This window comes from Bacillus sp. AK25 (genome assembly GCF_048270685.1).
GTDB lineage: Bacteria > Bacillota > Bacilli > Bacillales > Bacillaceae > Bacillus > Bacillus altitudinis.
On the sequence record NZ_JBLUWC010000001.1, the window covers coordinates 256,165 to 313,835 of the forward strand.

At 42.2% G+C, this 57,671-nt stretch carries 56 protein-coding genes and 1 pseudogene (2 of these 57 only partly in view); 42 read left to right on the forward strand and 15 right to left on the reverse strand.

Features of this window, described 5'->3' with window-relative positions:
- From ACNO7B_RS01440 to ACNO7B_RS01450, 3 genes and pseudogenes are all read left to right on the forward strand, one after another.
- A protein-coding gene (locus ACNO7B_RS01440) for an amino acid permease (RefSeq protein ID WP_017358611.1) crosses the window boundary here: on the forward strand, positions 1-1,076 show its 3' portion. 307 nt of this gene lie to the left of the window's left edge; 1,076 of the gene's 1,383 nt are visible here — the last part of the coding sequence; the start codon falls outside the window, past its left edge; it ends in the stop codon at positions 1,074-1,076.
- A gap of 100 nt (positions 1,077-1,176) precedes the next feature.
- A pseudogene (locus ACNO7B_RS01445) lies at positions 1,177-1,543 on the forward strand (VOC family protein).
- Between the two features lie 312 nt (positions 1,544-1,855).
- Positions 1,856-2,716: an alpha/beta fold hydrolase gene (locus ACNO7B_RS01450; RefSeq protein ID WP_065459765.1), complete on the forward strand. Its 861-nt coding sequence runs from the start codon at positions 1,856-1,858 to the stop codon at positions 2,714-2,716.
- Positions 2,717-2,755: 39 nt separating this feature from the next.
- On the opposite strand, the gene ACNO7B_RS01455 is transcribed toward ACNO7B_RS01450, so the two are convergent.
- Both ACNO7B_RS01455 and ACNO7B_RS01460 read right to left on the reverse strand, forming a co-directional pair.
- On the reverse strand, positions 2,756-4,171 hold the full coding sequence (locus tag ACNO7B_RS01455) for an alanine/glycine:cation symporter family protein (protein WP_113747528.1): 1,416 nt from the start codon (positions 4,169-4,171) through the stop codon (positions 2,756-2,758).
- A gap of 33 nt (positions 4,172-4,204) precedes the next feature.
- A complete protein-coding gene (locus tag ACNO7B_RS01460; protein ID WP_008342152.1) occupies positions 4,205-5,185 on the reverse strand; it encodes a glutaminase in 981 nt (326 codons plus the stop codon).
- Positions 5,186-5,702: 517 nt separating this feature from the next.
- Here ACNO7B_RS01460 and ACNO7B_RS01465 point away from each other — a divergent pair.
- From ACNO7B_RS01465 to ACNO7B_RS01475, 3 genes are all read left to right on the forward strand, one after another.
- A complete protein-coding gene (locus ACNO7B_RS01465; RefSeq protein ID WP_017358607.1) occupies positions 5,703-6,989 on the forward strand; it encodes a sensor histidine kinase in 1,287 nt (428 codons plus the stop codon).
- A gap of 4 nt (positions 6,990-6,993) precedes the next feature.
- Positions 6,994-7,932: a response regulator gene (locus ACNO7B_RS01470; protein ID WP_024719015.1), complete on the forward strand. Its 939-nt coding sequence runs from the start codon at positions 6,994-6,996 to the stop codon at positions 7,930-7,932.
- A gap of 193 nt (positions 7,933-8,125) precedes the next feature.
- Entirely contained in the window at positions 8,126-9,217 is a 1,092-nt protein-coding gene (locus ACNO7B_RS01475; RefSeq protein WP_024719014.1) for an SEC-C metal-binding domain-containing protein, read from the forward strand.
- 48 nt (positions 9,218-9,265) lie between these two features.
- Here the strand turns inward: ACNO7B_RS01475 and ACNO7B_RS01480 are convergent, their stop codons facing one another.
- The 4 genes from ACNO7B_RS01480 to ACNO7B_RS01495 all read right to left on the reverse strand — a co-directional run bounded on the left by ACNO7B_RS01480 (position 9,266) and on the right by ACNO7B_RS01495 (position 13,034).
- Positions 9,266-10,306, reverse strand: a complete 1,041-nt coding sequence (locus ACNO7B_RS01480; RefSeq protein ID WP_035703073.1) for a DUF4352 domain-containing protein — start codon at positions 10,304-10,306, stop codon at positions 9,266-9,268.
- 313 nt (positions 10,307-10,619) lie between these two features.
- A complete protein-coding gene (locus tag ACNO7B_RS01485; RefSeq protein WP_007498386.1) occupies positions 10,620-11,276 on the reverse strand; it encodes a response regulator transcription factor in 657 nt (218 codons plus the stop codon).
- A complete protein-coding gene (locus ACNO7B_RS01490; RefSeq protein ID WP_417901066.1) occupies positions 11,273-12,484 on the reverse strand; it encodes a sensor histidine kinase in 1,212 nt (403 codons plus the stop codon). The genes ACNO7B_RS01485 and ACNO7B_RS01490 overlap by 4 nt, the downstream gene beginning before the upstream one ends.
- Positions 12,485-12,506: 22 nt before the next feature.
- Entirely contained in the window at positions 12,507-13,034 is a 528-nt protein-coding gene (locus tag ACNO7B_RS01495) for a DUF1453 domain-containing protein (protein WP_417901067.1), read from the reverse strand.
- 93 nt (positions 13,035-13,127) lie between these two features.
- Here ACNO7B_RS01495 and ACNO7B_RS01500 point away from each other — a divergent pair, with 93 nt between their 5' ends.
- Positions 13,128-14,057 carry an aldo/keto reductase gene (locus tag ACNO7B_RS01500; RefSeq protein WP_008342143.1) on the forward strand — a complete coding sequence of 310 codons (930 nt, stop codon included), beginning with the start codon at positions 13,128-13,130 and terminating at the stop codon, positions 14,055-14,057.
- A 35-nt stretch (positions 14,058-14,092) separates the two neighbouring features.
- On the opposite strand, the gene ACNO7B_RS01505 is transcribed toward ACNO7B_RS01500, so the two are convergent.
- Both ACNO7B_RS01505 and ACNO7B_RS01510 read right to left on the reverse strand, forming a co-directional pair.
- On the reverse strand, positions 14,093-14,887 hold the full coding sequence (locus tag ACNO7B_RS01505) for a sensor histidine kinase (RefSeq protein ID WP_235701417.1): 795 nt from the start codon (positions 14,885-14,887) through the stop codon (positions 14,093-14,095).
- Positions 14,888-15,069: 182 nt separating this feature from the next.
- Entirely contained in the window at positions 15,070-15,771 is a 702-nt protein-coding gene (locus ACNO7B_RS01510) for a LytR/AlgR family response regulator transcription factor (RefSeq protein WP_007498366.1), read from the reverse strand.
- Positions 15,772-15,931: 160 nt separating this feature from the next.
- On the opposite strand from ACNO7B_RS01510, the gene ACNO7B_RS01515 reads away from it, so the two are divergent.
- From ACNO7B_RS01515 to ACNO7B_RS01530, 4 genes are all read left to right on the forward strand, one after another.
- Entirely contained in the window at positions 15,932-16,672 is a 741-nt protein-coding gene (locus ACNO7B_RS01515; RefSeq protein WP_007498365.1) for an ATP-binding cassette domain-containing protein, read from the forward strand.
- On the forward strand, positions 16,672-17,853 hold the full coding sequence (locus ACNO7B_RS01520) for an ABC transporter permease (RefSeq protein WP_050826896.1): 1,182 nt from the start codon (positions 16,672-16,674) through the stop codon (positions 17,851-17,853). The genes ACNO7B_RS01515 and ACNO7B_RS01520 overlap by 1 nt, the downstream gene beginning before the upstream one ends.
- Positions 17,854-18,025: 172 nt before the next feature.
- Positions 18,026-18,337 (forward strand): hypothetical protein, encoded by a 312-nt coding sequence (locus ACNO7B_RS01525; protein ID WP_017366552.1) that lies wholly within the window; start codon positions 18,026-18,028, stop codon positions 18,335-18,337.
- A 42-nt stretch (positions 18,338-18,379) separates the two neighbouring features.
- Positions 18,380-18,613 (forward strand): hypothetical protein, encoded by a 234-nt coding sequence (locus ACNO7B_RS01530; protein WP_227820658.1) that lies wholly within the window; start codon positions 18,380-18,382, stop codon positions 18,611-18,613.
- Positions 18,614-18,642: 29 nt separating this feature from the next.
- Here the strand turns inward: ACNO7B_RS01530 and ACNO7B_RS01535 are convergent, their stop codons facing one another.
- Positions 18,643-19,704 (reverse strand): DUF4352 domain-containing protein, encoded by a 1,062-nt coding sequence (locus ACNO7B_RS01535; RefSeq protein WP_007498351.1) that lies wholly within the window; start codon positions 19,702-19,704, stop codon positions 18,643-18,645.
- 539 nt (positions 19,705-20,243) lie between these two features.
- Between ACNO7B_RS01535 and ACNO7B_RS01540 the strand changes: the two genes are divergently transcribed.
- Positions 20,244-20,672: a cell wall hydrolase gene (locus tag ACNO7B_RS01540; protein ID WP_008342138.1), complete on the forward strand. Its 429-nt coding sequence runs from the start codon at positions 20,244-20,246 to the stop codon at positions 20,670-20,672.
- Between the two features lie 112 nt (positions 20,673-20,784).
- Positions 20,785-21,567: a glucose 1-dehydrogenase gene (locus ACNO7B_RS01545; RefSeq protein ID WP_417901068.1), complete on the forward strand. Its 783-nt coding sequence runs from the start codon at positions 20,785-20,787 to the stop codon at positions 21,565-21,567.
- 19 nt (positions 21,568-21,586) lie between these two features.
- On the opposite strand, the gene ACNO7B_RS01550 is transcribed toward ACNO7B_RS01545, so the two are convergent.
- Both ACNO7B_RS01550 and ACNO7B_RS01555 read right to left on the reverse strand, forming a co-directional pair.
- The gene (locus ACNO7B_RS01550) at positions 21,587-22,627 is read right to left on the reverse strand and encodes an acyltransferase family protein (protein ID WP_417901069.1); all 1,041 of its coding nucleotides are present in this window, start codon (positions 22,625-22,627) and stop codon (positions 21,587-21,589) included.
- A gap of 212 nt (positions 22,628-22,839) precedes the next feature.
- Positions 22,840-23,832 (reverse strand): LLM class flavin-dependent oxidoreductase, encoded by a 993-nt coding sequence (locus ACNO7B_RS01555; RefSeq protein WP_019743835.1) that lies wholly within the window; start codon positions 23,830-23,832, stop codon positions 22,840-22,842.
- A 416-nt stretch (positions 23,833-24,248) separates the two neighbouring features.
- Here ACNO7B_RS01555 and ACNO7B_RS01560 point away from each other — a divergent pair, with 416 nt between their 5' ends.
- The 15 genes from ACNO7B_RS01560 to ACNO7B_RS01630 all read left to right on the forward strand — a co-directional run bounded on the left by ACNO7B_RS01560 (position 24,249) and on the right by ACNO7B_RS01630 (position 39,420).
- Positions 24,249-24,851 (forward strand): TerD family protein, encoded by a 603-nt coding sequence (locus ACNO7B_RS01560; protein ID WP_008342134.1) that lies wholly within the window; start codon positions 24,249-24,251, stop codon positions 24,849-24,851.
- Between the two features lie 20 nt (positions 24,852-24,871).
- Entirely contained in the window at positions 24,872-25,453 is a 582-nt protein-coding gene (locus ACNO7B_RS01565; RefSeq protein ID WP_008342133.1) for a TerD family protein, read from the forward strand.
- 41 nt (positions 25,454-25,494) lie between these two features.
- Positions 25,495-26,073, forward strand: coding sequence for a TerD family protein (locus ACNO7B_RS01570; RefSeq protein ID WP_007498343.1), 579 nt, complete (start codon positions 25,495-25,497; stop codon positions 26,071-26,073).
- 140 nt (positions 26,074-26,213) lie between these two features.
- Positions 26,214-26,993 carry a TerC family protein gene (locus tag ACNO7B_RS01575; protein WP_008342130.1) on the forward strand — a complete coding sequence of 260 codons (780 nt, stop codon included), beginning with the start codon at positions 26,214-26,216 and terminating at the stop codon, positions 26,991-26,993.
- 82 nt (positions 26,994-27,075) lie between these two features.
- Positions 27,076-28,269, forward strand: coding sequence for an HpcH/HpaI aldolase/citrate lyase family protein (locus ACNO7B_RS01580; protein ID WP_417901070.1), 1,194 nt, complete (start codon positions 27,076-27,078; stop codon positions 28,267-28,269).
- On the forward strand, positions 28,253-29,584 hold the full coding sequence (locus ACNO7B_RS01585; RefSeq protein WP_417901843.1) for a phosphoribosyltransferase family protein: 1,332 nt from the start codon (positions 28,253-28,255) through the stop codon (positions 29,582-29,584). The genes ACNO7B_RS01580 and ACNO7B_RS01585 overlap by 17 nt, the downstream gene beginning before the upstream one ends.
- Positions 29,577-30,686, forward strand: coding sequence for a cysteine protease StiP family protein (locus ACNO7B_RS01590; RefSeq protein ID WP_017358589.1), 1,110 nt, complete (start codon positions 29,577-29,579; stop codon positions 30,684-30,686). Before ACNO7B_RS01585 ends, ACNO7B_RS01590 begins: the two co-directional genes overlap by 8 nt.
- Positions 30,683-31,498 (forward strand): HAD family hydrolase, encoded by an 816-nt coding sequence (locus tag ACNO7B_RS01595; protein WP_417901071.1) that lies wholly within the window; start codon positions 30,683-30,685, stop codon positions 31,496-31,498. The genes ACNO7B_RS01590 and ACNO7B_RS01595 overlap by 4 nt, the downstream gene beginning before the upstream one ends.
- Positions 31,499-31,568: 70 nt before the next feature.
- Positions 31,569-33,185: a YceG family protein gene (locus tag ACNO7B_RS01600; RefSeq protein WP_096880960.1), complete on the forward strand. Its 1,617-nt coding sequence runs from the start codon at positions 31,569-31,571 to the stop codon at positions 33,183-33,185.
- Between the two features lie 14 nt (positions 33,186-33,199).
- A complete protein-coding gene (locus ACNO7B_RS01605) occupies positions 33,200-34,294 on the forward strand; it encodes a toxic anion resistance protein (RefSeq protein ID WP_007498324.1) in 1,095 nt (364 codons plus the stop codon).
- Positions 34,295-34,694: 400 nt separating this feature from the next.
- The gene (gene opuAA / locus ACNO7B_RS01610) at positions 34,695-35,960 is read left to right on the forward strand and encodes a glycine/proline betaine ABC transporter ATP-binding protein OpuAA (protein WP_017358586.1); all 1,266 of its coding nucleotides are present in this window, start codon (positions 34,695-34,697) and stop codon (positions 35,958-35,960) included.
- A gap of 10 nt (positions 35,961-35,970) precedes the next feature.
- On the forward strand, positions 35,971-36,816 hold the full coding sequence (gene opuAB, locus ACNO7B_RS01615; RefSeq protein WP_024718999.1) for a glycine/proline betaine ABC transporter permease subunit OpuAB: 846 nt from the start codon (positions 35,971-35,973) through the stop codon (positions 36,814-36,816).
- The gene (locus ACNO7B_RS01620; RefSeq protein ID WP_008342122.1) at positions 36,816-37,697 is read left to right on the forward strand and encodes a glycine betaine ABC transporter substrate-binding protein; all 882 of its coding nucleotides are present in this window, start codon (positions 36,816-36,818) and stop codon (positions 37,695-37,697) included. The genes opuAB and ACNO7B_RS01620 overlap by 1 nt, the downstream gene beginning before the upstream one ends.
- A gap of 108 nt (positions 37,698-37,805) precedes the next feature.
- Positions 37,806-38,612 (forward strand): alpha/beta fold hydrolase, encoded by an 807-nt coding sequence (locus ACNO7B_RS01625; protein ID WP_417901844.1) that lies wholly within the window; start codon positions 37,806-37,808, stop codon positions 38,610-38,612.
- A gap of 85 nt (positions 38,613-38,697) precedes the next feature.
- Positions 38,698-39,420: an SDR family NAD(P)-dependent oxidoreductase gene (locus ACNO7B_RS01630; RefSeq protein WP_046526591.1), complete on the forward strand. Its 723-nt coding sequence runs from the start codon at positions 38,698-38,700 to the stop codon at positions 39,418-39,420.
- 48 nt (positions 39,421-39,468) lie between these two features.
- On the opposite strand, the gene ACNO7B_RS01635 is transcribed toward ACNO7B_RS01630, so the two are convergent.
- Positions 39,469-40,596 (reverse strand): M20 peptidase aminoacylase family protein, encoded by a 1,128-nt coding sequence (locus ACNO7B_RS01635; protein WP_060780733.1) that lies wholly within the window; start codon positions 40,594-40,596, stop codon positions 39,469-39,471.
- Positions 40,597-40,749: 153 nt separating this feature from the next.
- Here ACNO7B_RS01635 and ACNO7B_RS01640 point away from each other — a divergent pair, with 153 nt between their 5' ends.
- The 3 genes from ACNO7B_RS01640 to ACNO7B_RS01650 all read left to right on the forward strand — a co-directional run bounded on the left by ACNO7B_RS01640 (position 40,750) and on the right by ACNO7B_RS01650 (position 45,011).
- The gene (locus ACNO7B_RS01640; RefSeq protein ID WP_007498311.1) at positions 40,750-42,180 is read left to right on the forward strand and encodes a YfcC family protein; all 1,431 of its coding nucleotides are present in this window, start codon (positions 40,750-40,752) and stop codon (positions 42,178-42,180) included.
- Positions 42,181-42,397: 217 nt separating this feature from the next.
- A complete protein-coding gene (locus ACNO7B_RS01645; RefSeq protein ID WP_007498309.1) occupies positions 42,398-43,345 on the forward strand; it encodes an L-lactate dehydrogenase in 948 nt (315 codons plus the stop codon).
- 43 nt (positions 43,346-43,388) lie between these two features.
- Positions 43,389-45,011, forward strand: coding sequence for an L-lactate permease (locus ACNO7B_RS01650; protein WP_007498307.1), 1,623 nt, complete (start codon positions 43,389-43,391; stop codon positions 45,009-45,011).
- A 249-nt stretch (positions 45,012-45,260) separates the two neighbouring features.
- Here ACNO7B_RS01650 and ACNO7B_RS01655 read toward each other — a convergent pair whose 3' ends face one another.
- On the reverse strand, positions 45,261-46,250 hold the full coding sequence (locus ACNO7B_RS01655; RefSeq protein ID WP_017358581.1) for a LacI family DNA-binding transcriptional regulator: 990 nt from the start codon (positions 46,248-46,250) through the stop codon (positions 45,261-45,263).
- 109 nt (positions 46,251-46,359) lie between these two features.
- On the opposite strand from ACNO7B_RS01655, the gene ACNO7B_RS01660 reads away from it, so the two are divergent.
- The 6 genes from ACNO7B_RS01660 to ACNO7B_RS01685 all read left to right on the forward strand — a co-directional run bounded on the left by ACNO7B_RS01660 (position 46,360) and on the right by ACNO7B_RS01685 (position 52,071).
- On the forward strand, positions 46,360-47,685 hold the full coding sequence (locus tag ACNO7B_RS01660) for a DegT/DnrJ/EryC1/StrS family aminotransferase (RefSeq protein WP_017358580.1): 1,326 nt from the start codon (positions 46,360-46,362) through the stop codon (positions 47,683-47,685).
- The gene (locus ACNO7B_RS01665; protein WP_024718989.1) at positions 47,660-48,526 is read left to right on the forward strand and encodes an HAD-IIB family hydrolase; all 867 of its coding nucleotides are present in this window, start codon (positions 47,660-47,662) and stop codon (positions 48,524-48,526) included. Before ACNO7B_RS01660 ends, ACNO7B_RS01665 begins: the two co-directional genes overlap by 26 nt.
- Positions 48,523-49,569 (forward strand): Gfo/Idh/MocA family protein, encoded by a 1,047-nt coding sequence (locus ACNO7B_RS01670; protein WP_007498302.1) that lies wholly within the window; start codon positions 48,523-48,525, stop codon positions 49,567-49,569. The genes ACNO7B_RS01665 and ACNO7B_RS01670 overlap by 4 nt, the downstream gene beginning before the upstream one ends.
- 57 nt (positions 49,570-49,626) lie before the next feature.
- Positions 49,627-50,814 (forward strand): MFS transporter, encoded by a 1,188-nt coding sequence (locus ACNO7B_RS01675; RefSeq protein ID WP_255816843.1) that lies wholly within the window; start codon positions 49,627-49,629, stop codon positions 50,812-50,814.
- 125 nt (positions 50,815-50,939) lie between these two features.
- On the forward strand, positions 50,940-51,569 hold the full coding sequence (locus ACNO7B_RS01680; protein WP_081114636.1) for a LysE family translocator: 630 nt from the start codon (positions 50,940-50,942) through the stop codon (positions 51,567-51,569).
- A gap of 292 nt (positions 51,570-51,861) precedes the next feature.
- On the forward strand, positions 51,862-52,071 hold the full coding sequence (locus ACNO7B_RS01685) for a UPF0715 family protein (RefSeq protein ID WP_417901845.1): 210 nt from the start codon (positions 51,862-51,864) through the stop codon (positions 52,069-52,071).
- Here ACNO7B_RS01685 and ACNO7B_RS01690 read toward each other — a convergent pair.
- On the reverse strand, positions 52,066-52,347 hold the full coding sequence (locus ACNO7B_RS01690; protein WP_025206706.1) for a DUF2651 family protein: 282 nt from the start codon (positions 52,345-52,347) through the stop codon (positions 52,066-52,068). The two genes, ACNO7B_RS01685 and ACNO7B_RS01690, sit on opposite strands and share 6 nt — an antisense overlap.
- Positions 52,348-52,576: 229 nt before the next feature.
- Between ACNO7B_RS01690 and ACNO7B_RS01695 the strand changes: the two genes are divergently transcribed.
- Positions 52,577-53,335: a YqcI/YcgG family protein gene (locus ACNO7B_RS01695; RefSeq protein ID WP_268356535.1), complete on the forward strand. Its 759-nt coding sequence runs from the start codon at positions 52,577-52,579 to the stop codon at positions 53,333-53,335.
- Here ACNO7B_RS01695 and ACNO7B_RS01700 read toward each other — a convergent pair.
- Positions 53,330-54,679, reverse strand: coding sequence for an amino acid permease (locus ACNO7B_RS01700; protein ID WP_025206708.1), 1,350 nt, complete (start codon positions 54,677-54,679; stop codon positions 53,330-53,332). The genes ACNO7B_RS01695 and ACNO7B_RS01700 overlap by 6 nt on opposite strands.
- 82 nt (positions 54,680-54,761) lie before the next feature.
- Between ACNO7B_RS01700 and ACNO7B_RS01705 the strand changes: the two genes are divergently transcribed.
- The 4 genes from ACNO7B_RS01705 to ACNO7B_RS01720 all read left to right on the forward strand — a co-directional run.
- Entirely contained in the window at positions 54,762-55,358 is a 597-nt protein-coding gene (locus ACNO7B_RS01705) for a DUF1989 domain-containing protein (RefSeq protein ID WP_024718981.1), read from the forward strand.
- Between the two features lie 195 nt (positions 55,359-55,553).
- Complete coding sequence (nadE, locus tag ACNO7B_RS01710; protein ID WP_182489537.1) at positions 55,554-56,375, forward strand: ammonia-dependent NAD(+) synthetase; 822 nt, start codon at positions 55,554-55,556, stop codon at positions 56,373-56,375.
- Between the two features lie 323 nt (positions 56,376-56,698).
- On the forward strand, positions 56,699-57,556 hold the full coding sequence (locus ACNO7B_RS01715) for a citryl-CoA lyase (RefSeq protein WP_417901072.1): 858 nt from the start codon (positions 56,699-56,701) through the stop codon (positions 57,554-57,556).
- Positions 57,553-57,671, forward strand: partial view of an aldehyde dehydrogenase family protein gene (locus ACNO7B_RS01720; protein ID WP_138825026.1) — the 5' portion only. It continues 1,315 nt past the right edge of the window; only the first 119 of its 1,434 coding nucleotides appear in the window; its start codon is at positions 57,553-57,555; its stop codon lies beyond the right edge, outside the window. Before ACNO7B_RS01715 ends, ACNO7B_RS01720 begins: the two co-directional genes overlap by 4 nt.

Consider the following 57,671-nt stretch of genomic DNA (forward strand, 5'->3'; position numbering starts at 1 on the left):
TAGGTCATCTCATGGGATGGACGTTATTATCTGTTTATATGCTGACTGCTTCAGCTGTAGCGAGTGGCTGGTCGAGTTATTTTAACAGCCTGCTGGAGGGGTTTGGAATCTCAATTCCACATCAATTTTTAGCTGGTCCAGAACAAGGCGGATATATGAATTTGCCAGCAATTATCATTGCTTTACTCATTGCGTGGATCCTATCTAGAGGAACGAAAGAAAGTAAAAAATTCAATAATATCATGGTGTTTGTGAAACTTGGCATTATTGTTCTTTTCATTGTAGTAGGTGGTTTTTATGTAGAGCCAGCCAATTGGCAGCCGTTCATGCCGTTTGGTACGGAAGGGATTATTGCTGGAGCCGCTGCTGTGTTTTTTGCCTTTTTAGGATTCGATGCCATTTCGGCTTCTGCAGAAGAGGTGAAAAATCCACAGCGGAACCTGCCAATTGGCATTATTGGTTCATTGCTCATTTGTACGATCATTTATATTGTCGTTTGTTTGGTCATGACAGGCATGGTGCACTATACGAAGTTGAATGTGACAGAGGCAATGTCTTATGTATTGCAAAGTGTCCATCAACATAGCGTGGCTGGTATTATTTCTGTCGGTGCTGTAATTGGATTGATGGCTGTGATTTTCGCCAATAATTATGCGGCAACTCGAATTGCTTTTGCGATGGGGCGGGACGGGCTCTTGCCTAAAGTGTTTTCAAAAACAAACAAAAGTGATACACCTGTTGCAAGTATATGGGTGATTGGCGGAATGACAGCTGTTATTTCAGGGTTTATTGATTTGAAGGATCTGTCCAACCTAGCCAATATCGGTGCATTATTAACGTTTGCGATGGTGAGTTTATCCGTACTCATTTTGAGAAAGACACATAAACAGCTGGAAAGGGGATTCCGGGTTCCGTTTGTACCGGTTTTGCCAATTATCTCGATGGGCTGTTGTGTGTTCCTGATGCTCAATTTACCAGGCCGGACATGGCTGTACTTCGGGGTTTGGCTGATGATCGGTGTCGTCATGTACGCAGCATATTCTAACAAACACAGTGAATTAGCGAAATCTGCTTGAGAAAAAGGTGCAAATCCGTTGACGATTTGTGCCTTTTTTCATACGATTTGGGATAAGCTATATAAGAGATAATGAACGGAACAAGAGGAGGATGAGGGAAATGATCAGCGTTAGTCCTTATATTGTCGTAGAAGACGTCAAAGAATCTCTTCAATATTATCAAGGAATTTTTGGCGGAGATATTCGTATCTTAAATGAACATCAAGACCGTGTATTGCATGCTGAGCTACACCTTGGGAGAATCACTGCTCCACTTTTCAGATACATTTGGCCGCACACCAAAACCGGAGAATCTTCGATTGATCATGCAGTTTGACAATGAGGAAGAGTTAAAGGCTGTATACGAGGCGCTTGAAGCTGACGGAGATGTCCTTGTAGAATTACAGGATACGTTTTTTGGCGCACTTCATGGACAAGTACAAGATCGGAAGAATGGTCTGATATGGGTGCTGAATTATATGAAATAAATAAAGACCTTCACCCTTGTGAAGGTTTCAGCGTGTAGACAAACCCTCGCATTCTTTGTCAGTCCTGCGTGCTGGTGCTCACGAATGTGAAATTCGCTCCGCGCCAGTACTCGTCCTTCCTAGACTGCAAAGGTTTTCTATCACGCTGAAAAGAAGACAAAGTGCTAAAATAAAGTTCATTTTAGCCCTTTGTCAGTAATCTGAGACCTTCACCCTTGTGAAGGTTTTTTTGTGAGTGTTTTTATTTTCTGAAAAATGGAAAATATGCTATGTTGGAAGAATGATAAGACATGGGGAAAGGGTGGAAAAGGAATGGATCAAGTTGAGTTTCAATATATTCAAACAAACGGCATAAAGCTCCATACAGCAATGGCTGGTCCTGAAGATGGCCCACTGCTGGTCCTGCTGCATGGATTTCCTGAGTTTTGGTATGGTTGGAAAAATCAAATCCTCCCCCTAGCTGAGGCGGGGTATCGTGTCGTTGTTCCTGATCAAAGGGGATACCATCTGAGTGACAAACCAGAAGGAGTCGAATCATACGTCTTAGACAAATTAAGAGATGATATCGTGGGATTAATTAAGGCGCTGAGCCCAAATCAAAAGGCTATTGTCGGCGGACATGATTGGGGTGGAGCTGTTGCTTGGCATCTTGCTTCAACCCGTTCTCAATATGTAGAAAAATTAATCATCGTCAACATGCCGCATCCTCGTGTGATGATGAAGGTCCTTCCGTTTTATCCGCCGCAGTGGAAGAAAAGCTCTTATATCGCGTTCTTTCAGCTTCCAAATGTACCAGAGGCAGCCCTTCAAGAAAATCACTTTCAAAGACTGGATGAAGCCATTGGACTGTCTGCTAGACCTCATTTGTTTACAAAAGAAGATGTCTCAAGCTATAAGTTGGCATGGACACAGCCTGGAGCCATTACGTCTATGTTGAATTGGTATCGAGGTATTAAAAAAGGCGGCTTTGAAAAACCGATTTCCAAACGAATTCTCGTGCCTGTCCGCATGATCTGGGGAATGGAGGACAAGTTTTTAAGCAGAAAGCTCGCAAAAGAAACGATCAAAATTTGCCCAAATGGACAGCTGATTTTTGTCGATGATGCCACTCATTGGATCAATCATGAAAAACCAGATGTCGTGAATAAGCTCATACTCGAATTTTTAACATAAAGAAATAAGCTCTGATCATATGACCAGAGCTTATTTGTTTTATCCGATTTGATTCTTTTTCAAGGAAACCGGTTCGTCGTCCCAGCATTCAATGCTTTCATTGTTTGGAACAGCATTTTTATAAAAGACAGGATCTTTTCCTTCTTTTTTCTGTCTCGTATAATCTTTCAATGCTGCAAAGGCGACTTTGGACAACATGGTAATGGCAATGAGGTTGACGATGACCATGAGTCCCATGAATAAGTCGGCGAGGTTCCAAACAAAAGGAACACTTGCCACAGCACCGAATAAGACCATTGCAATAACGGCAATACGGTATCCAATGAGCCACGCCTTGCTTGATTTAAGGAACTCTATGTTTGTTTCACCATAGTAATAATTTCCGATTAACGTACTAAACGCAAACAAGAAGACCATAATGGCAAGTACACCAGAAGCCCAAGGACCAATGTGTTCACTTAAAGAAGCCTGAGTAAGTTCGATACCAGTTAATTTGGTTGTTTTATATGCATTAGAGAAAAGGACAATAAAAGCAGTACTTGTACAAATAATCAGGGTATCAGTTAAAACACCAAATGCTTGAATGAGCCCTTGCTTTACAGGGTGACTAGTCACGGCAGCCGCAGCTGCATTCGGCGCACTACCCATCCCCGCTTCGTTTGAAAAGAGACCCCGCTTGATCCCTTCCATGATGACAGCACCCATCGTACCTCCTGCAAATTGTTCAATGCCAAATGCATGGGTGATAATGGTATGTACAACACCAGGCAGTTCGGTAATGTTTGTGATCATGACAAATAGAGCAATCCCAATATATGCAACAGCTAAGAAGACGACAATATATTCTGCCATCTTTGCGATCGTTTTGACACCGCCGAAAATGATCAAGCTAAATCCAACAGCCATAATGACTCCAACCATCAATCGGTTTGTGCCAAATGAATTTTCAAAAGCAATGGTAATGGTATTCGACTGTACAGCGTTAAAGACAATACCGAAAGAAATAGTAATCAATACGGCAAATAAAATCCCCATCCAGCGTTTCTTTAAGCCTTTTTCAATGTAGTACGCTGGACCTCCGCGAAAGCCTGACCCATCCTTTGTTTTATAGACTTGGGCAAGTGTACTTTCAACAAAACTAGAGGCGGAACCAATAATTGCGAGAATCCACATCCAGAAAATAGCACCAGGACCACCCATGGCAATAGCGATCGCGATACCAGTAATATTTCCTGTTCCAACTCGAGCGGCCATACTAATAGCGAACGCTTGGAATGGTGACACACCAGATTTTTGTTTATTTGTTCCTTCTTTCAGAACGATGACCATTTCCTTGAGCATACGAATCTGAAGGAAACGAGTTCTAAATGTAAAATAAAGGCCTACAAGAATTAATAGTGCAACAATAATATATGACCATAGAAAACCATTTGTTGTTGTTAATAAACCATTCATAACATCACCTCTTCGATTTCATCACTGTTCTTTTTAAAAAATACTGAGATCCCACTCTTTAGCGAGTTTCTTCAGCATCATGACACCGGTAATACTATTTCCACAATCGTCAATGGCAGGACCATAAATGCCGATACCGCAGCCTGTCTGAAATGGGAATTCTCTTCTTGCGCTTGGCGGAACGCAAGCCATGATTCCTCCAGACACACCACTTTTGGCTGGAACGCCTACGAAAGCAGCAAAATTACCAGACGCATTGTACATGCCGCATGTCAGCATCAATGCCTTTGTTAGTCTTGCGATATCTTTTGGGATGACTTGGACTTGTTTAAAGGGATGGTAGCCATCACTTGAAATAATCAGTCCAATCAAGGCGATGTCCTCTGTTGTGACCTCAATGGAACATTGCTTTAAATACACTTCTAACGTGTCCTCGACATCTGATTCTAAGTAATTGGTTTCTTTTAAATAATAAGCAAGTGCCCGGTTGCGGTGTGCAGTTGCCCATTCTGATTGATAAACCTCTTCATTAACAGAAGGACGCTTACCTATTAAGTTTTCGATTAAATCGAAAATATATGCTAGCTTTTCTGTAGAAGTCTTTCCAGGAAGGATGGAGGATACGGTAATAGCTCCAGCATTAATCATTGGATTAAAGGGCTTCCCTGGTTTATGCATCTCAAGGCGGTAGATCGAATTAAATGCATCACCAGTTGGCTCTACATCTACCCGATCCAAGACGTACGGAACGCCTCTTCCTAAACAGGCAGCTATAAAGCTGATGACTTTTGAGATACTTTGCAGGGTAAAGGGAACGTCCCAATCACCATAACGTACAGATGATCCATCTGGGCCTATCACGCTGATACCAAGTTGAGAGGAATTTACTTTTCCGAGTGCTGGAATGTAGCCAGCGTTCTGCCCGTTTTTGTAATACGGACGTATTTCTTCTGCCCATTGATCAACAGAAGACTGGCATGCGTGTTGTGTATTATTAGAAATTGCTGTTTTCATACGATTCCTCCAATCAAAAATCAAAAAGTACCCTATTGAATTGGCGGATGACAAAAAATGCGATCAAATAGGCACGAAAACATGTTACACATCTTCAAAGAACTTGTCATGCGCTGCTTGTACCACTCCTTTACACCTAAATATATGTTCAAATGAAGGCTTTGGCGGCGAAACAACAAAAAGGGTTTTTAGTGAAAATTCAGAAAACGCTTACATATAGTTTCACTAAAATTGTTCATTCAATTTATCTTGGAAACTACACAATCTGACGAAAATCTACAGAAAAACTTACAAATAAAAATCAGTCTGCATGCAATTGTCTAAACAATTCCCATTATTGTAGACAATCTCCAAATCGTAGAATAGCTGAAAGGTCACCATGCCTTCTCGGAGAATAGTCATAAAAAATGATTTTGAAGAGAGAAGTAGCCGTGAAAATAATTTTTTTGCTCATTGTGAAGCAAAGAGTCTCCTTGTATACTGTGGCTATGTAAACAGGGGAAGGGATGTCAGTCATTTGAGTTTAAACCAGCTTGTCAAAAAAGACGCATTTATTTTGATTTTTATGATCGTCATTGTGCCGCTTGCGGGAGAGCTGAAGTTTTATCCTGTGAATGAAACATTTCGTATTAGTTTTGGGGCACCTGCGTTTTTCTTTTGCTTATTACTTTTAAGAAAATCAAGACCATTGCTGCCAGGGTTTTTAACAGGCGCAGCCATTGTCCTATTTCGGGTAGGTTTAGATCTTATTCAGCAAAAAGCTGATCTGGCTCTGTCATTTTATCAGCAGTTTCCGAGCTTCTTTTTTTACTTTACTTATGCTTTTCTTTTCTTTGTTGTCCGTACAGGACGTTTCAAGCAACGTTCCATTTTTATTGGGCTGATCGGACTGATGATTGAACTGCTGGCTGATTTTGTTGAGCTGTTTGTACAATTTTTAGTGTTTGATACAACCATGACTTTCTCAAAGCTGAGTGATATGATCCTCATTGCATTTGCTCACAGCTTCGTGGTCATCAGCTTTTTTAATATGATGAGGCTGTATGAGGCACAATCAAGAGAGAAACAAATCATGAAGCAAAATGAGCATATGATGATGGTCATTTCAAATTTATATGAGGAAACAGTTCATTTAAAGAAAACGTTAAATCATACAGAGCACATAACGCAAGAATCCTATCGGCTCTATCGTCTGCTGAATGAACATGAGGCAGGAAAGAAAGTGAGTCAGGAGCTGCTGAAGCTTGCAGGGGAAATACATGAAGTCAAAAAGGACAATCAGCGTATTTACGCTGGGCTTTCAAAGCTGATTTCAAAGGAAAATATGCAAGATTATATGAGGGCAGAGGATCTTGTTCAAATCGTGATTCGCATTCAAGAGAAATATGCGCTATCTCTCGGGAAGAACATTTCCTTTACATCTGATATAAAAGGCATTCACTTGCATGAGTATCATGTGTTCATTTTCTTATCGCTGATTAATAATTTAATGGCAAATGCAGTTGAAGCAATCAAGGATGATGGAGCCATCTCACTCGTATTAAAAGGCAGTCATGATAAAATAGAGATTCGGGTCGAGGATGATGGACCGGGTATCCCTGAGAAATTGAGAGAGATTGTATTTGATCCTGGATATACCTCAAAATTTGATGCATATGGAACACCGTCAACTGGGATTGGCTTATCCTATGTGAGAGAGCTGGTTCAAGAGCTGGACGGTCAAATCCAGATTGAGCAGAAAGAAACGAAAGGAACAGCTTTTCAGCTTGTCCTTCCGATAAAAAATTTAATACAGAGAGGGTGAGTGTATGCGATTTTTCATTGCAGATGATGATCGTGCAATACGCTCGATTTTAGGTCAGATCATTGAGGATGAGGATCTAGGAGAGGTCGTGGATGAAGCTGATGACGGCATTGGATTAGAAGCGCATTCATTGAACCTGAAAAAAGTAGACATCCTTCTGATTGATCTTTTAATGCCAGCTAGAGACGGCATTCAAACCATACGTCATATTCACCCTGAATTCAAAGGAAAGGTCATCATGATATCTCAAGTAGAAGCAAAAGAGATGATGGCAGAAGCCTATGAACTTGGAATTGAATATTATATTCATAAACCCGTCAATCGAATTGAGATTGTCAGTGTCATTCGAAAGGTCATGGAGCGGATCAAGCTCGAAAAATCAATTTACGATATTCAAGCTTCTCTTCGGCATGTGCTGCCATTAGAGCCAGTGATTTCTCATGAGACAGGTACTGGATCAAAGCGAAGAACGATGAAAGAGGCAGGGGAATTCCTCCTATCTGAATTAGGAATTGTCGGAGAGAGTGGCTCTAAGGATTTACTAGAGATCTTGATCTACTTACATGAAACGCAGACAGCCAATTCTCATGAGGTGAATTTTCCGCCATTAAAGCAACTATTTATCAAAACGGCGGAACGAAAGCTTGGTCGTGGTGCGGCGGATGTGGAAGTGATGCGGGAAGTGAAAGCAGCAGAGCAGCGAATTAGACGAGCCATCCATCATTCCTTAAATCATTTCGCATCACTTGGGCTCACAGATTTTTCAAATCCTAAATTTGAGCACTATGCGTCGAAGTTTTTTGATTTCACTGATGTCAGCCAAAGGATGAAAGAAATGCAGAAGACTTCTTCATCTGCAGGGTCAACAGGCAGAGTCAATACGAAAAAGTTCGTGCAAATCTTTTATTTTGAAGCAAAGCAGCTATTCGAAGGGATGAGCTGAGGGAAATCTATTGGAATGATTGGAGAAAATAAACAGAGACAGAGTGCTTTTGACTATGAGCCGCCTTGCTCTTTTAGACGTCTTTGTTATTTATCTGATCATTCTGATTTTTCTTTTTTCTTGAAAATAAAACTCTCCTGTGCAATCGTTTGTTAAAATAGTGAGGTTAGACTAGAATGTCGGAGGTTTTATTTTGGGAAAAATTAAACGAAATGCGCTCTGCCCATGCGGAAGCGGAAAAAAATATAAACATTGCTGTGGTCAAAAGTCAGGCGGAGAACAAACGTCTGAGCTTGTGTTTAAGGAAGCTGTACAAGTTCAAAAGGATTTAATGAATTATGCGTTCTCTAAGCATCAGAGAGCGATCAATCAATTCATTAATGAGTTTTCTTTCCTAGCAGATATGGATAAAGAAACGCAACAAATCTCAGTCTTTCATTTGAGTGTATGGGGCATCTTCTTCCGCCCATTAACAGATAAGAAAGAGACCATCTTCCAAGAATTCCTGACAAAAAAAGCAGAAGATATTACCCGTCCTAAAACAAGACAAGTGGTTGAATCTTGGACAGACATGGAGCCATCTTTGCTTTTATTAAATGAAAAAACGGACGAGTCTCTTTACTTTGAGAATATGGTGACAGCTGAGAAGGTTGAAGTTGATGTGAAGCCGGATCAAACTGTGCTGCCAGAGAAAGGTAGTCTTGTTCTAGGTTTCCCTGTTCAGTTTGAAGAAAAGGCAGAGTTTTTCATTCAATATACGATGTTTGCGAAAGAGTTTACTGATACGCTTCTTCTTCAGGTTCGCCAGCTCGTTGAAGCACATGAGGCAAACGGAGGAGCACGCAGCACATTTATGAGAGAAGCCTTCCCTGAAGTGCTGAAGTGTATGTTTGCGAAGCAAGAAGTTGAAGAAACAGAAGCGCCTGCTCAAACAGAAGGAAGTACAGTAGGGCTATCAGCAGATCGGATGGACTGGGCTAGTGACGTTCAGCTGGAAACAGCCAAGCTGATTGAAGACGGGATGAAAGAGCACGGTGACCAAAGCCTGACAGATGGCGCTTTAACGGTTTGGAAAGCTTACTGTGATCAGAAAGCACCTGTGATCCGTAAAGCGGCGTCATTTGCTGCGGGAATCGAATATTATATTCATTCACTTGCAAGCGATGCCCCGCTTTCTCAAGCACAAGTTGCTAAAAAGTATGGCATTAGTGCGTCCACTGTATCGAGCCGATTTAAAGACATTGAAAAAGCGGTCAAAGAAGAGCAAGAGACGACTGTATCATAGCATGAAAAAAGACGCGGCACCTTTCAAGGAGCCAGCGTCTTTTTTTCATCATCTTGTTTTAATAAAACCACTCATGTATTGCTCTGTATTATAATCATTGAGGTCAATTTTCCACTGACCATCTCCGTTACGTTTCATTTTCACTTCATACTCAGCAGGGCTTGAGACTGGAGGAAGCTTTTCAAACTCAGATGCGTACATATTCAAGCTTTTCTTATACAATTCTTCTTTCGAACGGATTTTGCCGTTGTAAAACTCATCTCTTTGTTTGTCTAGTTTGTCTTTTAAGTTAGAAGCATCAATACCGGTTACTTGAGCGACAACCTTCGCTTCGTCATCTGAGATGGTTTTCACACTTGTTTCCACTTTCGCTTTATCCTTCATTGTATTTTGCATGCGTTTGTACATGGATAAAATATCGCGGTCACTGACTTCGTTTCCATATATGCCTGCACTTCTCTTAAAGTCTTTCACAAACATTTCGTGATATTTATTAACGACATCTGATTGATTGTCACCTGTTAATTCTGAGAATTGATCATTCTTTTTGTCAAAAACAATGAGATCTGTATAAGCAGATAGTGCTTTTGCTGGGTTATCTAGCTTTTTCGCTGAATCCAGTATCTTTTCGCCATCTAGTTCCATTTCGATCGAATCGCTGTTTTTCTTGATGCTATCTTGGTACACGAACTGATATTTTTTGCCTTTATCTACTAGGAAATAAAGCGCTCCTGATAGTGATTTCCCTTTGTTCAAGGACCCAAGATCAAGGCGGTCTTTACTGCCGTAGAATTTTAAATCAGAGACTTTGGCATCGTCCTGATAAAGGGTGAAATCAGAGTTATATAGTGAAAGGGCTTTGTCACCTTTGTTGGTGATCGTCAGGTTGACTTTTAACACCAATTCATTGTCTCGCAAGGTAGTTGTTGAGTCTTCTGGTAACGTATATTCGTAGCTATTCACTTTTACCTCTGCTGTTTTTGTTGATTTTTGGTCAGCCTTTGTTGATTTTGCTGAGCTCTGGCAGGCTGCAGAGATGATCATCACGAATGAAATCATGAGGAGTGCACTTATTTTTTTAAGATTCACAGTTGATGCTCCTTTGCTTTTCTTTCGTCATTTTCTTCCCGCTATCTGACTGAGAAAAAAGAAACAGATAGAATGGTATATTCGGGTGTTAAAGGGGAAAATCTCCTAATGACGATTTGCACTATTCATTCTATCGAATTTCATTCGTGATGAGGAATAGGTTTTAGTCCCTATCTTTGATAGATTTTTACACAAATACCTATAAAAAACGGAATTTAATAAGTAAAATATACTAGTTAATTAGAATTAATTTATCTATTTATCATGGGTTTTAAATGTTTTTTATATAAAATTCTTGAAGTGGAGGTATTTTTCATTTCACAAGGCGATGACGAATAGCGAAGACGACAGCTTGTGTCCGATCTTGTGCATTTAATTTCTGCAAAATGCGATGGACATGCGTTTTTACCGTACTTACACTAATAAATAACTGATCAGCAATGTCTTCATTCTTTAAGCCGTAAGCCATTTGCTGCAGGACGTCACGTTCCCGTTCTGTAAAAGATTCTTGAAGAAAATGAGTGTGGTGCCGATCATTTGCCTGTTGAAGGGCCTGGGCCATCATATGCTCGGAGGCTGCCGTTTTAAACACAGATTCGCCAGCAAAAGCCGTTCGAATGGCCTCAATTAATTCCTCCGGCGATGTGTCCTTTAGTAAATAACCGACTGCTCCTGCACGGATTCCGTCAAAGACATATTCTTCTGTATCAAAGGTCGTCAGAATGACAACTTTGATATCAGGCTGCTGACTTAAAATGTGCTCTGTTGCTGTGATACCATCCATTTTAGGCATTTGGACATCCATCAGCAGGACATCCGGTTTGCGGCTAGCGCAAAGGTCCACTGCTTCCTGACCGTCTGCCGCTTCCCATATAACTTCAATATCCTCTTGAGCACTTGCAATATAACGAAATCCTTGGCGAATCAGCGGTTGATCATCAATTATGCCAATTGAAATAGGGTTTTTCATGATAGGGTATCCTCCTTGATTGGGATTTGAACAAGTATAGAGAAGCCATGTGGATCACGAATGGAGGTCTTGAGAGTTCCCCCTGCTGCCTCACAGCGGGCTTTCATACCTGACAGGCCAAACCCGTATGATATGCTGCCGCCGTTTACATATCCATCATCTTCAATGTGCATGATGAGCTCTTTATCATCGTTACATAATGTAATACTCATCCTGGTCGCTTGCGCATGCCGAATTGTATTGGTGATCGCTTCTTGCAAAACACGATAGAACAGTTCAGATATAGCGAGCGGCCATTTTTTATATGTGAGCTGATCGGTATAAAAGTGAAGCTCAAGCTCTCCAGTCATTTCTCCTTGTTTCACTAAGCTGCGGAGTCCTGCAAGACCAAGTCCTGCATCATCTGACGCCATATGATGAACAACGGAACGGACCTCGGTGAGACAGTTTTTAGAAATGGAGATCAGTTCATCAAATGTTTGAGCCATCTGTTCAGGTATTTCTTGTTTTAAGCGGTAGGGCAGAGATTGAAGCTGCACAATCATAGACGTTAATTGGTGGCCGATGCTGTCATGCAAATCCCGTGCAATTCTGCTTCGCTCTTCCAGCACAGCAAATTGCAATGACTGAACCGTCGCTTCTTCCAGTTCGATATGAGCCTGTTTCAATTTCTCATGTGCGTCTGACAATTCACGGTGAACCAGCTGAAGTTCTCCGAAGTGTTCTTCCTTTAATTCTTGTTCCCGCCGCCGCATTCTAGAGATCAAGACAATGGTATACACAAGCAGCTGGAATAATGGAAGGGTGATGACCATGCTCCAAGAAAGGCCATTCACGTAGTAACTTACACCACTGGTGAGAAAGATCAGTCCGAATAAATAGGGATGATGTGCTTCTGAAAAACGAAAAGCAATAAAACCAATCATAAAAAAGGTGAGCCCGATACTGTCTTGCAGATGTCCTGTGACGATCCAAAGGAGATGTGTCAGTATCCACATCAAGAAGAGCATGGAAAATTGCTTTTTAGGTGCCAGCTTGTTTTTTGGAAAAAGACAAAGAAGAAACACCAAATAGGCGAAGGTGCGAAACACCAATTCGCCTATAGAAAGTGGCTCGTACATTTGAATATACATATACGTCAACACAAGACCTAACACTACTTTTCGTCTCATTTGACCTAAAAGCTCGAGTGGCTTCTGAAGATTCATGTGTAAAACTCCTGTCTGTCAGTTAAATGGCTGCAGATGCTTTGAGGGCCATATATTTTTTAAAAAGGATGAACCGCAATCCAATCATGCTTCCGACTGGCAGTAATGTCAGGCCATTTGCGAAGATCATCAGCGAATGACCGCCGTCTTGAACAAATAAGCCAACTGCCATACGTATCAGGATAACCCCAATGAAAAAAAGGGTTCCATAGAGAGAGCTTGCGGCAGTAATACGCCCTGACTGACGATCAAATGTTACTTTATATAGTGTACCTCTCCATAGCCCGATTGCAAAACCTACAAGTACAAAGACTGCCATTACGAGCAGGCCCGTAGCAGTGATTTGCACATGCTGCATGAATGAATAAGAAAGAACAGCTAATAAAATCATCGGACCTATCAGAAGTTTGATTGGACGAACTTCTTTTTCCTTGCCTGACCTTAAAAGTAGAATGGCGATGATGATCACAATTTGAATGGTCATGTGAAGAACCTCTTTTCGTTTAAGTATATCTTCATCATACGAATCTTTTTCTTTCAAAGCGTCCACCTTCAGATTGATTTTCAGAGAGCAGAATACTTGAATGTTGAAAATGATTCATGGGAAAATAAGGATGATTAAGCAGATAAGGGAGATGAGCTTTTGAAAAAAGTAACGCTTGGACGAACTGATTTACAGGTGAATCCGATAGGGCTTGGAACAAATGCAGTAGGCGGGCATAATTTATTCCCGAATCTGAGTGAAGATGCAGGGCGGGAGCTAGTAGAAACTGCTCTTGATCATGGTGTCAATTTCTTAGATTCTGCTTTTATTTATGGGCTGGGCCGTTCAGAAGAATTGATTGGCGAGATCATTGCCAAAAGAGGCGGCAGAAAAGAACTGGTTCTTGCGACAAAAGGGGCTCATAAAGAAGTAAACGGACAAATCGAACTGGATAATAGCCGTGATTTCTTAAGACAGCAGGTCGAAGACAGCCTGAAGAGGCTGCAAACTGATTATATTGATTTGTACTATATGCATTTCCCAGACGGTCGCACGCCGCTGGATGAAGTAGCCGGTACTTTAAAGGAATTGAAGGATGAGGGGAAAATCCGGGCAATTGGGGCATCAAACCTTGATTTTGAACAGCTTCAAACCTTTAATCGAGATGGATACCTAGACGTGCTTCAATCAGAGTATTCTCTGCTGAAACGTCAGGCCGAGCAAGACCTTCTCCCATACTGCGTGGAGCATGGGATTTCCTTTATCCCTTATTTTCCATTGGCGTCAGGCCTGTTGACCGGGAAGTTTACAAAGGATGCGACATTTGATGATATTCGAGCAAAGGACCCGCTTTTCCAAGGCGATGCTTTCCTTCAAAACCTCGAAAAAGTAGACAAACTGAAGGCCATTGCGCAATCAAAACATGCCGAAACAGCACATGTAGCGCTGGCGTGGCTATTGGCGCAGGATGGCATTGATGCCATTATTCCTGGTGCAAAACGAGCCGAGCAAGTCTTACAAAACTTGAAAACAAACGATGTTCAATTAACAAAAGAAGAAATCAACGAAATCGATCAGATCTTTTCTTAATATAAAAAATAAGGTGCCAAGCAGCACCTTATTTTTTATGCCATTGTGAGAGGAATCTTGATCACGAGCCTCAGGTTTGGAGAACGATACGTAAAATCAAGCGTGCCGTCTGCCTTTTCAACAAGCTGATGAATGATATAAGTACCCATACCTTGATGATCACCGCCTTTTGTCGAGCGGCCAAACGTTTTGAACAGATGATCTAATACGTGTTTTTCCATTCCCTTCGTACTGTTTTCACAATGAATCAAAAAGAGCCCGCTCCGTATGGAAGTCATGACCGAGATGCTTCCTTCGTTCCCAGCTTGCTTCGCTTCAATGGCGGCATCTAATGCGTTATCAAGCAGGTTGCCAGTAAAACTCACCTGATCCGCTTTAGAAAAAGGAAGAGAAGAAAAGGGTGCTTGAAGATCTAGTGAAAGGGCAATCTCCTCTTTTTCAGCCCGCTGGAAAAAGGAATGAAGGGTGGAGGCCAAATAAGCATTTTCCCCTTTGATCCAAGGGAAATGTTTCACGTATTGCTGAATCAAATCTTTGATCTCATGCTCGTCATTCGATGCGGAAAAGGCATTTAAATGTCTAGCTGTTTCATGGTGTTTACTTCGCAGCTCAAGCAGCAAGTCATTGGTTCTCGACTCAGCATGAATCAGCTCTTGAAGCCGTCCATTTAATCGTTGCTCCGTTTGCATCATTTTGATGGAAAGGAGATCGGCTGTCAAAATGATGATGACAGTTAAAAGATGGCTTAGTCCATTTCCGTGCGTGAGAAAAAGTGAAATGCCTGAGCAGGTAATGAGCACAAAAGCGCCTAATATCATGTAACCACTCATAACTAGCCAAAACCTTTTGTAAATGAAAAAGGTGTAAAGGCACAAGATGCAAAAGGTCAGAAGCCACACCATGCTTGATGACAAAGGCAGAACAGCGTTAGCAGCAGCATGAACTGCAAGACCCAGCCAGATGAGCGTATATATGCGAAATCCAAGATAGAAAGCGTTCACGTTCGTTCTCCTTAAAAGTAGTATTTCTTAAAATATTCTAATTGCTGCTTCGTCATCATGGCTTTTTTATCAGTCCCTTCAAAAGACACGATAAATGAATTTTTGGCATACGCCGAAAAGTTCTTGATGTAATGAATATTGATGATAAACGAGCGGTGGGAGCGGATAAAGTCTTTCTCAGCTAAATCACCTTTTAACTCGTTGAGAGTTTGGTATGTTTGAATATCTCCTGTTGTTGTGACAATGGTCGTCGACCTGCCAGTACGTTCAACAAAGATGACATCCTTTTTTTGCAGTACATGGATATCTGATTGCTGCTTGATGAGAAGCCGTCCGTGAATGCTTTTCTCCTGCTTGGTGGACATGTAGCGCTCTAAGGATTTGGCGATTCGATCAGCTTGATAAGGCTTCATAATATAATCATGGACATTCAAATCAAAGGCATGGACAGCATACCCACTGTTTCCTGTCACAAATACAACATCTACATTCAGTGCATGAGAGTGAATAAGGTCTGCTAATTCATAGCCTGACATGCCAGGCATCTCAATGTCTGCAAACAATAGATCAATGTCGCCCTGTTTGACCTTCTCATATGCATCCTCCGCTGACTGCGTCACAAAAACGATGTCAACGGCATCCATTCTGCCGACAATGGCATGCAGCTTTTCTAAATCCACTCGGTAATCATCGACAAGACCTACTTTTATCATAAAAATCACCTATGACTCTTCTTATTATTTGTCTATTTTACCATTTGTTTTTTAAAATGGATCATTTCAAGACAGAAAAAGGACGTTTCGCGACATTTTTATGTCAGACAGGCGGTATTTTTTCTATCATAGACGTAGATAGTCGAAAGGGGCGAATCAAATGATTACTCTCAGCGATTGTAGTTGCTGGTTTACAGATAAGAAAAAAGTCGTAAAGGCGATGAAACATATGACGTTCTCCGTGAAGGAAGGAGAAGTTGTCGGCATCTTAGGAGAAAATGGTGCGGGGAAAACCACATTATTACGCGCCGTTGCGACATTATTGGAGCCTACTCATGGAACAGTCAATGTTGCAGGCTTTGATACAGTCAAAGAAGCAACTGAAGTGAAGAAGCGAATTGGGGTCTTATTTGGCGGCGAGACGGGACTTTATGACCGTTTGACGGCTCGTGAAAACCTTGAATACTTTGGGAAATTATATGGCTTAGATCAGCATGAAATCAAAGCAAGAATTGAGGATTTAGCAAAGCGCTTCGGGATGAGGCAGTACATGGATCGCAAGGTAAAAGGATTTTCAAGAGGGATGAAACAAAAGGTGGCGATTGCCAGAACATTGATTCATGACCCTGACATTATTTTGTTTGACGAACCGACAACAGGTTTAGATATCACATCGAGTAATATTTTCAGAGAGTTTATTCATCAGTTGAAACAGCAAAATAAAACGATTCTATTTTCAAGCCACATCATGGAAGAAGTCAGCCTGCTTTGTGACAGTGTCATGATGATTCATCAAGGGGAGCTCGTGTACAAAGGAACGCTTCCAGAATTATATGCACAGGAACAAAGTGAAGACTTGAATTACATCTTTATGTCGAAGCTCGCAAGGGGGAATGCATAATGTGGAAAACCGTCTTTTTAAAAGAAATGACAGATTCGCTCAGAGACAGGAAAACGTTGCTCTTAACAGTGTTGATCCCTCTTTTGACAATGCTCGGACTCGTGTTTTTCTACGAAAGCATGATCGCTGATCCAGGCGATAAAACGTATACAGTCGCAATCAATGAAAAGCTTCCGTCCGATATGAATGACATGATCAAAGAAGTGAAAAACCTGAAACTTGAAACATTTGATGACCCGCAGCAAGCCGTTAAAGACGGTGAGGCAAATGCTTATCTAGAAATGCCAAAAGATGCAGGCGATATGCTTCAGCATCAAACATCGTTTGCCATTAAAGTCCATGGGTATCCAACAGATGATGATTCCGTGATTGCGGTTCAAATGCTGCAATCATTGCTTGAACAGTATCAAAACCAAGTCGTAGAAAAGCGTTTGGCACAGGATCAGATCAAATCGTCAGTGATTCATCCATTTGAGGTGCAATCGGTTGATGTGCAAGAAGGAGAGGACGGGGACGGAGAAAACGGTGTGACCACCATGCTGCTGTCGATTCTCCTTCCAATGATTTTAGTGACGTCCGTGATCTCAGGTGCTTTGCCAGCTGCTCTTGATATCGTAGCAGGTGAAAAGGATAGAAAGTCAATTGAAGCTTTATTCCTGACACCGGCCAGCAGACTTCAGCTTTTGATTGGAAAATGGCTAGCTGTTTCTATGTTTGGTATATTAAGTGGCATTGTGGCGATTGGTATGCTGCTGCTCTCTACATTGCTCTTTACAGAAAAGCTGAAACAAGCGCTGAACTTCGGAGATCAAGTGTGGAGCATCATCGGTGTTATGTTTGCGGCATTAATTATTTTCTCATTCATGGTATCCATGATTGAACTGCTGCTCAGTGTCGTTTCAAGCTCAGTGAAAGAAGCACAATCGTACATGTCCATGATCATTACACTAGGTGTGATTCCGATGTTTTTCACCATGAGAGCAGGCGCTATGCAGCTAGATACGTATTACTTTGCGATCCCATTCCTTAATATTCACGCACTATGCAAGCAATTGATGTTTGGCATCGTTGACCCAATGTCGATTGGCCTGACGCTCGGCTCCTCGGCGCTGACAGTGATGATCTTGTTTGTCATCGTGAGAAGTTTGTTTATGAAAGAGAAATGGATGCTTGCGAAATAGAAAGAACATTTCATTGATAGAAATGAAGAACTTGTAGATTTTTTCTACAAGTTTTTTGTTTTGTATGTTTAAGTGAGTGATAAAAAAGGGATCACAATGTGAATGAGGTGATAGAATAAAAATGCTCAGTCGTGTAAAATTGACTTCATTTCACTTAAAAGGGGTTTTGTATATGAGTGATCAATTAGAAGATGATGATGTTTTGGGGTTATGTAATATATATGCTCAGCAAACACATCATTTTGAAGCTTTCATTTTAGGGAATAAAAAAGGACTGATAGAATTGAGAAATGCAATTGATAGAGCTTTAGAAACAGGTAGTTCTGTTGCACATTTATTCCCATCTGACTATGAAGGCGATGAGCAAAGTTTCGAGAAATTAATCACTCCTTATGTAGAGGAATACATACAAGAAGATGATGCAGTTGATCCGATTGACATCATAAAAGGATATGATGCTGAAAAGGGGAATTCATCTTCATAGTATGTTGTATCCTTTTGTCAGTATAGGCCTTGTAATAAGGAGGTGCGAAAATTGCCCGCAGCTTTCAGTTATGGAATCACCTGTTTCATCGCTTTTCTACTAATCATTTTCGTTCTCACCCATAAAAAACTAGAAAAAAAACTAGATCTCACAATTTTGATCGTAGTAGCCACCACATTATTGATGGTGAATGTCTTGTGGGTGTGGGTCACCATTTTCTTCCTTACTTGCTTGTATGTCGGAATCAAATATAGACATCAATCGAAAAAAGACTAAAGAAAACCCCCGGGAACCGGGGGTTTTCTTTAGTTCTTGATGAACTTTTCAACCAATGAGCTTGTTTTGTAGTCGTTCAAATCAAGTTTCCATTGGTCGATATCGTTTTTCTTCATGTTCACTTCTACTGTTTCTTCAGAAGATGATGGTCCTAATTTTTTAAATTCATCTGGATAGATAGAAAGTAGATATTTCTGAGCATCATCATAAGATGCTGTACGGTTTTTGCTGTAGAATTCAGTTGCTTTTTCTTTTAAACGATCGACAAGCGGGCTTGCATCAATTGGTGTAAGTGTCACAGTCACGACAGCTTTATCACCGCTGATTGATTTTGTTTTCGTTGATACTTTTGATTTTTCAGCTAATGTTTCTTTCACAGCTTTTAGAAGCTTATCAAGGTTTTCGTCTTTTGCTGAGCTAGATGAAATACCAGAAGAAGAAATATAGCCTTGTTTGAATGATTTATCAAATTCGTTGACGACAGTTGATTTGTTATCACCTGTTAGTTTTTCGAAATCGTCATTTTTCTTACCAAAAATCATGACATCAATATAAGAAGAAAGGGCTTTTGCAGACGCTTGAAGTGTATCTGCCTTTTTCATCAAGTCTTTTCCTTTAATATCGAATTCTAGTGTTTTGTCATCTTTTTTCGATCCAGAACCAGGCTCTGTGTAAACCAATTGATAGTCTTTTTCTTTATCAACCACAAAGAAAAGACCACCTTTTGATACTTTACCTGCATTTAGAGAGCTTGAAGATAATACTTCGTTGTAGTCATCAGGAGAGATGGTAGACACCTGAGCGTCATCTTGGTAAAGCGTAAAGTTGCTTTTATCCACATTCAATGGTTCTTTGCTGATGTTTTTTACAGATACATTCACTTTTAGGACATACTGATCATCCTGAACAGATGTATCGTATTGAGGTGGTAAAGTGTACTCAGCACTTTCTACTTTTACTTCAGCTGCATCAAGAGATTTTTTTGTATCGCTTTCTTTCGCAGCAGTTTTGTCTTTTCCACCACTACAAGCAGCAGCGACAACAGTTACACACAAAATCAGAAGAAACAGGGATAATTTCTTTTTAAACATGAGATGTTTTCCTCCTCGGGTTTTATGGTGAATTTCATTGGAAAGCTTTAGTTCATATCGTTCTTTTTGCACAAAAAGAAAAATACTGTATGTTTTTTACTGTAGAATGAAGCGAAAGTACTGTCAATACCTCAGTGCGTTCGAAAGGTTCATCCACTTCAAGTAGTAAAAATGACACTATGTTGAGAGGAGAAATGTGTATTTTATTGTTTGAAATCTCCTGTAAAAACTCAACATTTTATATTTTAAGGTTTTGAGTCGGATTATTGAATAGGTTCAAATGACTGTTTTTGAAGAAGATGTAGCAAATAGAAGGATTTTTATGACTTGTAAATGAGTCGTTAGTAATGAATATTTTTTCCTGTGATGTGTATGATCACTAGGTTTGTGTGTTGTTGACATAGAGACACTTGTCCAGCGAAATGTTGAGGTATTTAGACAGGCTCTCGACACGGAATGTGTCTTTTCCCTTCAAAATGGCAGTCATCTACACAGAAACCCTACATAAAATAAAAGAGAAATGAATGGGAGGTGGATGTATGGCAGTGGTAAGAGCGACAAGCTCTGATATTGATTTAATGGCCAGACTGCTGAGAGCCGAAGCGGAAGGTGAAGGGAAACAAGGGATGCTGCTTGTAGGAAATGTAGGCATCAATCGTTTGCGTGCCAACTGTTCTGACTTTAAAGGGCTGCGTACGATTCCACAAATGATTTATCAGGAGCATGCGTTTGAGGCAGTCACGCATGGCTATTTTTATCAGCGAGCACGAGAAAGTGAAAAGACACTTGCACGGAGGAACATTAATGGTGAACGATTTTGGCCTGCGAAATTCAGCCTTTGGTATTTCAAACCGCCTGGAAATTGTCCATCCACTTGGTACAATCAGCCGTTTGTGGCAAGGTATAAGTCACATTGCTTTTACCAGCCCACAGCTGAAACATGTGAGAATGTTTATAACACCTTTTAGTTTGATGAACAGCACAATCCTTTGTATTCAAGAGGATTGTGTTTTTCTTTTTTTCAAAATGGGTAACCATTGTGTATCAACAAGATGAAGCACGTGATTGGAGGAAATGAGAATGTATCAAGACTTAAAAGGGAAAACAGCCATTGTGACAGGTTCTTCTAAAGGCATAGGACAAGCCATCGCATTGAGGTTTGGACAAGAACAAATGAACGTGGTTGTGAATTATAAAGGTGATGAAGAGGGTGCTGAAGAAACAGTACAAGCCATTCAGCAGCAAGGGGGTCAAGCGGTGAAAGTACACGCTGATGTCTCCAAAGAGGAAGGAATTCAGGCGTTAATGGATGCCGCGCTGGAGAATTTTGACGCACTAGACGTGTTCGTCAATAATTCGGGATTTAATGGTGAAGAAGCAATGCCGCATGAATTGACGCTGGAACAATGGCAAAAGGTCATTGATGTGAATATCACAGGCTCATTTTTAGGAGCAAAGGCAGCGATTGCCTATATGATGGAACATGATGTGAAAGGATCAATCTTGAATATATCCAGTGTCCATCAAGAGATCCCGCGTCCGTTTAATGTTCATTACTCTACTTCTAAAGGAGGAATGAATATGATGACGAAGACGCTGGCTCTTGATTATGCCGTAGCGGGTATTCGGGTCAATGCGATTGCACCAGGTACAATGGCAACGGAATCAAATGACGACCTTCAAGACGAACAGAAAAAACAAAAGCAGCTTGAGAAAATTCCAATGAGAACGTTTGGCGATCCGAAAGAGATTGGGTCTGCCGCTGCATTTCTCGTATCGAAAGAAGCTGCCTATATTACAGGTACTACATTATTTGTTGATGGAGGAATGACACTTTATCCATCTCAATTAAATGATGAATAATAGAAAAACATCCGCCCCATTAGCCGGCGGATGTTTTTTCTTTGTAGCGGTGTGCTGACTTTGCTGGTTTGCCGAGCAGCATAGGATACTTGCTCAAGAAAGAGATACATGGCACCATGAGCAGCAATGTACCGATCGTATAAAAGAGCGTCCAAGAAAGCTGCGCTGTATCAGAGATATTGATGCCTAGTCCGTAATAAACAAATGCCTTCATGATATCGATACCGGCAAATTGCAGGACGAGAATCACAATGGAATGACGTCCGAGATACGTCAATATCGTGGACGTTTTCAATTTGAAGCTTAAATAAATGACAGCAGCTGAACCGAGCAGTGCACAAGCATAAAAAATGAATAGATCTCCATAGTCATTGACCCGCATATCAATTCGTGAATTAAAGCTTTGCATATATGCAGTCAGTACAAGCAGACCTATACATAACAGAAGGGTAGGATCTGTTTTTAATTCCACAAACCATTGTTTTGCTAAAAATCCGATTGAATAAAACACAACAGCCGTTAACGCAACGTTGGCATTCCAAGGGAGACTCTGGTTTAACAATAGCGTGGAAGCATATCCGGCTCCACCGCAAAGGACGGTCAGTAAAATCAATACAGCTGGTTTTCCTTTTGTCAGACGATGCATCAAGAAAAACAACATTTCCACTAAAAAGAGTGTCGTTAAAAACCAGATGGCTGGGTTATGTGTCAGTCTTGCTTCATCGGCATTTGAAATGAAAATTCCCGTAAATGGAACGAAGGGATCAATATCTGTTTGCCCTTTAAAGGCGAAAAATCGGGTCACCGTGAACCAGAAAACGTACGTAATAATGGAGAAATAGAGATAAGGTAAGAGCAAGCTTTTCGCTTTTTTCTGTATAAATGACATAGCAGGTTGTGAAGATGATCGAAACATCATACCTGATAGTAAAAAGAAGAGTGGCATATGAAAAGAGTATATAAATTGCTTGAATGAATCAGGAATGGGTACATGTGCCATAACGACGAGCAGAATGCCGATTCCTTTAGCCGCATCCACCCAGTCGAGTCGCTTATTCAAGGCCAGTCATCTCCTTCCTTCTCAGCATTGTAAACCGTTACTTCATATGTACCTCTACTATATAAAAGGTACACCTACAATGCGTTTACAGTTCGCTAACGATTAGAAGACACATTTGCGATCAGATGACAGAAGGAAGCGTTTTGACATCTCGATGTTACATTTCCCATTTTTTATGACAATGTAAAAAAGAAGCCAACGAAAGATTGGCTTCAAAATAGTTCTGCGATTCGTTCAAAGGAACGCTGCTTTTCCATTGGATCAAATGAATTGTTTAATATCATGATCTCGCCTGTTTGATAGCGGTCCATTAAGATTTGCAGCTGTTCTTTCACTGTTTGCTTTGAGCCAACAATCATTCGCTGGCGGTTTTGTAACACTTTTTTCTTTTCTTGCTCAGTGTAATGATAGTTCTCTGCTTCTTCTATAGAAGGAACGCGACTGTCCAGCCCTTTTTCAACCCGAAGTAGCCATAAATCTGTACTGGTGGCAATGCGGCTTGCTTCCTCGTCTGTGTCTGCACAGATCACAAAGACAGCAAACATAGACTGAGGCTGACGTGAGAAAACGGATGGAGAAAAGTGTGACCGATACGCTTCAAAAGCTTGCCGGCCTCGTGCAGGATGAATAAAATGTCCGAAAATATAGTTGATTCCAAGTGATGCCGCCTGGATGGCACTGTTTTCCCCGAGTCCAAGCAGCCAGACTGGCGGATAAGAATCAATGAGCGGAGCCGCTTTCACTCCTGCATGCCGATGACCAGAAGGCAGGCTGTCAGATAAGTAAAAAAGAAGGTCCTCCAGCTGGCGGTCAAATTGAGACAGTTCTTTCTTCACGCCGTCTGTCAAAGCGAGTCTCGTCCGTTCAATTCCGCCTGGGGATTTACCAACCCCGATCTCAATCCGCCCAGGGTAAAGGGCTTCAAGCTGGCGGGTGACTTCTGCTACTTTAAAAGGGCTGTACTGCGGGAGTAAAATCCCCCCAGAGCCTGTGCGCAATGTCGATGTGTGTGAAGCAATATGTGCCATTAATATTTCAGGCGCTGTACTCGCGAGTCCTCTCGTGCTGTGGTGTTCAGCAAACCAATACCGCTCATACCCCAGTGTTTCCGCAAGCTTGGCCAGCTCTGTCGTATGAACCAATGTTTCTTGTGCGGATTGGCCTTTAGGGATGGCGACTTGATCTAATATATGAAGTGATGGCATATCAACACCCTTTCATCAATACGTTGAATTCTATTCATAAGTATAAAGAAAGACATGAACGGAAGGAAATGAAAGGGTTTATCACAGCTATGTACATGAATTTTCTATATCAACATATGAAGTGGATGCGCGCCCTGTTTTTAAGCGAGAGGCTGTGTAACGGGGATATTCGACAATGTTTCACATGAAACACTTCTTTTACGACATGAATCATTTTTGCCATGGATCTTTCTTTAAAAAAATATCATCATATTGAAACCTCTTTTATACATAGATCGTATATACTAGTAAATAGAAAAAAGAGTAAGAGGCTCCAATGTCATTTCATGAATTTTGTCGAATTTTCATGTATGATGATTTTAATAGGGTCCATCACTTAATAAATAGATTTTTATTATGCTGGAGGAGTGATTGATTTGGCGATTACATTAGAAAAAGGTCAACGTATTGATTTAACAAAAGGAAAAGCAGGACTAACCAATATTCTAGTTGGACTTGGCTGGGACCCTGTGTCACAAGGTGGCGGTTTTCTTGGAAAGCTGTTTGGCGGCGGAGGCGGCGCTGATATTGATTGTGACGCTTCAGTGCTGATGCTGAAAAATGATAAGTTTGTTGAAAATAAAGATTTGATTTACTTTGGTAACTTGAAAAGCAAATGCGGCAGTGTTGAGCATACAGGTGACAACCTGACAGGTGAAGGAGACGGAGATGATGAACAAGTCCTCGTCAACTTAAGCAAGGTGCCAGGCAATGTGAATAAATTGGTGTTCGTTGTGAACATTTATGATGCACTTAGAAGAAACCAACACTTTGGTATGATTCAAAATGCTTACATCCGAATTGTTGACCGTTCAAACAATCAAGAATTAGTGAAATATAATTTGAAAGATGAATATGCAGGTAAAACATCATTAATCGTTGGAGAGCTTTATCGCCACGAGAATGAGTGGAAGTTTGTAGCTGTAGGAAATGGTACAAACGATGCGAAGCTTGCCGATATTACGAGAAACTACATTTAATTAGAAGGGAGAGGTTCCTAGTGGGAATTTCTTTAGCGAAAGGTCAAAAAATTGATTTAACAAAAACGAATCCAGGTTTAACAAAAGTAGTCGTAGGTCTTGGCTGGGATGTAAACAAGTATGATGGCGGACATGACTTTGATCTAGACGCAAGCGTATTCCTTTTAGATGCAGCAGGGAAAGCAAACTCTCCATCTGACTTTGTCTTCTACAATCAAACAACTGGCGGTGGCGGAAGTATCGTACATACAGGCGATAACCGTACAGGTGAAGGAGACGGAGATGACGAGCAGGTCAATGTTGATCTTTCAACTGTACCAGCAAGTATTGAGAAAATCTCCTTCGTCATTACAATCCATGATGCAGAAGCACGCAGCCAAAACTTTGGACAGGTGTCTAACGCTTACGTCCGTATTTTAAATGCGGCATCAAATGAAGAGCTCATTCGCTATGATTTGGCAGAAGACTTTTCAATTGAAACAGCGATTATTGTAGGTGAATTATACCGTCATGGCGGAGAGTGGAAATTCTCAGCTGTTGGATCAGGCTATCAAGGCGGACTTGCCCGCATTGCAACAGACTTCGGCTTAGATATCGGGTAACGCACGTTTTCATATTTTCAGAAGATAGGAGAGATACGAATATGGCGATTCAGCTTTCAAAAGGACAACGTGTCGATTTAACGAAAACCAACCCAGGGCTGACAAAAGTGATGATCGGACTTGGCTGGGATACGAATAAATATTCAGGCGGAGCCGAATTTGATTTGGACGCTTCGGCTTTCTTAGTAGATGCAAACAATCGTTGTCAACAAGACACAGACTTTGTGTTCTATAATAATCTGCAGCATCCAAGCGGTAGTGTTACTCATACCGGTGATAACCGTACGGGTGAAGGAGATGGAGATGACGAGCAAATTCTCGTTGATTTCTCGAAAATTCCTGCTAACATTGATCGTATCGGAATTACAGTGACGATTCATGATGCAGAGGCACGTAGCCAGAATTTTGGACAAGTCTCTAATGCATTTGTTCGTGTTGTAAATGAAGAGGGCGGGGAAGAATTGATTCGTTTTGATTTAGGGGAGGACTTCTCAATTGAAACAGCTGTCGTCGTATGCGAACTATACAGACACGGCAGCGATTGGAAGTTTAACGCAATCGGAAGCGGATTCTCTGGCGGACTTGCAGCTCTTTGTCAAAATTATGGGTTAGAAGTGTAAAGAGAAGAAACAACTTCATTCAAGAGGCGCTGCCAATGACTCATATGAGGGTATTTTCCAAAGTGAGAAAGAAACAGCGATCAAGAATAACAGCAGGCGAAAGCCTGCTGATGCTTCTACACTTATAGGAGGAAAACCAGTTGGACATTTTGAAACATATGTTGGACACGTATGCCTCGTTTTTTGATTGGCATATGTGGGCAGAGGTATTAACAGACCCTGTCTCTTGGGGGCTTATTGGGACCCTTGTCGTGCTTGAAGGTTTGTTGTCAGCGGATAACGCACTTGTATTAGCTGTAATGGTGAAACATTTACCTGAAAAGCAGCGTAAAAAGGCATTAACCTACGGATTAATTGGCGCTTATTTCTTCCGTTTTCTATTCATTGGCGTAGGGATGCTGCTTATTAAGTTTTGGTGGATTAAGGTTCTAGGCGCTGCATACTTAGCTTGGCTGGTCATTAAGCACTTCTGGTTAGGTGACGGAGATGACGAAGCGAAGGAATTGAAAAAAGAAGGCTGGATGATTCGTGTATTTGGCGTCTTCTGGGCAACTGTTATTTCTGTAGAAATTATGGACCTTGCCTTCTCGGTAGATAGTATTCTTGCTGCATTCGCTGTATCTGAGGAAGTATGGATTCTTCTTTTAGGTGGAATGCTTGGAATTCTCATGATGCGTACAGTGGCACAATTATTCCTTGTACTCATCGACCGTATACCTGAGCTTGAGAATACGGCATTTATTCTCATTGGAATTATTGCCATCAAAATGGGCTTAAGTGCTGCTCATATTGAAATCCCGCATCTTGCATTCTTTGCGATTATTATCCTAGCGTTTATCGGAACGTTTATTGTTCATAAAATCAATAAGAAGAAGCATCAAGGTGTAACAAACGAAGCTGCGGCTTCAAAAGAAGAATAGGACGATCAAAAAGGAATGGAGTTGACTAGCGGCTCCATCCTTTTTTGAATCATCAAGTCATTACAACAGGAGGTGGCACTGCATGCGATATTTTCGTTTTTTATCAGAGACGAGACAGCACGATATTTTTTTTAAGCGGCCGGCGGCAGTTCATTCATTGACGCCAAGGCATGTACTTGCGCATGCATTAGGTGCTACTTTGTATATGCCTGCGACTAGACAGGATGTAGCAGACATGCTGCTTTCGCAGAAATATGAAGCGCTTTGCTCTGTTGTGTTTTGCTTGGAGGACGCCATTGGTGATCAGGAAGTGGACATGGCTGAACAGAATATAGTGGCACAATTGACCTGCCTTTCTGAGACAATTCATCACTCTCCAGAAATAGCTGAGCATTTGCCGCTTTTATTTATTCGAGTTCGTTCGCCCAAACAGCTGCTCAAAATGGCAGATTTGCTCGGCCCCTCTCTTCATTTACTGACTGGTTTTGTGTTTCCAAAGTGCTCCGTTCACAATGCAAAGGAATATGTGGACAGTTTGAAACAGGCTTCAGCACAAACTCAGAAAACACTATACGGAATGCCCATTTTAGAAACACCAGATTTATTAGAAAAAGAAACGAGATATCAGGTGTTGTCTGAGTTAAAGCAGATCATGCTGAATGATGAGGAATATATTTTGAATATTCGCATTGGGGCAACGGATCTGTGTGGATTATACGGCATTCGCCGTGATCGCGAGACCACCATTTATGAGATCAGAGTCATTTCTGAGTTGATCACAGATATCATCAATTATTTTGGTCGTTCATTTGTGATATCAGGTGCTGTATGGGAGCATTTTGGACCGGCACGAAAAGAACAAAATCCATTCATCCGTGCAATTTCTAAGAGCGGTGAATCTTCCTCATCTGAACTCGATCATATGCAAGGTCTGCTCAAAGAGACAAAGCTGGATGTGGTAAACGGTATTCATGGCAAGACAGTCATCCATCCAACACATCTCAAGCCAGTTCAAAGCATGTACGTTGTCACAAAGGAAGAGTACATGGATGCATTAAGTATTTTAGAGCATGCAGATGGTACAGTCGGCGTGATGAAGAGTACCTTTTCTAATAAAATGAACGAAACGAAGCCGCACTATCGCTGGGCGGAAAACATTTTAATGAAGTCAGACATTTACGGGGTGTTTCATGAAAATAGAAGCTATATCGACATACTCACAGAAGCAGAAGCCGCATACGCTGAACATCTTGGAACATATGGAGGTGGAGCTTAACCTCAAAGAGGGTACGCTTCAGCTTGAAAAAGAACATCTTTTTGACATGGCGGCACGGGTGAACAAAAAGAGAGCCTTTTTATTTGTTAGCAAGGTGCTCGGGAAACATATGCCTGTTCACCCGTTGAAACCACTCCTCGTCTCAGGTCTTTTGGCAATGGCTTATGCAAAAGAACAAACAGGCAAGACGCCCCCGCACCAAGACTGTGTAGTAGATGCTCTAAAAACGGATGATCATGCTAAGTTAATTGAAGCCTATGCAGCGCTCAAACAAGAGAAGCTGCCGGCAAGTAACGAGCCGATAGTAATCGGCTTTGCTGAAACGGCAACTGCGCTTGGTCATGGTGTGTATGACGTCATAGAAGGAGCATCTTATATCCATACAACACGTGAACAGCTGTTGGATCTTGATCCTTCACTCGTATTTGAAGAGGAACATTCTCATGCGACAGATCAGCTTTGCTATGCAGACGACGCCTTACTTCGGACGGATCGCCCGATTGTGCTAGTAGATGATGAGGTCACGACAGGCCGGACAAATATGAATATCATTCGGGATCTGCACGCAAAGCACCCTAGATCCTCTTATACGATTCTATCCATTTTAGATTGGAGAACAGAGGAGCACGAGGAAGCGATGCTTCAGCTTCAAGAGGAGCTAGGGGTAAATATCACATCATTATCTTTATTAAAAGGGCAGATGATGTTTCGGGGAACAACGCTGGATGAGCCTGCTTATTCGTATGAAATTGCTACGCAAGAGAAAAGACCTGAACTCTCTTTTCATTCTCTTCAATCCTTCTTTAAGCAAGTGCCATATTCACTTTCCCATGCAGTCAATCCGGCGGGGCATTCGCCGTATATCCATGAAACAGGTCGTTTCGGTTTAAGCGCAGCGGACACGGATGCCATTGATCAAGCAGCTGCTGAGGCTGGGCTGAAGCTTCAGCGAGAACGAAAAGGAAAACAGACACTCTGCTTAGGGACAGGAGAATTGATGTATGTGCCGATGAGACTTGCAGCTCATATGGGCGAAGGTGTCCTTTTTCATTCGACGACAAGAAGTCCGATTCATCCAGTTGAAAAGGAAGGGTACGCTGTTCAAAACGGATTCGCATTTTTGAGTCCAGAGGATGCCCGCATTCAGCACTACGTGTACAATATCCCTAAAGATCAGTACGATGATGTCTTTTTGTTTTTTGAGAAAAAGGTGTCTCAAGAAGCTTTGATGCCGCTGATCCACTTATTTGCCGAGCGGCATGTGAAGCATGTGCATATTGTGACTTTATCAGATGAGGTGAAGGTGAATGGCTAACGTGTATACAAAGATGGGAAGCTATCCAGAGCAGGACGTAACCTTCTTACTCAAGGATTTATCATCGATTGAGATGGAGAAAAGTACAGAAGAGCGGGAGCGCTCTATTCAAAGCGGTGCCCATTACTCAGAAATGCTGCCAATTGAATATAAGCCGACGGCATCTTATATGGACTTATTCTATCAATCTCTTGAAGAAAGTAAGCAAAAGGTAGCGGAAGCCGTAGCGATTGTCGCAGAACAAATTGTGAAAAAGCGAGGATTTCAAACCGTTCTGTGCAGCTTGGCACGGGCTGGGACACCAATCGGGGTGCTCATTAAACGGTATATCAGAAAGACGTATGGACTCGATTTGCCGCATTATAGCATCTCTATTATTCGTGACCGTGGAATAGATGAGAATGCGCTGCATTATATCCTCAAAGAACATCCAGGTTTTGAGATTGCCTTTATTGACGGTTGGACTGGAAAGGGTGCTATTTCCAAAGAGCTTCAAAAAGCGGTGCTCGATTTTGAACAGAAATATGGAATTCGTCTTTCGAGTGAGCTGGCTGTGCTGGCTGATCCTGGTTATTGTACGAGTGTTTACGGAACGAGAGAGGATTTCCTCATTCCAAGTGCCTGCTTGAATTCAACGGTCTCTGGTCTAGTTAGTCGAACGGTGCTAAACAACCGCTGGATCCATGCCGATGATTTCCATGGGGCTAAGTATTATGAAGAGCTCATTGATGAGGATGTCTCTAATTTGTATGTCAATACAATTGAAGAAGCGTTTTCTGAACTTGATGCAAATGTAAAAGAGAAAGCAGAGACCCTTCTCGCACAAGGAACGCCTCCTGACTGGCGAGGGATGACCTCCATTGAAGCGATTGGTCAGGAGTTCCAAATTGACAATACGCATTTGATTAAGCCGGGCGTCGGTGAGACGACCCGTGTGCTGCTCAGAAGAGTCCCTTGGAAAATACTTATTCAGCCTGGATCTCGGGAGAAGCTCAAGCACATTTTACTACTCGCAGAGGACAGAGGCGTGCCCGTCATTGAATATGCCAACATGTCCTACACATGCTGCGGACTCATCCGCCCGTTGGAGCAATCGTCATGAAGAACATCGCATTTGCCAGTGATTTAGACCGGACACTGATATACTCACATCGAATGCTGGAGCAGTATGCATACAAGGGAGCATACGAATTAATTGAGGTGCTAGACGACCGGCCGCTTTCCTATATGTCTATTGAAACGAAAGCCTCCTTGCAGGCAATTCATCAAGCAGGCTGGTTTATCCCAGTGACGACAAGAACGACAGCACAATTTGAACGAATCACTCTCTTTCAGCAAGAGATCAAACCAGAGTATGCCGTCACGACAAACGGCGGCTGTATCCTTCATCATGGTAAGCCGCTTGAGGAGTGGCAGGCGATTGTAGATGAGAGACTGCAAATGTGTATGCCGGTGAGAGATATGCTGCGGGCGATCTCTGAACTTCCGGTTGCCGCTTGGGTGAAACGTACTCGAACAGCTGAGGGAAAATTTCTTTATTTAATTATGAAAGACGAGTTTCTTTCTCATATTCCGCTTGCTGAATTAAGGCTGTGGGGTGAGGAGAGAGGCTGGCAGGTTTCCCTTCAGGGCCGGAAGCTATATTTTATTCCAAAGCCGCTCAATAAGTGGGCTGCTGTTGCTTTTCTAAAAGAAAGGCTACACCTTGAATATGTATATGGTGCGGGCGACTCCTTGTTAGATGCTGATCTCATACGTCAAGCAGATAAAGGCTTCGCTCCGAGTCATGGGGAAGTCTTAGATGTTGAGCTATCGTTTGAACCGACGACAGCCTCTGGCATGGCGGCGGCAGACGAAATCGCCGCTTCTGTCGCAAAGAAGATGAACACAGCAAAAAAGCCTTCGATTCGATAGCAGAAGTAGAAGGCTGAATGATATGATAGTAGTAGCTTTCGAGAAAATATAGGAGAAAGGAAGGAGCGGCGTGAGTTATAAAGAAATCAACGTAACCCAGACACGGGCGAAACAGGAAGCCTGGAAAAACCTGCTGAAAAAGCCGCTCCCTGAACGAGACGGCTACGTCAAGGACGAGCACACCTTATCCTTGCCGCGTCTCGCCGCCCGTGTCCTTGGAACTCCGCATGATGCAACCGATTATTTTATTTATTTACATGAATTATACGAAACTGACGGCATGCATATTTTAAGTGAAACCCTCAACCGGCATATTGAGCCGGAGCACTTTCAAGCGCTCCAGCGGATTCATATGATCAATCAGGAAGAAAAGGGATTGTCCGTGAATCGATTTGTGGCTTTCTTAGACGGTGAACAGCTCATTGTGCGTCATCCAAACCCAGTGATGAACCGGCATATTCGTCTTTCGTTAATTCAGGTGTTTGAACATTTCAAGCAGCTGCATGAAGGGGGATTCCAGCATCCTGATTTCCGCCGTGTGCTGCTAGATGTAGTGAAGTTTTCAAATAATCATCTAGGACCATGGCTGAAGGAAGGCAATATGGAAGAAAAAATGCCAGCTGTCATTTGGTATGGAGAGGCGAATAAAAGTCAGCTTTATTTTCTTTACTATGTCATGCTGATTGGCTGTGATGTGGTGCTGTTTCATCCAGAAGGCAAGGATCAATTTCGTGAATTAGATCCAGAAGAAAAGCTGACTTTTATTGATCAGTATCCAGGGACGTCAAAGCTTGAACCGTTCCCTACTGAAAAGCCTGAGAGGAAATCAACGGTGGCGTACCGTTCGACAAGAGAGCTTGAAGAGGTACTTCACACAGAAGATTCCATGCTGTATAAGCCATGGCAATTCAGAGATCATACCCCTCATTCTATTACGCTAAAGACAACGTATGATGAGCTGTTTTTAATTGCGAAGGAACGGTCGTTTATCCGCCCGAATTTCAAAGCAGACCGTGACACCATACAGATTCCGAATCTTTTTGCGAAGATGATGGGGGTGACGAGAGACAAGCGAGAATATTGGGACCGTATCCATACGCTAATGGAGGGGAAAGAAACGAAAACGATCCGTCATTTCCCTTTCACACAAGAAGTGTCTTCGAATTATCAATTTCATTATCAGCATGCACTCTCTAAAGCAGGAGAGGTTGACCCTGATTTGTTAATGAAAAGCAATGTGTGGCAGTTCTCGCATTTATATGAGGGCACGCAGCGTGCGATCGCAGAGGCCATTTCTCGCATTTGTCAGCATCCGAAGCTGTTAAAAGAAGGCCATGAGACCGAATTAGATGTGCGTATTTATTTATTCAAGCAGCTTTTGCATATGAACCAAGATGTAATTGAACTCATTCAAACCTTTGATTATGCCCAGACTGTACCGAAAGTGATTTTATACCATACGGAATATAATGGTGAGCTGACTCGTTCTGATGCGGCTGCCCTGATTTTCCTAAATGAAATGGGTGTGGATCTCTTCGTCTATCATCCCGCCGGCTATCAGTGTATAGAGCGGTATATAGACGATCAATTATTTGATACACATTGGCTTGATGAAATGGTCATGAACCAAGAGTTTAAAGAGCCGTCCATTGTGAGAAAGTTATTTCAATCCATTAAAAACCGATAAGGAGATCAAAGCTTATGACAAATACAAACGGAAATGACATCATTTCAATTGATAAAGAGGAAATCACGATTGAAAAGGCAGACGATATTCGCGTTCAGCTGCGCAATGAACCAGAAGTCCAAAACATTGCGAGACAGATTGATGCCAAAAATCAGCTTGAACTGCTTGAATACGGGAAACAGCCGGCTGTCGAAATCTCTAAGTTTTCTGACCGTATCCTCTCTATGATGCGTTCAACAAGTGTCACAGACTCAGGAACGATGCTTACACAGCTTGGAAAGATTATGGATCGTTTTGATAAAAATGATTTTGACGAGCCGAAGGGCGGTTTGTTGTCAAAAATCTTTAAACGCGGCGGCAGCATGATCGAAAAGATATTCAGCAAATATCAAACGCTCGGTGCAGAAATTGAAAAAATCAATGTGGAAATCAGTAAATACAAAGATGAAATGACCAAATCGACGGTTACGCTTGAAGAAATGTATGAGCATAACATTCAATACTATATGGAGCTTGAAAAGTATGTCGTCGCAGGGCAAATGAAGATCGAAGAATTAAAACAATTGGTTCCTTCTTATGAAGAAAAAGCGGCGGGGGGAAACCAGCTGGCACAAATGGAGCTGGATACGCTTCGTAATGGGATTCAAGCGCTTGAAGAGCGTGTATATGATCTTGATATGGCACGGATGGTGGCCCTTCAAACGGCACCGCAAATCCGTTTGCTGCAGCGTGGTAATACGAAATTAATCGGGAAAATTAACTCTGCCTTCATCATTACGATTCCGATTTTCAAAAATGGAATCATTCAAGCGGTAACAGCGAAGAGACAAAAGCTTGTGGCTGATTCCATGAGTGAACTGGACAGAAGAACGAATGAAATGCTGAAACGAAATGCTGAAAATATCTCAAGTCAAAGTGTTGAGATTGCTAAATTATCAGGTCGTCCAAGCATTGACATTGAAACGATCGAATCATCCTTCAATACGATTGTACAAGGGATGAAAGAGACGAAGCAGATTGAAGAAGAAAACAAACGATTACGTGAGGACGGAACAAAACGTATGCTTGAGCTTCAAGATAATATTAAGAAAGCTGCCCTAGAGTCCTAAAAAAACAGGCTGTCTGTAACTAAAGTTGCAGGCAGTTTTTTCATGAATTTGATTAAAATTTGAGGAAAAAGGTTTTTATGTGACCTTTTTCGGGTAAATCCTGTTCAGGGGCATGGTTCACCCATGAAAGAAAAAGTCCGCTATCACAAGGATTCGACTTATTTTTTAGCACAATAAGGAATTTCCAGTAAAATATTGTCTGGTGAGAGAAAATACCCCGTAAAATATGTAGTTTATGAAGCATTCTATAGGATTTACGAGTAATACGGCGTATAAACTGTAATCACCAGACCTCTATATGGAATTCATACATATTGTACGGAAATAAGCGAATTCTAAAGATTGTTCGCATCATAACGCTTATGTTACGGTTATAAAGATGCTAATTTGGAGGGAAAAAATGAATTCTGAAGAGAGAAAGATCAAAATCAAGATAAATAATGTATCTAAAATTTTCGGTAAAAATGCTAAAAAAGCATCTCAAATGCTTGAAAAAGGGAAGACAAAAAGAGAAATCCTAAAAGAGACCGGCGCAACAGTTGGTGTCAATCGAGCAAATTTTGATGTGTATGACGGCGAGATATTTGTCATCATGGGGCTATCAGGGAGCGGAAAGTCCACACTTGTGCGGCTGCTAAATAGGTTAATCGAACCAACCTCCGGCGAAATTTATATTGATGGGGATATGATAACAAATATGTCAAAGGATCAATTGCGTGAAGTTAGACGGAAAAAGATCAGCATGGTCTTCCAAAACTTCGCATTGTTCCCGCATCGTACCATTCTGGAGAATACAGAATACGGGCTTGAATTGCAAGGTGTAGAGAAAGAACAGCGCCGCTCTAAAGCGCTTGAATCTTTAAAGCTTGTTGGACTTGAAGGTTTTGAAGAGCAGTACCCAAATCAATTAAGTGGCGGTATGCAGCAGCGTGTTGGATTGGCACGTGCACTAGCTAATGACCCTGATATTTTGTTAATGGATGAAGCATTCAGCGCACTAGATCCATTAATTCGTAAAGACATGCAGGATGAATTGCTTGAGCTTCATACGTCTGTAGGAAAAACAATTATTTTCATCACGCATGATTTAGATGAAGCGCTTCGTATTGGCGACCGCATTGTCCTCATGAAAGACGGGAATATCGTTCAAATCGGAACACCAGAAGAAATTCTGATGAACCCATCGAACGAGTATGTTGAACGTTTCGTTGAAGATGTAGACCTTTCTAAAGTATTAACCGCTGGTCATATTATGAAACGTGCAGAAACAGTTCAGATTGATAAAGGGGCACGTGTTGCGCTCACGCTCATGAAGAACCTTGGTATTTCGTCTATCTATGCAGTAGATAAGAAAAAGCATTTATTAGGTGTTATTTCTGCACAAGCAGCGAAAAAAGCGGCAGAAACGGGTGCGTCGCTAGAAACTGTTCTTGATAAAGAATTTACGACAGTATTGGAATCAACGTATTTAACAGAGATCTTTGACGCGGTGTCTGATGCGAACATTCCAATTGCCGTTGTAGATGAGAAAAACAGAATGAAGGGTATTGTGGTCAGAGGTGCATTGATTGGTGCATTATCAGGTAATGATGAATATATCAACATGTCTTCTAACAAGCTAGAGGAAATTAAAGCACAAGAGCCTTCTGCACAGGAGGTAGAATAAGATGTTTAGTATGAGTGATTTACCTAGAATTCCGTTCGCGGATTATATCGATCAATTTGTTGACTGGTTAACATTAACCTTTGGTGGTTTCTTTGATGGCATCACAAATGGATTAGCTGGAACAGTAAATGGTATTGTAGCTGCACTTGGCGTCATTCCATCCATTATTTTAACGCTTATCTTTGCCGGCATTGCTTGGTGGATCAGTACAAGAGGAGTTGCTCTTTTCACACTTATTGGATTCTTACTGATCGACTATTTAGGCTACTGGCAGCCAATGCTGCAAACACTTGCGCTCGTTCTGACAGCTGTGGTCATTTCTATCGTGATCGGGGTTCCGATCGGTATTTGGGCATCACAGAAGGAAACAGTGCGTAAAATTGTCACACCTATTTTAGACTTAATGCAGACAATGCCTGCATTCGTTTATCTTTTACCAGCAATCTTCTTCTTTAACATCGGAGTAGTACCTGGCGTTGTGGCATCGGTTATTTTCTCTATGCCGCCAACGATTCGTATGACCATTCTCGGGATTAAACAAGTACCATCTGATTTAATTGAAGCAACAGAAGCTTTTGGTTCAACGACATTCCAGCGTTTGTTCAAAGTTCAGCTTCCACTTGCTACAAAAACCATCTTAGCTGGGATTAACCAAAGTATCATGCTTGCTCTATCCATGGTCGTCATTGCGGCAATGGTTGGTGCACCAGGACTTGGTTCGGAAGTATATAGTGCAGTAACGCAGCTGAAAACAGGGATTGGTTTTGAAGCTGGTATTGCCATTGTTATTGTAGCGATCACACTGGATCGTATTACACAAAACATTAAAACGAAAAAAACCAGGGGGAATGCTTAATGTGGAAAAAGTCTCTCTACATTGGGATGACCGCCCTGCTCGTCTTTTTACTAGCGGCTTGTGGTGCACAATCAGATTCAAATGCAAGTGCAGCACAGCAGGTCAATAAAACGATTATCGGGATTGATCCGGGTTCAGGTATTATGGCCTTAACCGATCAAGCGAAAAAGGATTACGGTTTAGAGGATTGGACGGTTGTATCTGCCTCAAGTGCAGCGATGACAGCGACATTGAAGAAATCGTATGACCGTAAAAAACCGATTATCATCACTGGCTGGAATCCTCACTGGATGTTTTCCCGCTACGATTTGAAATATTTAGATGATCCGAAAAAATCATATGGTGACGAAGAAGAAATTCACACCATTTCTCGTAAAGGATTTGCGAAGGATCAGCCGGAAGCAGCCAAAATGCTCAGTCAGTTTAAATGGTCTCAAGATGATATGGGTGAAGTGATGCTTGATATTCAGGATGGCGTCAAACCAAAGGATGCTGCAGTTAAATATGTGAAAAAGCATAAAGATCAAGTAGCGAAATGGACAAAAGGCGTGAAAAAGTCAAACGGTGACAAAATCAATCTTGCCTACGTTGCGTGGGATAGTGAGATTGCAAGTACCAATGTGGCCGCAGAGGTATTGCGTGAACTTGGCTTTAAAGTGACCTTGACTCAGGTTGAAGCGGGCCCAATGTGGACAGCAATTGCAACCGGAAGTGCTGATGCATCATTATCTGCATGGCTTCCAAATACGCATAAAACGTATGCAGCGAAGTTTAAAGGAAAATATGATGATCTCGGTACAAGTATGAAGGGTCTTCGCATGGGTCTCGTTGTTCCGACTTATATGAAAAACGTCAACTCGATCGAAGATTTGAAAAAATAGCCAATTGTATAACAGTTCCCTTATAATAGAAGGGAGCATATGGAAAAAGCAGTCTGCTCAAAAAGCGACTGCTTTTTCTTATATATAAGGATGGTGGATGAGTTGTCGATGGTGGAAAAACCAATGATGATTTTCCTGCACGGTGGAGGCGTAAGCAGCTGGATGTGGCAGGAGCATATGGAAATATTCAAGGAAACGTATGAATGCTATACCCCTGATTTTATTGGTCACGGGACAAGAGCAAATGAAACGTCGTTTTCCATGCGAGAAAGTGCTTATGAAATCATTTCATGGATAAAGGAGCATGCACATGGCCGTACAGTCATTCTAATTGGCTTCTCTCTAGGTGCACAGGTAGCCGTTGATGTGTTATCGAGAGAGCCAGACATCGCAGACATCGCCATCATCAATAGCGCCCTTGTGTTGCCATTACCATGGCTCTATTTGATGGTAAGGCCCATTTTACCTCTTACATATCCGTTATTAAAGAAAGATTGGTTCATCCAGCTGCAAGCAGAAAAGATGGGACTTCCAAACGATGTACTGGATCATTATGCAGCGGATTCCAAACAATTGCAGAAGAAGACGTTGCTTACGATGTTTCAAGAAAATCTTCATTACAAGCTCCCTGAGACGTTTCAACAAGCGAAGGCACGGATTCTTGTGACAGTGGGAGAAAAGGAAAAGGGCATTATGACTAGGTCAGCAGAAAAAATCACGAATGCACACCCGAATGCAGCCGGGTTCATCGTTCCTGACATTGGACATACGTTTACTTTTGAAAAGAAAGAACTTTTTGTCGACATGATCAAAAGCTTTATAGAAGCGCGTGCGTTACCAGAGGAATTAAAGGAAATAAGGAAGCTAGGCCAATTAGAAAGTAAAGATGAGCATAAAAGGGGCAGGCATGTATAAGACACTGTATGATATAGGTATAAAACGCTTACAGATGAATGGGTGTAGTGGTGGAAGCTCGTAAGTGAGCCATGAAGGAGGAAGCATGAGTAAAAACTATATCATATTCGGTGCGAGTCAAGGATTAGGGGATGCCTTTGTAAAAGGTCTTCCTTCAAGTGGAGATACAGTATGGATTGTGTCACGAAGTGAACCAAGCAGTTTGAACATAGACGATGGGGTGCGTAGAATTTGGCTGAAGATCGATTTATCAAGCCAAACCCATATCCCTTTTATGCTCGAAGCATTGAAGAATCAAACAATTGATGTACTTATTTATAACGTAGGCTTATGGGAGAAACGCGGCTTTGAAGATGATTATTCTTTCGATCTTGATCAACCGGAGGATATCGCTCATTTAATCAATGTGAACGTTACCTCAACGATTACCTACATCCAAGCTCTGCTTCCGCATGTAAGGACATCTGGGAATGGAAAGATCATCGTCATTGGTTCTACTGCGGGACTTGACCATACGAATTTGTCTCAGGTTTCTTTTGTTGCTTCTAAATTTGGGCTTCGTGGTATTGTGAACGCACTAAGAGAGCACGTAAGGAAAGATAAAATATCCGTTACCTGTATCAATCCAGGGGAGCTGGCGGCAGAAGTTCCGTACGAAGATGGCGCTGAAAAAGCCATTGCTCTGTATGATGAAACGAGAATACCTGTACAAGATATTGTCGAGCTTGCGAGATGTGTTATTCATCTATCAAGGGTGTCCTGTGTGAAAGAAATCAATGTCCCGGCAATGACAGATGTGAATGCGTAAAATAAAGGAGACCACCCGCTTCAGGAAAGACGGGTGGTCTCCTTTATTTTAAGATGAATGCTGCTGAAGTGTTTCGTATACAGCTTCCGTCAAAATCTCAATGCCGGTAAAAATCGCAGAGCGATCGAATGTCATATAAGGGTGATGAAGCCCAGGTTTTAAATCACAGCCTAAACCGAGCATCGTCGATTTAATATGCGAAACCTTTGCTGCATAAAAATGAAAGTCCTCTCCGCCTGTCGTCACGATCGGTGGATCGAGCTGTTCTTTGCCTAGCACTTGCTCTATGGCATGTGACATGATCTCCACAGCTTCTTCATTTAATGTCGCAGCTGGAAGACGATGATCAGTTGAAAGTGTGATAGAGGCGCCAAAAGCATCCGCTACAGAATGGCATGCTCTTTCAATTTCCTTTTCTAATTCATCCATCACTTCGTTTGTCTGCGCCCGAACGTCGAGTGTAAAAGAGGCCTTGCCAGGTATGATGTTGGAGCTGCCGCCGCCTGCATTTAAATTGGTCATTTTCACAGAATGAGCGACTCGTGGATCGACATGGATATGCGCCAGTCTTTGCACAAGCGTAGATGCAACTTCGATGACGTTGACCCCAAGGTGCGGGCGTGCACCGTGTGCTTCCTCCCCTAGAATGGTCCCGACGTAATGATTACTTGATCCGTGCAAAATGGCAGGAGCGCAGCGTCCGTTTAAGGTTTCTTGAATTGGGCGCACATGCACCCCGTATAAATAATCGACGTCAGCTAACACACCTTTTTCGATCATCTTTAAAGCGCCGCCGCCTCTTTCTTCGGCAGGCTGAAAAATGAATCGGATCGTGCCACTTGGAAGTTCTTTTTCTTTCAATGCCATGAATGTCCCAAGTGCCATCGTCATATGAGCATCGTGTCCGCATGAATGGTTGGCTTGAAATACGCCATCTACTTCCTGCCACAATGCGTCAATATCGGCTCTCACAGCAACCACTGGTGCGCCTTCCCCAATTTCACCAATTACCCCTGTACAGTCTTCAAATGTTCTCGTTTTACAGCCTAATTTCTTTAATAGATCTTCAATATAAGCCGTCGTATTTGTCTCTTCCCAGCTGATTTCTGGATGAGCGTGCAGATGTTCAAAGATGTCTGTCACGGTTTGTTTCATCTCGTTTGTCAAAGTTGTCATGAGAAGCCTCCTTGCTGACAGATAATCTGCCAAAACATTCTTTTAGTGAAATAATATTGATCTTAAATATCATCAGTGTTTATAATATAACACATCATTTGATTATTCAGAAAATTAAGTGAAATTCCGATCGGGACAAAGGGGTTTTGACAGATGAAAACAGCGACAGTATCAGCACCTGAGAAACAAAAAAGAAAACTTCAGATGCCGGATGCGTATGTACTCTTATTTATGATTGCTTTAATTTGTACGATCGCAACGTATTTTGTACCAGCCGGTGAATTTGATCGAAAAACGTCAGGAGAAATCACAACAGCTGTTCCTGGCAGTTATCACCGTATAGATCAATCACCAGTTAGTCCGGTTGGTTTTTTTACAGCGATTCAAGAAGGGATGGTTGGTTCATCCTCTATTATTTTTCTGATTCTTTTTACTGGCGGAACCATTGCGATTTTGGAAAAGACAGGTGCCATTAACGGGATGATTCACAATGTCATCAGCCGGTTCCAAACGAAACAGCTATTGTTTATTTGTATTGTTGGCGGATTGTTTTCTGTACTTGGGACGACCGGAATTGTGGTGAACTCGGTCATTGGCTTTATTCCTATTGGAATCATTGTGGCACGTTCTTTAAAGTGGGATGCAGTGGCGGGAGCGGCGGTTATTTACATCGGCTGTTATGCAGGTTTTAACGCAACCATTTTGTCTCCATCTCCATTAGGTTTATCACAAACGATTGCAGAACTGCCGATTTTTTCTGGTATTGGTCTGCGTGTCATCATTTATCTTTGTTTTCTTCTATCTAGTATTGTGTACATCTATTTATATACAAAACGCCTGAAAAATAAAGAAAAGGGGAGCCTGCTTGGTGACGAGTGGTTTCCTGCTAAAGGGCTTGGAGGAGCTGATGCGGAATCTGTGGACAAGCCTGAATTCACCGGCAGACATAAGCTGATTTTAGCGGTGTGCGGTTTGTCGCTTGGGGGTTTTTTATATGGTGCGCTTCAGCTTGGCTGGACCGATAAGGAAATGGCTGGTGTGTTTATTTTCATGGCCATTGCTGCTGGACTGCTTGGGGGATTAGCTGCCAATGATATTGCAAAAACGTTTATTGTCGGCTGTCAAAGCCTTGTATACGGCGCACTCATTGTCGGCATGGCACGCTGCATTTCAGTCATTTTGGAAAACGGCAAGCTGCTTGATACTGTGGTGAATGGGCTTGCGAGTATGCTGACAGGGTTTAGTCCAATCGCTGGTGCGATCGGCATGTATATCGCCAGTGCGCTCCTTCACTTTTTGATTTCATCAGGATCAGGAGAAGCTGTTGTTTTTATACCGATTCTTGCGCCGCTTGCTGATTTAATGGGTATCACGAGACAAGTAGCGGTAGAAGCAGTGATGCTCGGTGAAGGGGTGGTCAACTGCGTGAATCCGACTTCAGGTGTGTTGATGGCTGTCTTGGCTGCAAGTGGGATTCCTTACGTGAAATGGCTGCGTTTTATGGTGCCGCTTGCGCTCATTTGGTTCGTCATCGGCCTTGTCTTTATTTGTATCGGTGTCATGATCAATTGGGGACCTTATTAAATAAGAGAGAAGCTGCCAAAGAGTGTTTGGCGGCTTTTTTCTTATGAGAACATGTATGGGGACAGCGGTTTAAAACCACAATATGAGTGTTCACAAAATGGCTACATTATTTTTTTGAGCAATCCCCTTGCAAAAGTTTGTGAAGTGTTGCACAATAAGAATGTGAAATACTTCACATAAGAAAAACAACCTAGTTTTACTCAGGAGGATGAGATAAATGACAAACGAAAAAGTAAACAAAGTAGCACTTATTGGAGCAGGTTTTGTCGGCAGCAGTTATGCCTTTACATTAATAAATCAAGCAATCACAGATGAATTGGTAGTCATCGATTTGAATCAAGATAAAGCAATGGGTGACGTCATGGATTTAAACCACGGGAAAGCATTCGCCCCGCATCCTGTGAATACTTGGTATGGAGATTATGAGGATTGTCAGGATGCTGATATTGTATGTATCTGCGCTGGTGCAAACCAAAAGCCAGGTGAAACGAGACTTGATCTTGTTGAGAAAAATTTAAATATATTTAAAGGCATTGTAGACAATGTGATGAAAAGCGGATTCGATGGTATTTTCTTAGTTGCTACGAACCCAGTTGATATTTTGACTTATGCGACTTGGAAATTCAGCGGACTACCAAAAGAACGAGTGATTGGCAGTGGAACAACGCTTGATACGGCAAGATTCAGATACATGCTTAGTGAGTACTTTGAAGCAGCGGCGCACAATGTGCATGCGTACATCATTGGAGAGCATGGAGATACAGAGCTTGCTGTTTGGAGCCATGCGAATATCGGAAGTGTACCGATCACAGAATTAATGAAGAGAAATGACCAATACAAACAAGAAGATTTAGACGACATCATGGAGAATGTCCGTCATGCTGCTTACCAAATCATTGAGAAAAAAGGAGCGACTTATTACGGCGTAGCGATGAGTTTAGCCCGTATTACTAGAGCCATTTTACACAATGAAAACAGCATTTTGACTGTCAGCACTTATTTAGATGGGGAATACGGAGCAGAAGATGTCTACATTGGTGTACCTGCCCTCGTGAACCGAAATGGTGCAACAGAAGTGATGGAGCTCGCACTGAACGACACAGAAAAAGAAAAATTCGCACATAGTGTGAATGTGTTAAAAGAAATTTTAGCTCCTCATTTTTAATCAATCAAAGGCAACCTATCTGAGCAGAAAAGGATGAATCACTATGTGGCAGCAAATATATGATCCGTTTGGTAATGAGTTCGTCAGTGCATTGGTGGCCATGCTTCCAATCTTGTTTTTCCTACTTGCATTGACTGTATTTAAGTTAAAAGGGGTATTAGCCGCTTGTTTTACCTTGATCGTCAGTTTTGTAACAGCTGTTTTCTTCTTTCATATGCCAATTGAAAAAGCATTATCTGCTGTGGTGCTCGGTGTATCTAATGGGCTGTGGCCGATTGGATATATCGTCATCATGGCCGTATGGCTCTATAAAATTGCTGTGAAGTCTGGAAAGTTTGATGTCATTCGTTCTAGTATTGCAGGAATTTCTCAAGATCAACGGTTACAGCTCTTATTAATTGGTTTTAGTTTTAACGCATTTTTAGAGGGAGCCGCTGGATTCGGTGTACCGATTGCGATTAGTGCCGCTCTTTTAACAGAGCTTGGGTTTAAACCACTAAAAGCCGCCATGCTCTGCTTGATTGCAAATGCTGCGTCTGGCGCTTTTGGTGCAGTAGGTATCCCGGTTATTACTGGAGCACAAATGGGGAATATGACGCCGCTAGAGCTGTCTCAAACCCTTGTGTACACCATTCCATTTATTTCTTTCTGTATTCCGTTTCTGCTTATTCTCATTGTAGACGGCTTTAAGGGAATTAAAGAAACGCTTCCAGCCTTGCTTGTTGTGAGTGGAAGCTATGCGATTCTGCAGGCTGTTACAATGGTCACGATGGGTCCTGAGCTTGCCAATATTATTTCAGCTTTAGCGAGTATGGGAATTTTGGCTTTATTTCTTCGAAAATGGCAGCCGAAACATATTTATCGTGAAGAAGGGGCACCAGCCATTGAGAAGAAACAAACGTATAGCGGTGTTGAGGTGCTGAAAGCATGGTCTCCGTTTTATATTTTAACTGCCGTCATTACTGTATGGAGCCTACCAGCTTTTAAAGCATTATTTGCTGAAGGAGGACCGTTTAACTGGACAACCATTTTAGTGAAAATGCCGTTTCTGCATCAGCAAATTGTGAAATTACCGCCAATTGCCCAAACAGAAACACCGATTGATGCGATCTTTAAAATTGATGTTATTAGTGCAACAGGTACCGCCATTCTAATTGCAGTGATGCTGACAGGATTGTTCAGCAGACATATTACATTAAAAGAAGGGGCTGCCTGCTTAAATGCAGCGGTCAAAGAGCTTTGGGTCCCTGTTCTTACGATTTGTTTTGTCATGGGCTTTGCCAACTTGGCGAACTTTGCAGGTCTAAGTTCTGCTATCGGACTAGCGCTTGCTAAAACAGGCGATTTATTCCCGCTTGTCAGCCCAGTGCTTGGCTGGATCGGCGTGTTTATTACGGGATCTGTTGTGAGTAACAATGCCTTATTCGGCAACCTTCAAGCGGTCACTGCTTCTCAAATCGGCTCTCAGGCAGGTTTGTTAATCGGGGCAAATACGACCGGTGGTGTGATGGCGAAATTAATTTCTCCACAATCTATTGCTATTGCAACAGCAGCTGTAGGAGAAACAGGTAAAGAATCTGAGCTCTTCCAAAAAACAGTGAAGTACAGCTTCATTTTGCTCGGCATCGTATGTATATGGACATTCATTCTTGCTCAATTTGTATAGGTTGATCGATTGATTGAAAAATGGAAGACTGAGAGATTTCTCAGTCTTCAGATTGTTAACAAAGGGCTAAAATATACTTTTTTTAGCCCTTTGTCTTCTTTTCAGCGTGAAAGAAAACCTTTGCAGTCTAGGAAGGACGAGCACTGGAGCGGAGCGAATTCGGCATTCGTGAGCACCAGAGCGCAGGACTGACAAAGAATGCGAGGGTTTGTCTACACGCTGAGACTGAGAGATTTCTCAGTCTTTTTTTTATGTAGATTCTCGTGTGACAAGCCGAGTAGGCAGTTGAATATGTTCACGTTGTAATGGTTTTTGATCTTGTAGCAGCTGAATCATTTGTTTGACAGACTGCTGGCCAAGCTCGACGATGGGGATGTCGATGGTCGTGATCGTTGGAGCTGTCACCTCGCAAATGTCTTGGTTGTCATAACCGATCACCGCTAAATCCTTAGGAATGTGATATCCATATGAAATGGCTTGTTTAATGAGGCCTGCTGCCACTTGATCATTGCCGGTGAAAATCGCATCCGGCGCATCCGGCATCCGGTGGATTAAGTCCATCAAACGAAAGCCGTCTTCAATGGTAAAAGCCTCGCCAAACAGCCAATCTTCTTTAAGCGGCAAACCGTGATCAGAAAGCGCATCAAGATAGCCTTGCTTTCTTTGTTTTTGTGCTTCACTGCTTTCTGTATCAAAGCAAAATCCAATGGATGTACGCCCTGATTGAATCAAGTAGTCAACCGCTTTATAGGCAGCTTCCCGCTCATCATATCCGATAATCGGAATGTCTGCTGTTTGATGAAATTCATTTGCCATGACGATTGGGCCGTTTGCTAAAAATGGCTCGATTGTTTCCCACTTATTTTCTAACGCCCCCAATATGACACCATCTACTTCTTTTCTTTTTAATAATTGAAGCCCTTCAAGTTCTACTGATTCTTGATAAAACGTCTGGAGCACGATGGCTTTATACCCTTGATCTAGTGCTTCCTTTGAAATGCCTTTAATCAATTGTGCAAAAAAAGGATGGTCCACAGCTGGAACAGACACAGCAATGGTTTTTGTCTGATGTGACCGAAGGGTGCGGGCTGCTGAGCTTGGTGTATACTCCATTTCCTTCATCACCTGTAAAATGTGCTGGCGCTTTTCTTCGGATACATATGGATGGTTGTTCAGCACCCGAGAAACAGTGGTCGTTGAAACCCCGCAGCGTTTGGCAATTTCATAAATTGTACACATATTAACAAATCCTTTACACAAAGTTATTGTTCTGAAATCGATAACATCATTTACAATGTGAAACAAGTTAAATATTAACAAATGGAATTGATTAATTGGAGGGAATGGAATGCAAATATTGACGAAGATATCAGGTAAAAGCAAGGATTATCTACCGTTGCTGGATATGATCAATCAAGGTGTTCAAGTAAAGGCTGATTCAGTTGAAAAGAATCTAGCGAATGATAAGCTTGCTGCGTTCCTTGAGCAAGATATTGCGCGTACGGGTTTGGAAAAAATTCTCTTCCATTATAAACAAAATAAGGAAAAAAAGATACCGTTCCTGCCGGTCGATAAACTGATTTCGGAGGATGAGATCGATGATATTATGCAGGTGCTGAAAGAAGTATTAAGTTCAGGCCGTTTTACATCAGGCCCTTATATTCCAAAGTTTGAAAAGACGCTCGCAGCGTACTTAGGGAAAAAATATGTCATTGCCACATCAAGTGGAACAGATGCCTTGATGATCAGTTTAATATCAGCAGGCGTCCATCCTGGAGATGAGGTCATCCTGCCTGCCAACAGCTTTGCTGCAACAGAAAATGCAGTGCTTGCGATTGGTGCGATTCCAGTCTATGCCGATATTGATCCAGACACCTACTGCCTAGCGGCGAATGAAATAGAAAAGCATATCACAGATAAGACAGTATGTATTCTCCCGGTTCATTTGTATGGAAAGCAAGCGGATATGAAGGCCATTTCGACGATTGCAAAACGGCATGGTCTATCGATCATTGAGGATGGCTGTCAGGCGATTGGCAGCAGCGGGCTTGGGGCATTTGGGGATGGACTTGTTCTCAGCTTTAATCCTTACAAAAACCTTGGAGTTTGCGGAAAGGCAGGAGCCATCGCAACAAATGATGAAGCCCTAGCAGAAAAATGCATGGAAATCAGCTATCACGGTTTTGAACCAGGAAAGAAAAACGTGAAGCGCAGTGACTATGGCTTTAATTCTAAGATTGATAACTTACAGGCCGCAATCGGGCTAGAACGAATGAAATATTTAGGTTTACAAAACTTTAAACGCTTTTACTTGGCAAAGAGATACATAGATCAGCTGCAAACGCTGGAAGACGAAGGATATATTAAGCTTCCGAAGCTGACAGACGATCATGTATGGCATCTATTCCCGATCAGAGTGGTGAAGGGAAGCCGAGATGAGCTGGCAGAGAAATTATTAGAAATGGGCATAGAAACAGACGTCTATTACCCAATCTTATCGCATCAGCATCAAACGAATCTTGTTTCTCAAAAGTATAGACAAACGGAACTACCACATACGGAAAAAGCCGTACAGCAATTACTCCACTTGCCGCTTTACCCAGGAATGCCGCTGCAAGATCAGGAGAAAGTCATCGAGGGGGTCCATCATGTTATCAAATCTTCCATTCAATAAAAAGCTTGTGCATCAACCGCAACATCCGCAGTGGATCGTCTTCTGTGATTTCGATGAGACCTATTATTCTCACGGAATGACCGAGGAGCAGAGAGAGGATGTAAAACGGCTGGAAGCTTTTGTGGCAGAAAAGAGCGAAGCCGGACAGCTCATGCTGGGCTGGGTGACGGGAAGCAGCCTCGATTCTGTTACGAGCAAAATGGAGAAGGGTGGTTTCTATCAATTCCCGCATTTCATTGCGTCGAATTTAGGAACTGAAATCGTGTATACATCAGATGGGAAATTTGGACAGCCAGATGCAGAATGGATGAAACGGCTTGATGCACAAGGCTTTTCAGACGAAAAAATTGAAGATATTCTGCAAGCCGTACGTGAAAAGGGGATTACCCTTAGGCCGCAAACGCAGCTAGGCAGCTCTGGGTATAAAAAGAATTTCTATTATCAGGAGCAGGATGAACGAACAGATCTCCATCATCTATCGTTCATCCAAACACTTGCGAAGGAGCGGGGTGTGGCGGTGAACATCAACAAATGCAACCCACTTGCGGGTGACCCTGCGGATTGCTATGACGTTGATTTTTTACCAGTGGGAACAGGGAAGGATGAAATCGTTCGGTTTATGCTGAATCAATATAACCTGTCAAAAGATAAGGGCTTTGCTTTTGGTGATAGTGGGAATGATCTGCGGATGCTTCAATCCGTCACACACGGCTTTCTTGTCCAAAATGCAACAGCCGAAGCCAAACGGCACCACCATCAAATTTGTCATCATGGGTATGCAAAAGGAATCTATGAAACATTGAAAACAGTGATGTATAAACATGAGGAGGCACATTCATGAAGAAAATTGGAATTGTTGGAGCAGGGAATATTGCAAAAGCACATGCTAGAGCCTTATCAACGATCAAAGGTGCAGAATTATCTGGGGTCTATGACTTGCACGAATCCGTTGCACAAGGATTTATTAAACAGTACGGCGGACGGGTGTATGCCAGTATCGAAACACTAGCGGATGCATCAGATGGATTGATCATTGCTTCCCCTAACTTCTGTCACAAGGACCATGCCCTTCAGGCGCTTAGAGCAGGACAGCCGATTTTATGTGAAAAACCGATGGCTGTATCGTTAAAAGAAGCGAAGGAAATGGTGGAGACAGCCAAACAGTTCCAGGTTCAAGCCAGTATGGGCTTTAACTATCGCTATTTATCCTTTGTGAATATTTTGAAGAACTTGATCGCCAATGGTGAATTAGGACGCGTTTTGACAGTACGGACACATTTTAAGAAAAATAGTGCCCTTAGAAGAAAGACATTTTCGTGGAGAGACAGCGGCGAAAGTCTGCGTACAAGTGGTGCATTAGGAGATTTAGGGATTCATTTGATTGATATGCTGTGGTACTTATTTGGCAGTGAAATGAAAAAAGAATCCCTTAATACGAAGATGCTGACACATGTAAAGGAAAAAGAAGAGAAAAAGGTACAGGTTGATGACCATACCGAAATTTTTGGACAAATGGAGAATCAAGTGTTCTTTCATTTGGTGACGTCCAAAAGTACGCAGCCCGAGGAATGTGGATTTAGTGTAGAAGTGGTGGGGCATGACAAGGTTTTTAAATACCATACAAACATGAAAAACGAATATGAGATCAGTGATGGTTTGTGTGTAGAGCGTCATCAAATGCCGCAAACATTGCTGACAGATCCGCCGAATGAATTTTATGGATGGTCTGATACATTCCGTGATCAGCTGATGCATTGGGTAAATACAAACTCATATCCATCTCATATGAAGGTAGCTGATTTTGAAGATGGTTATCGCGCGCAGGCTGCGCTGAATACATGCTTCGAGAGGGAAGAGGCTGTCGTCTCTGCCCGTGCATATTAATGAAGAGGTGGAGCGGAGGATATCATAACTCCGCTCCTTTTTAGAGGAAGTGAAAAGATGAAAAAGGTGTTTTATTTTGGCTGTATCTTTTATTTTTTTATTGGGACCATTCATGTGTTTTTTGGCAGTTTAACGCCTTATTTGCTGTCTAGTTATGATAAGGGTCCTGGGGAATTATCTTCTTTAATCTTCTTTCAGTTTATTGGTTTTTTGACAGGCGTTCTTTTGTCGCCCATTCTTGTGAGGAAAAAAGGTTATGGGGCTGTCCTGACAATGGGGTTGCTGCTGATGATCGGAGCGCTTCTTCTTGGCCTTTTGGTGCCGGGCTGGACGATTCTTGTGGTGGCAGGTTTTTTCCTTGGGAGCGGTGCAGGCAGTCTTGAGACGACGGCCGGGGCGTATGTGATTTCAATGGCAAACAGTGCAAAGCGAATCAGCATCATGGAGGTCTTTTTTGGATTAGGTGCGCTATTATTTCCTCTATTGATTCTGCTGACTGTGACAGAGGAAACGTGGCATTATGTGTTTTTATTTCAAGTCGGTGCACTGACTTTTTTTCTCATGCTCTGGCTTACCTTTATGAATAAACTCCCTCGTGGGCAGATGGCGGCTCCAATTCAAGACATGAAGAAACCGTCCTTGCTGTTTGATCGAGGGAATCGAATGATTGTGGTGTTGATGATCTGTTTTGCGTTTTTCTACGCAGGAATTGAAACGAACTTTGCGAACTTTTTACCGTCGATCATGCTAGAAAAAGGGGGAGACAACTGGGGTCTTTTTGCGGTCTCTACTTTTTGGACAGCGATCGTCATTGGCAGAACTGTCATTGCGAGAAAAGCCGATCAGCTGCATCCGCTGCGTTTTTTAAAGTTAAGCGCAGCGCTGATGATTGTGCTGCTCGCCGTATTTGCTCTAGCCACCCACATCGCCGCGCAGCTAATTCTTATCTTTTTCATCGGTCTGTGCGCAGCTGGCATGTTCCCCATTGCCTTGACGGCTTCTGCATTAATGATTGAAAATGCCATCGACGAGGCCACGAGTTATTTTATTGCCGCCGCTAGTTTAGGTGGAGCTTGTTTGTCCTTTTTGATTGGGTTTAGCCTTGAGTGGGCAGGTGCGGCAAGCGCCGTCTTTGTTTTCGCCTTTTTAGCTGTTCTCCTTTTTGCGGCTGCCATTCAAATGAATCGATCTCGGAAAAAAGAAACCATACCCACACAGCCGCCGGCGATGAAAGCCGATCGATAAGCAGCTGCTCTGGTGGCTCCTCCTTTTGTATAGCATATCTTCAGAAAAGGTGACGAAGGACTTGTACTAAAACAACGAAAGCGTGAATAACATGTACAAGTCAGCATCAAAAGGAGGACGTCTATGTGGCGGTGTTTTTTGGTTATATCTTTTTAGGGTTGTCACTTTCAGCGCCTGTTGGGCCAGTCAATGCAGCCCAAATCGACAGAGGAATTAAAAGTGGATTTTGGCACGCTTGGATTTTTGGTGTGGGGGCTATGGCTGCGGATATTGTCTATATGCTCCTCATTTATTTTGGTGTCGCCCAGCTTTTGACTGCACCTCTTGTGAAAACTTTTTTGTGGCTGTTCGGCTTTTTCGTTCTGACCTATACCGGTATTGAAAGCCTTCGTAAAATCAATTTGCAGGAAAGCCCAAAGAAGGATGGAGGAAACACGTCGATCGGGCATTCGTTCATGACGGGATTTTTTATTTCTCTTTCCAATCCGCTTAGTATTTTATTTTGGCTTGGGATCTATGGCAGTATTTTGGCCAATACGATTGAAAAGTATGGAGCATCTCAAATGCTGATGTACAGCATGGCTATTTTTATCGGCATGCTCATATGGGATTTCTGTATGGCGCTGCTTGCCAGTACGTTTAGACGGTATTTAAATGAACGAATTTTGCACGGCTTATCCGTTCTGGCAGGTCTCTCTTTACTTGGCTTCGGTGCTTACTTTGGATATCAAGGAATCATGGCGCTCATTGGATAGAATGGTTGATCAGAAAAAGGGCTAAAATCTAAATCATTTTAGCCCTTTTTCATATTTGACAGAAATAGGACACTCTTCAATAATGATGGAAGATACATAAAATTGAAGGAGTTTTTGTCATGCGTATGTTCCTGCCAGCATTCAACTATGTGTGTATGCTGATGTTGTCTGTGATCACAGCGACATTTGTTTATACCATGTTGTTTGCCCCACCTGAATCCAGATTCAGTTATGTGGAGGTCACCAGTTTTTCATTTTGATCGCTTATGTCCTATTTGCTGCACCTATCCAAATGGTTTTACACCGTCATCCTGAGAAGTTTCGACGCCGTGATTTATTGGTTTATTTTATCGGGGCGTGGGTGGTTTGTACGGCGCTTGCTTTATGGATTGATTATGGTGTTGTCGTCTTTATTAGCTACAAAGTTTATCTATTTAGCTTTTGCGCGGCCTTCGTTTATTGGCTACTTGATTCCGTCTTTTTAAAGAAGAAACAATCATAAAGGCTTTTCCCGTTTTTTCTCTTGAATATGAACGTGTATGACCTTCGAGAATCCGCTTGATACAAAAGCAAGAGCCGTCATCAGAAGGACCCAATATAGATTGCTAAGGTCAAATCCAGTATAAGCGAAGATGAAAATCATCGAAATCACGGACGTTAATATGAGGACAGGCCATATCCGTTTAAATAGCAGATAACCAACAAATCCCCAAAGGAAAGCCATCACTGGTAGTGTAAATAAGATCAGATACATCGGATGGAGAAAAAGAAGACGCATGTCATTCACCCATTTCTTTTATAATGACCAACTCTATTAGATAGAGGCGGCTAAATGATGATATGCAGAAGCATACTCATACATGATTAGATAAATGGAAGTGAATTCCTGCCTCATCCGGCAAATCAACTACCTTGTGAATGTCCAGTGAAAGTCGTTGAAGGACAGTCACCACAGCTTTTTCCTCCTCATAGGCTATGGAGAAGACGCTAAAACGAGGTGGAAGAAAATGGCCCAGCTGTATGCAAAAAGTTGCCTTGATCAAAATCTACGATCACTCGAAGAATGGAAGCAAGATGCCTTCACACAGTTTGGAGAGATGGTAGGGGATGAGGCAGATACATTTCCGTGTGTACCAGGCAGACAAGGATTTTTTCTCGATCATTTACGCTATGGATTTGTCGGTGATCTGCGGGGAGACGGGGCAGTGAATGAGTTAGCAGAGCTGCTAAAAGAATATCAAGGCTGCGCTAAACAAACTGGTCAATACGCTTCATTTATCTGCTTTTTTGAAACTCCGCAGGATTTAAAGGAAAGCCCAATTGAAGAATTTGAGCAGCAGTTCTGGTCATTGCTTCAACGGTTACATCAAAAAGATGAAGTGCCATGGCCAGCGGAGATTCCACTGGACCCTCATCACCATGAATGGGAGTACTGCTTTCATGGCGAGGCTTATTTTATTCTGTGTTCAACACCAGCTCATAAGCTCAGAAAGAGCCGCCACTTTCCATATGTCATGATGGCATTTCAGCCCAGATGGGTGTTCGAAAAATTGAATGGATCGACCAAGTTTGGACAAAAAATGAGCCAGCTCGTTCGCAAGCGGCTCAAAGCATATGATCAAGTTGACGTCCATCCATCGTTAAAATGGTACGGTGATCCAACAAATCATGAATGGAAACAATATTTTCTCTCAGATGATGAGGCGGAGAAACCAGCCTCCGCCAAATGTCCATTTACTGCTTTAAAAAACATGATGAAATTATGATGCGGCCTGATCCTGTTTCCACTTTTTTCTCATAAAGAGTACCATGATGCCAATCACGGCGATGATCCCAATGCTTATAAAAAAGCCGGGTCGTCCGCTTGCCTCTGTCAGAGTGCCTGAAACAGCCGCACCAATCAAGAGCAGGGCAAGAACCGTTTCACACGTTTGACGAGTAGATGGTTTTGACAGCTTTTTGCTCGAAAGCAGAATAAACACCCATGTGTATAAAAGAGTTAAGCCGGCTGCTGTTGTGAGATGCTCATATATGTGTTTGGACAAAAAGAGTGCCAGCAAAATCGAGACAATCAATCCAGCAGCAGTTAACAAGATCGAAGACCATCTGACATGAGATGGTTCTTTTTGTTTAAAACAAGCAGGTGCATCGTGATGTTCCGACATCGTGCCAAGCAGCGTCGTGACTGCATAGAGGGAGGCAACCAATGTGGAAAACCCAGCAATAATGAAAATGCCATTAAAGATATGAAGAAAAATCGATAAATGAAATGGTTCCAGTGATGTAATAAATGGACTGCTATTCTCGTTAAAGGCTGTCACTGGCACAAGCAAAAGCGCAAGTCCGATGGAGACGATATAAATGACAGCAAGAATGATCAGCATCACACGTCCAGATTTTGCGGCATCTTTCGGGTCTTTTAAATGAACCGCCATCAGCCCCATGACTTCAATTCCCCCGAAAGCATAAAACGCATAAATCAGCCCATTCCATAGACCGAGTGGGCCGAGCGGCATCCATTCATGGTCTTTATTTGGCAGGTGTAGGGTGGGCCTATGCTCTGTGAGAATGCCGCATAAAACAAGAACGGCAAGGACGACAAACAATAGGATCGCCCCGGTTTTCAGCACGGCAAGAACATTTTCCGTCTTTTGAAAAGAAGAAAGCCCAATGATAATCACAAGCAGGGCAAGAGCGGAATAAATCGCTGAAAACACCCATAGTGGAATGGATGGAAACCAGTGACGAGTAAAAAGAGAAATCGCCGTCAGCTGACTCCCTGTGATCAGCATTTCTGAAAACCAATACACCCAGCCATTACTAAAACCCGCCCAGCGCCCATAGGCTTTTCGGGCATAGGAACAAAATGATCCCTTATCTGGGTTCTCGGCTGTCATCGCAGCCAGGTGTTTAAAGACGAGATATGTGCCGACTGCCGCAAGCAAAAATGAAATGCAGACGGAATAACCGGATTTTGTAATGGCGATGCTGGAACCAAGGAAGAAACCAGTGCCGATTGTACAGCCGACTCCGATAAGAGAAAGCTGCCACCAAGATAAAGATTGTTCTTCTTTCAATTTGTGTGCAACACCTTTCCGATTCAATAGCATTAGCTTGTGACCGCCTCTTTTTTTTATACATGATCAAGAGGACGTTTTGGGCATACTGTCAACATGGAAAGGAGTGCATGTGATGAACGGAGAATACGTGATTTTACCAAAGGATGGATTTGGCTTTCGGTTAGGAAAAGGACAATGTATGCGAGTGGTTGATGTCGAAGGGCAGCAAGTAGCAGACGTGATGGCCTATCATGAAAAGGATTTTTATGAAAAATTTGATCAAGGCGCTACAATGGATAGCCTGTTCTCTTCCAAGGTGAAAAAGGGAGATCAGCTTTATTCTAATTTATATAAACCAATGTTTACGGTCATCGAAGATACAGTCGAATGTCATGATTTATATATGCCTGCGTGCCGGCAAGAAATGTATCAGCTCTTATACGGCAGGACGCACCTAGAGGTCATGCATACATGCTACGATAATCTCAGAACGGCTTTTGAGCCATTCGGGATTCCAAAGGAGGATATGTATTATCCTTTTAATGCGTTTATGAATACAGTCATTGATGAGAAAGGAAAACTGTCTGTCGAGCTACCAAAATCGCTCCCTGGTGATTACATTCGTCTGCGTGCAGAAATGGATCTCATCGTCGCGGTGTCTGCATGTCCTGCCGACATTGGAAAATGCAATGGCTCAAGCTGTACATCCATTCGGGTGGAGATTGATTGAAAAGGAAAGACCAGTCAAAGAGACTTGGTCTATTTCGTTTGTGAATGTTTGATCATTTATGAAAAAGGGGAACGTCTAAAAAATATCTTTTTTCAAAACATGATATAATAAAGTGGCTAAAATCGTAGGTAAATCAATTGAAATGGAAGTAAAACCTGTTCTCTTCATGTAGAGGATGCTTAGGAGGAAAAGTGTATGAGTTTGCAGAAAAAAATCAGCCAAGAGTTGCATGTGCAGCCCTCAATTGACCCAAAGCAGGAGATCGAAAAACGGGTTGGATTTCTAAAGGCTTACTTGAAAAAGACCGGTGCAAAAGGATTCGTTCTCGGTATTAGCGGCGGACAGGATTCAACGCTTGCCGGCCGTCTCGCTCAGCTCGCTGTAAGTGAGCTTCGTCAAGAAGGAAAAGAGGATGCTGTCTTTTTTGCAGTCCGTCTTCCGCATGGCACGCAGCAAGATGAAGACGATGCGCAGCTGGCTCTATCATTTATTCAGCCGGACAAGTCTTGGAAATATGATATCGCGCCTGCCGTGACGGCATTCAGTGAACAATATCAAAAGGAAACAGGCGGTGCGCTGTCTGATTTTAATAAAGGGAACGTCAAAGCACGTATGAGAATGATCGCACAGTATGCCGTCGGTGGACAGGAAGGCTTACTTGTCATTGGAACGGATCATGCAGCTGAAGCTGTGACTGGGTTCTTCACGAAGTATGGTGATGGCGGTGCAGATGTTCTTCCGCTTACAGGTCTGACGAAACGCCAAGGACGGACGCTACTAGAAGCGCTGCAAGCACCAGAGCGTCTATACTTAAAGAAACCAACAGCCGATCTGCTTGATGATAAACCTCAGCAAACGGATGAAACAGAACTCGGCATTACGTACAATGAAATTGATGATTACTTAGAAGGAAAACCAGTTTCAGATCAAGCAGCAGAAGCGATTGAAAAACGCTATGTTCAATCAGAACATAAACGTCAAGTACCAGCTTCTATGTTTGATGACTGGTGGAAATAAAATAAGTGACCTCTCCAGAAGATGGAGAGGTCTTTTTATATCAAATTTCAGCTGAATTTGACAGAATGAATCGAAAATGGTTCATTAATTAGTAGAACGATCTACATAAGTCTGTTTGACTAAATAAAGGGTAAATTGAAGAATAAGTGGTGAAATAATTAGTTCGATTCACTTAATTTCTCATCAAAAGACAGTATTTTCAGAAAAAATGATTGACGATAAAAACGAATGCGCTTACAATGAAAACACATTCCAAAAAGTGAAATTGAATTCCACTAGACGGAATAAAGGAGTCGTTCATCTCCAAATAAGTGGCTAAAGGAATGATTCACACAATGAAAAATCGAAGTGCACTGGAAATATACAAAGAAGGAGGCGCTTGGTGGGAGACTGAGATTAGTCATATTCAAAAAAATTCAATTGAACTTCGGGGCTATCCAATTGAAGAGCTTATTGGTGAATTGTCGTATCCGCAGATGCTTTATTTACTGCTTGTTGGTGAATTACTAGATGATTCGAAGGCAGCTCTTTTTGAAAGTGTTCTTGTCGCAGGTGCGGATCATGGGCCAAGAGCACCGTCTATTGCAGCGGCAAGAATGGCGGTTACGTGCGGCATTTCGTTTAATTCTTCTGTTGCAACAGGGGTGAATCTATTAGGTGATATTCATGGCGGAGCCGGAGAAAAGGCGATGCGTATGTTGTACGAAGCCAAAGCGGTTTATGATGTACAAAAAGATATGAAGTCTGCTGCAAAGCAAGTATGTCAGACGTGGTTAGACCGCAAGGAAAAAATTCCGGGAATCGGTCATCAGCTGCATGATGATGATCCGAGAGTGAGACGGCTGTATGAGCTGAGTCAAACATATGTGCAGCAAGGTGATATCAGCGGAACATACTTACGGTTAGCTGAGGCGATTAGACATGAACTAGAACAATTAAAAGGGAAAAAAATCACGATGAACATAGATGGTGTATCTGCTGCGATCCAATGTGAATTAAACATTCCAGCAGAAGCGGCAAAAGGCATCTTTTCCTTATCGAGAGGAATGGGCATCGTGGCGCATGCATATGAAGAGCTGACAAAAGGTGCCCTAGTGAAAGGTCCTTGTCCGAATGAAGAAAGACTTGTTCGTTATGCGGGGGTCGGGACGCGTCACTTGAAGGAGGGTGAGAGAATTTGAGTGAATTGAAAGCGTTGTCATATATAAACGGCAAATGGCTGGATGCAAACCATGTCAAAGAAGACATTATCAATCCATACTCTGGGGAAATGATCGGTACATCCTATCTTGCCTC

Coding starts and splice junctions, on each gene's coding strand:
- ACNO7B_RS01700 (WP_025206708.1), bottom strand. CDS start 54,679: ATGCTATTGAATCGGAAAGGTGTTGCACACAAATTGAAAGAAGAACAA.
- ACNO7B_RS01455 (WP_113747528.1), bottom strand. CDS start 4,171: ATGAATGGTTTATTAACAACAACAAATGGTTTTCTATGGTCATATATT.
- ACNO7B_RS01485 (WP_007498386.1), bottom strand. CDS start 11,276: ATGAAAAACCCTATTTCAATTGGCATAATTGATGATCAACCGCTGATT.
- ACNO7B_RS01505 (WP_235701417.1), bottom strand. CDS start 14,887: ATGAGTGGTTACATGATATTAGGCGCTTTTGTGCTCATTACCTGCTCA.
- ACNO7B_RS01660 (WP_017358580.1), top strand. CDS start 46,360: ATGCAAATATTGACGAAGATATCAGGTAAAAGCAAGGATTATCTACCG.
- ACNO7B_RS01535 (WP_007498351.1), bottom strand. CDS start 19,704: ATGTTTAAAAAGAAATTATCCCTGTTTCTTCTGATTTTGTGTGTAACT.
- ACNO7B_RS01520 (WP_050826896.1), top strand. CDS start 16,672: ATGTGGAAAACCGTCTTTTTAAAAGAAATGACAGATTCGCTCAGAGAC.
- opuAA (WP_017358586.1), top strand. CDS start 34,695: ATGAATTCTGAAGAGAGAAAGATCAAAATCAAGATAAATAATGTATCT.
- ACNO7B_RS01670 (WP_007498302.1), top strand. CDS start 48,523: ATGAAGAAAATTGGAATTGTTGGAGCAGGGAATATTGCAAAAGCACAT.
- ACNO7B_RS01595 (WP_417901071.1), top strand. CDS start 30,683: ATGAAGAACATCGCATTTGCCAGTGATTTAGACCGGACACTGATATAC.
- ACNO7B_RS01715 (WP_417901072.1), top strand. CDS start 56,699: ATGATTCACACAATGAAAAATCGAAGTGCACTGGAAATATACAAAGAA.
- nadE (WP_182489537.1), top strand. CDS start 55,554: ATGAGTTTGCAGAAAAAAATCAGCCAAGAGTTGCATGTGCAGCCCTCA.
- ACNO7B_RS01655 (WP_017358581.1), bottom strand. CDS start 46,250: ATGTGTACAATTTATGAAATTGCCAAACGCTGCGGGGTTTCAACGACC.
- ACNO7B_RS01470 (WP_024719015.1), top strand. CDS start 6,994: ATGCGATTTTTCATTGCAGATGATGATCGTGCAATACGCTCGATTTTA.
- ACNO7B_RS01705 (WP_024718981.1), top strand. CDS start 54,762: ATGAACGGAGAATACGTGATTTTACCAAAGGATGGATTTGGCTTTCGG.
- ACNO7B_RS01605 (WP_007498324.1), top strand. CDS start 33,200: ATGACAAATACAAACGGAAATGACATCATTTCAATTGATAAAGAGGAA.
- ACNO7B_RS01690 (WP_025206706.1), bottom strand. CDS start 52,347: ATGCGTCTTCTTTTTCTCCATCCGATGTATCTGATCTTATTTACACTA.
- ACNO7B_RS01620 (WP_008342122.1), top strand. CDS start 36,816: ATGTGGAAAAAGTCTCTCTACATTGGGATGACCGCCCTGCTCGTCTTT.
- ACNO7B_RS01570 (WP_007498343.1), top strand. CDS start 25,495: ATGGCGATTCAGCTTTCAAAAGGACAACGTGTCGATTTAACGAAAACC.
- ACNO7B_RS01460 (WP_008342152.1), bottom strand. CDS start 5,185: ATGAAAACAGCAATTTCTAATAATACACAACACGCATGCCAGTCTTCT.
- ACNO7B_RS01490 (WP_417901066.1), bottom strand. CDS start 12,484: ATGAATCTTCAGAAGCCACTCGAGCTTTTAGGTCAAATGAGACGAAAA.
- ACNO7B_RS01645 (WP_007498309.1), top strand. CDS start 42,398: ATGACAAACGAAAAAGTAAACAAAGTAGCACTTATTGGAGCAGGTTTT.
- ACNO7B_RS01515 (WP_007498365.1), top strand. CDS start 15,932: ATGATTACTCTCAGCGATTGTAGTTGCTGGTTTACAGATAAGAAAAAA.
- ACNO7B_RS01590 (WP_017358589.1), top strand. CDS start 29,577: ATGGCTAACGTGTATACAAAGATGGGAAGCTATCCAGAGCAGGACGTA.
- ACNO7B_RS01625 (WP_417901844.1), top strand. CDS start 37,806: ATGGTGGAAAAACCAATGATGATTTTCCTGCACGGTGGAGGCGTAAGC.
- ACNO7B_RS01650 (WP_007498307.1), top strand. CDS start 43,389: ATGTGGCAGCAAATATATGATCCGTTTGGTAATGAGTTCGTCAGTGCA.
- ACNO7B_RS01525 (WP_017366552.1), top strand. CDS start 18,026: ATGAGTGATCAATTAGAAGATGATGATGTTTTGGGGTTATGTAATATA.
- ACNO7B_RS01580 (WP_417901070.1), top strand. CDS start 27,076: ATGCGATATTTTCGTTTTTTATCAGAGACGAGACAGCACGATATTTTT.
- ACNO7B_RS01630 (WP_046526591.1), top strand. CDS start 38,698: ATGAGTAAAAACTATATCATATTCGGTGCGAGTCAAGGATTAGGGGAT.
- ACNO7B_RS01555 (WP_019743835.1), bottom strand. CDS start 23,832: ATGCCATCACTTCATATATTAGATCAAGTCGCCATCCCTAAAGGCCAA.
- ACNO7B_RS01685 (WP_417901845.1), top strand. CDS start 51,862: ATGGTTTTACACCGTCATCCTGAGAAGTTTCGACGCCGTGATTTATTG.
- ACNO7B_RS01450 (WP_065459765.1), top strand. CDS start 1,856: ATGGATCAAGTTGAGTTTCAATATATTCAAACAAACGGCATAAAGCTC.
- ACNO7B_RS01540 (WP_008342138.1), top strand. CDS start 20,244: ATGGCAGTGGTAAGAGCGACAAGCTCTGATATTGATTTAATGGCCAGA.
- ACNO7B_RS01635 (WP_060780733.1), bottom strand. CDS start 40,596: ATGACAACTTTGACAAACGAGATGAAACAAACCGTGACAGACATCTTT.
- ACNO7B_RS01585 (WP_417901843.1), top strand. CDS start 28,253: ATGGAGGTGGAGCTTAACCTCAAAGAGGGTACGCTTCAGCTTGAAAAA.
- opuAB (WP_024718999.1), top strand. CDS start 35,971: ATGAGTGATTTACCTAGAATTCCGTTCGCGGATTATATCGATCAATTT.
- ACNO7B_RS01545 (WP_417901068.1), top strand. CDS start 20,785: ATGTATCAAGACTTAAAAGGGAAAACAGCCATTGTGACAGGTTCTTCT.
- ACNO7B_RS01675 (WP_255816843.1), top strand. CDS start 49,627: ATGAAAAAGGTGTTTTATTTTGGCTGTATCTTTTATTTTTTTATTGGG.
- ACNO7B_RS01665 (WP_024718989.1), top strand. CDS start 47,660: ATGTTATCAAATCTTCCATTCAATAAAAAGCTTGTGCATCAACCGCAA.
- ACNO7B_RS01640 (WP_007498311.1), top strand. CDS start 40,750: ATGAAAACAGCGACAGTATCAGCACCTGAGAAACAAAAAAGAAAACTT.
- ACNO7B_RS01510 (WP_007498366.1), bottom strand. CDS start 15,771: ATGATAAAAGTAGGTCTTGTCGATGATTACCGAGTGGATTTAGAAAAG.
- ACNO7B_RS01695 (WP_268356535.1), top strand. CDS start 52,577: ATGGCCCAGCTGTATGCAAAAAGTTGCCTTGATCAAAATCTACGATCA.